Origin of the sequence: Terrabacter sp. RAF57 (genome assembly GCF_052113925.1) — a bacterium.
In the GTDB taxonomy this organism is placed as follows: Bacteria; Actinomycetota; Actinomycetes; order Actinomycetales; family Dermatophilaceae; genus Terrabacter.
Genome location: NZ_JBFRDT010000029.1, coordinates 1 through 57,671, shown reverse-complemented (window position 1 = coordinate 57,671; position 57,671 = coordinate 1). Strand labels below are relative to the sequence as shown.

Annotated in this window: 50 protein-coding genes and 1 pseudogene (1 of these 51 running past the window's edge); 23 read left to right on the top strand and 28 right to left on the bottom strand. The window is 72.1% G+C overall.

The features are described 5' to 3' along the window. Positions 1-17: the 3' end of a hypothetical protein gene (locus AB4Y83_RS21195; protein WP_056773001.1), read on the top strand. 193 nt of this gene lie to the left of the window's left edge; only the last 17 of its 210 coding nucleotides appear in the window; its start codon lies beyond the left edge, outside the window; the stop codon is at positions 15-17. Between the two features lie 61 nt (positions 18-78). Here AB4Y83_RS21195 and panB read toward each other — a convergent pair whose 3' ends face one another. After that, the gene (gene panB, locus AB4Y83_RS21190) at positions 79-969 is read right to left on the bottom strand and encodes a 3-methyl-2-oxobutanoate hydroxymethyltransferase (protein ID WP_442275861.1); all 891 of its coding nucleotides are present in this window, start codon (positions 967-969) and stop codon (positions 79-81) included. Positions 970-1,247: 278 nt separating this feature from the next. On the opposite strand from panB, the gene AB4Y83_RS21185 reads away from it, so the two are divergent. The 4 genes from AB4Y83_RS21185 to AB4Y83_RS21170 all read left to right on the top strand — a co-directional run bounded on the left by AB4Y83_RS21185 (position 1,248) and on the right by AB4Y83_RS21170 (position 9,415). After that, positions 1,248-3,575: an immune inhibitor A domain-containing protein gene (locus tag AB4Y83_RS21185; protein WP_442298079.1), complete on the top strand. Its 2,328-nt coding sequence runs from the start codon at positions 1,248-1,250 to the stop codon at positions 3,573-3,575. Positions 3,576-3,730: 155 nt separating this feature from the next. Beyond that, positions 3,731-5,068: a type I glutamate--ammonia ligase gene (gene glnA / locus AB4Y83_RS21180; RefSeq protein WP_056758289.1), complete on the top strand. Its 1,338-nt coding sequence runs from the start codon at positions 3,731-3,733 to the stop codon at positions 5,066-5,068. A 49-nt stretch (positions 5,069-5,117) separates the two neighbouring features. Further along, positions 5,118-8,150: a bifunctional [glutamine synthetase] adenylyltransferase/[glutamine synthetase]-adenylyl-L-tyrosine phosphorylase gene (locus AB4Y83_RS21175; protein ID WP_442298078.1), complete on the top strand. Its 3,033-nt coding sequence runs from the start codon at positions 5,118-5,120 to the stop codon at positions 8,148-8,150. Continuing rightward, on the top strand, positions 8,147-9,415 hold the full coding sequence (locus AB4Y83_RS21170) for an MFS transporter (protein ID WP_442275864.1): 1,269 nt from the start codon (positions 8,147-8,149) through the stop codon (positions 9,413-9,415). Before AB4Y83_RS21175 ends, AB4Y83_RS21170 begins: the two co-directional genes overlap by 4 nt. A 66-nt stretch (positions 9,416-9,481) precedes the next feature. Here AB4Y83_RS21170 and AB4Y83_RS21165 read toward each other — a convergent pair whose 3' ends face one another. The 3 genes from AB4Y83_RS21165 to AB4Y83_RS21155 form a co-directional block, all read right to left on the bottom strand. Further along, complete coding sequence (locus tag AB4Y83_RS21165; protein WP_442298077.1) at positions 9,482-10,471, bottom strand: peptidoglycan-binding domain-containing protein; 990 nt, start codon at positions 10,469-10,471, stop codon at positions 9,482-9,484. A gap of 316 nt (positions 10,472-10,787) precedes the next feature. Continuing rightward, positions 10,788-12,296, bottom strand: coding sequence for an MFS transporter (locus AB4Y83_RS21160; RefSeq protein WP_442298076.1), 1,509 nt, complete (start codon positions 12,294-12,296; stop codon positions 10,788-10,790). Next, positions 12,293-12,736 (bottom strand): DUF1810 domain-containing protein, encoded by a 444-nt coding sequence (locus tag AB4Y83_RS21155; protein ID WP_442275867.1) that lies wholly within the window; start codon positions 12,734-12,736, stop codon positions 12,293-12,295. Before AB4Y83_RS21155 ends, AB4Y83_RS21160 begins: the two co-directional genes overlap by 4 nt. Before the next feature lie 117 nt (positions 12,737-12,853). Here AB4Y83_RS21155 and AB4Y83_RS21150 point away from each other — a divergent pair, with 117 nt between their 5' ends. The 4 genes from AB4Y83_RS21150 to AB4Y83_RS21135 all read left to right on the top strand — a co-directional run bounded on the left by AB4Y83_RS21150 (position 12,854) and on the right by AB4Y83_RS21135 (position 17,483). Next, on the top strand, positions 12,854-15,709 hold the full coding sequence (locus tag AB4Y83_RS21150) for a LuxR C-terminal-related transcriptional regulator (protein ID WP_442298075.1): 2,856 nt from the start codon (positions 12,854-12,856) through the stop codon (positions 15,707-15,709). 108 nt (positions 15,710-15,817) lie between these two features. Beyond that, positions 15,818-16,522, top strand: coding sequence for a hypothetical protein (locus tag AB4Y83_RS21145; protein WP_442298074.1), 705 nt, complete (start codon positions 15,818-15,820; stop codon positions 16,520-16,522). Next, on the top strand, positions 16,519-17,247 hold the full coding sequence (locus tag AB4Y83_RS21140; protein WP_442298073.1) for a DUF2306 domain-containing protein: 729 nt from the start codon (positions 16,519-16,521) through the stop codon (positions 17,245-17,247). The genes AB4Y83_RS21145 and AB4Y83_RS21140 overlap by 4 nt, the downstream gene beginning before the upstream one ends. Continuing rightward, a complete protein-coding gene (locus AB4Y83_RS21135; protein ID WP_442275871.1) occupies positions 17,244-17,483 on the top strand; it encodes a hypothetical protein in 240 nt (79 codons plus the stop codon). Before AB4Y83_RS21140 ends, AB4Y83_RS21135 begins: the two co-directional genes overlap by 4 nt. A 225-nt stretch (positions 17,484-17,708) precedes the next feature. On the opposite strand, the gene AB4Y83_RS21130 is transcribed toward AB4Y83_RS21135, so the two are convergent. Both AB4Y83_RS21130 and glnA (AB4Y83_RS21125) read right to left on the bottom strand, forming a co-directional pair. Beyond that, positions 17,709-18,839, bottom strand: a complete 1,131-nt coding sequence (locus AB4Y83_RS21130) for a glycosyltransferase family 87 protein (RefSeq protein ID WP_442298072.1) — start codon at positions 18,837-18,839, stop codon at positions 17,709-17,711. A 438-nt stretch (positions 18,840-19,277) separates the two neighbouring features. Next, entirely contained in the window at positions 19,278-20,702 is a 1,425-nt protein-coding gene (glnA, locus tag AB4Y83_RS21125; RefSeq protein ID WP_020145414.1) for a type I glutamate--ammonia ligase, read from the bottom strand. A gap of 147 nt (positions 20,703-20,849) precedes the next feature. Between glnA (AB4Y83_RS21125) and AB4Y83_RS21120 the strand changes: the two are divergent. Beyond that, a pseudogene (locus AB4Y83_RS21120) lies at positions 20,850-21,290 on the top strand (RDD family protein); the annotation flags it as partial. 117 nt (positions 21,291-21,407) lie between these two features. Here AB4Y83_RS21120 and AB4Y83_RS21115 read toward each other — a convergent pair. The 5 genes from AB4Y83_RS21115 to lipB form a co-directional block, all read right to left on the bottom strand. After that, positions 21,408-22,142 carry a DUF4191 domain-containing protein gene (locus AB4Y83_RS21115; RefSeq protein ID WP_442298071.1) on the bottom strand — a complete coding sequence of 245 codons (735 nt, stop codon included), beginning with the start codon at positions 22,140-22,142 and terminating at the stop codon, positions 21,408-21,410. Between the two features lie 5 nt (positions 22,143-22,147). After that, on the bottom strand, positions 22,148-23,173 hold the full coding sequence (lipA, locus tag AB4Y83_RS21110; RefSeq protein WP_442298070.1) for a lipoyl synthase: 1,026 nt from the start codon (positions 23,171-23,173) through the stop codon (positions 22,148-22,150). 122 nt (positions 23,174-23,295) lie between these two features. Next, complete coding sequence (locus AB4Y83_RS21105) at positions 23,296-24,345, bottom strand: ABC transporter permease subunit (RefSeq protein ID WP_442298069.1); 1,050 nt, start codon at positions 24,343-24,345, stop codon at positions 23,296-23,298. Continuing rightward, complete coding sequence (locus tag AB4Y83_RS21100) at positions 24,342-25,310, bottom strand: ABC transporter ATP-binding protein (RefSeq protein ID WP_442275877.1); 969 nt, start codon at positions 25,308-25,310, stop codon at positions 24,342-24,344. The genes AB4Y83_RS21105 and AB4Y83_RS21100 overlap by 4 nt, the downstream gene beginning before the upstream one ends. Before the next feature lie 144 nt (positions 25,311-25,454). Next, on the bottom strand, positions 25,455-26,114 hold the full coding sequence (lipB, locus tag AB4Y83_RS21095) for a lipoyl(octanoyl) transferase LipB (RefSeq protein WP_442275878.1): 660 nt from the start codon (positions 26,112-26,114) through the stop codon (positions 25,455-25,457). A gap of 36 nt (positions 26,115-26,150) precedes the next feature. Between lipB and AB4Y83_RS21090 the strand changes: the two genes are divergently transcribed. Both AB4Y83_RS21090 and AB4Y83_RS21085 read left to right on the top strand, forming a co-directional pair. Continuing rightward, a complete protein-coding gene (locus AB4Y83_RS21090; RefSeq protein WP_442275879.1) occupies positions 26,151-27,218 on the top strand; it encodes a Gfo/Idh/MocA family protein in 1,068 nt (355 codons plus the stop codon). A gap of 124 nt (positions 27,219-27,342) precedes the next feature. Continuing rightward, positions 27,343-28,860 carry a serine/threonine-protein kinase gene (locus AB4Y83_RS21085; protein ID WP_442298068.1) on the top strand — a complete coding sequence of 506 codons (1,518 nt, stop codon included), beginning with the start codon at positions 27,343-27,345 and terminating at the stop codon, positions 28,858-28,860. On the opposite strand, the gene AB4Y83_RS21080 is transcribed toward AB4Y83_RS21085, so the two are convergent. The 3 genes from AB4Y83_RS21080 to lpdA are packed head-to-tail and all read right to left on the bottom strand — an operon-like array spanning position 28,838 to position 33,023. Then, a complete protein-coding gene (locus AB4Y83_RS21080) occupies positions 28,838-29,746 on the bottom strand; it encodes a TIGR01777 family oxidoreductase (protein WP_442298067.1) in 909 nt (302 codons plus the stop codon). The genes AB4Y83_RS21085 and AB4Y83_RS21080 overlap by 23 nt on opposite strands. A gap of 24 nt (positions 29,747-29,770) precedes the next feature. After that, positions 29,771-31,612, bottom strand: coding sequence for a 2-oxoglutarate dehydrogenase, E2 component, dihydrolipoamide succinyltransferase (gene sucB, locus AB4Y83_RS21075; RefSeq protein WP_442298066.1), 1,842 nt, complete (start codon positions 31,610-31,612; stop codon positions 29,771-29,773). Between the two features lie 31 nt (positions 31,613-31,643). After that, the gene (gene lpdA / locus AB4Y83_RS21070; protein ID WP_442275883.1) at positions 31,644-33,023 is read right to left on the bottom strand and encodes a dihydrolipoyl dehydrogenase; all 1,380 of its coding nucleotides are present in this window, start codon (positions 33,021-33,023) and stop codon (positions 31,644-31,646) included. A 201-nt stretch (positions 33,024-33,224) separates the two neighbouring features. Between lpdA and AB4Y83_RS21065 the strand changes: the two genes are divergently transcribed. Continuing rightward, positions 33,225-33,572 (top strand): hypothetical protein, encoded by a 348-nt coding sequence (locus AB4Y83_RS21065; RefSeq protein ID WP_442275884.1) that lies wholly within the window; start codon positions 33,225-33,227, stop codon positions 33,570-33,572. A gap of 133 nt (positions 33,573-33,705) precedes the next feature. After that, on the top strand, positions 33,706-33,894 hold the full coding sequence (locus tag AB4Y83_RS21060) for a DUF5302 domain-containing protein (protein WP_020145427.1): 189 nt from the start codon (positions 33,706-33,708) through the stop codon (positions 33,892-33,894). Positions 33,895-33,957: 63 nt separating this feature from the next. On the opposite strand, the gene AB4Y83_RS21055 is transcribed toward AB4Y83_RS21060, so the two are convergent. After that, entirely contained in the window at positions 33,958-35,427 is a 1,470-nt protein-coding gene (locus tag AB4Y83_RS21055; RefSeq protein WP_442298065.1) for a leucyl aminopeptidase, read from the bottom strand. A gap of 184 nt (positions 35,428-35,611) precedes the next feature. Between AB4Y83_RS21055 and gcvT the strand changes: the two genes are divergently transcribed. Beyond that, positions 35,612-36,730, top strand: coding sequence for a glycine cleavage system aminomethyltransferase GcvT (gene gcvT / locus AB4Y83_RS21050; protein ID WP_442275886.1), 1,119 nt, complete (start codon positions 35,612-35,614; stop codon positions 36,728-36,730). Between the two features lie 81 nt (positions 36,731-36,811). Here gcvT and AB4Y83_RS21045 read toward each other — a convergent pair whose 3' ends face one another. Next, positions 36,812-37,948 (bottom strand): DmpA family aminopeptidase, encoded by a 1,137-nt coding sequence (locus AB4Y83_RS21045; protein ID WP_442275887.1) that lies wholly within the window; start codon positions 37,946-37,948, stop codon positions 36,812-36,814. Between the two features lie 141 nt (positions 37,949-38,089). Here AB4Y83_RS21045 and AB4Y83_RS21040 point away from each other — a divergent pair, with 141 nt between their 5' ends. Beyond that, the gene (locus tag AB4Y83_RS21040) at positions 38,090-39,337 is read left to right on the top strand and encodes a hypothetical protein (protein WP_442275888.1); all 1,248 of its coding nucleotides are present in this window, start codon (positions 38,090-38,092) and stop codon (positions 39,335-39,337) included. Further along, positions 39,334-40,119 (top strand): hypothetical protein, encoded by a 786-nt coding sequence (locus AB4Y83_RS21035; protein ID WP_442298064.1) that lies wholly within the window; start codon positions 39,334-39,336, stop codon positions 40,117-40,119. The genes AB4Y83_RS21040 and AB4Y83_RS21035 overlap by 4 nt, the downstream gene beginning before the upstream one ends. Positions 40,120-40,316: 197 nt before the next feature. On the opposite strand, the gene AB4Y83_RS21030 is transcribed toward AB4Y83_RS21035, so the two are convergent. The 7 genes from AB4Y83_RS21030 to AB4Y83_RS21000 form a co-directional block, all read right to left on the bottom strand. Next, positions 40,317-41,123 carry an adenosylcobinamide-GDP ribazoletransferase gene (locus AB4Y83_RS21030; protein ID WP_442298063.1) on the bottom strand — a complete coding sequence of 269 codons (807 nt, stop codon included), beginning with the start codon at positions 41,121-41,123 and terminating at the stop codon, positions 40,317-40,319. Next, positions 41,116-41,712, bottom strand: a complete 597-nt coding sequence (locus tag AB4Y83_RS21025) for a bifunctional adenosylcobinamide kinase/adenosylcobinamide-phosphate guanylyltransferase (protein ID WP_442298062.1) — start codon at positions 41,710-41,712, stop codon at positions 41,116-41,118. The genes AB4Y83_RS21030 and AB4Y83_RS21025 overlap by 8 nt, the downstream gene beginning before the upstream one ends. Beyond that, positions 41,709-42,566: an ECF transporter S component gene (locus tag AB4Y83_RS21020; RefSeq protein ID WP_442298061.1), complete on the bottom strand. Its 858-nt coding sequence runs from the start codon at positions 42,564-42,566 to the stop codon at positions 41,709-41,711. The genes AB4Y83_RS21025 and AB4Y83_RS21020 overlap by 4 nt, the downstream gene beginning before the upstream one ends. Next, positions 42,563-44,185 carry an ABC transporter ATP-binding protein gene (locus AB4Y83_RS21015; protein ID WP_442298060.1) on the bottom strand — a complete coding sequence of 541 codons (1,623 nt, stop codon included), beginning with the start codon at positions 44,183-44,185 and terminating at the stop codon, positions 42,563-42,565. Before AB4Y83_RS21015 ends, AB4Y83_RS21020 begins: the two co-directional genes overlap by 4 nt. Continuing rightward, on the bottom strand, positions 44,182-45,267 hold the full coding sequence (locus AB4Y83_RS21010) for an energy-coupling factor transporter transmembrane component T (RefSeq protein ID WP_442298059.1): 1,086 nt from the start codon (positions 45,265-45,267) through the stop codon (positions 44,182-44,184). Before AB4Y83_RS21010 ends, AB4Y83_RS21015 begins: the two co-directional genes overlap by 4 nt. A gap of 15 nt (positions 45,268-45,282) precedes the next feature. Continuing rightward, entirely contained in the window at positions 45,283-46,026 is a 744-nt protein-coding gene (locus tag AB4Y83_RS21005; protein ID WP_442275895.1) for an SCO2322 family protein, read from the bottom strand. A gap of 559 nt (positions 46,027-46,585) precedes the next feature. Further along, positions 46,586-47,671 carry an IS110 family transposase gene (locus AB4Y83_RS21000; protein ID WP_442298058.1) on the bottom strand — a complete coding sequence of 362 codons (1,086 nt, stop codon included), beginning with the start codon at positions 47,669-47,671 and terminating at the stop codon, positions 46,586-46,588. 137 nt (positions 47,672-47,808) lie between these two features. Here AB4Y83_RS21000 and AB4Y83_RS20995 point away from each other — a divergent pair, with 137 nt between their 5' ends. Together AB4Y83_RS20995 and AB4Y83_RS20990 are read left to right on the top strand one after the other, a co-directional pair. After that, positions 47,809-48,024 (top strand): hypothetical protein, encoded by a 216-nt coding sequence (locus tag AB4Y83_RS20995; protein ID WP_056781174.1) that lies wholly within the window; start codon positions 47,809-47,811, stop codon positions 48,022-48,024. Next, the gene (locus tag AB4Y83_RS20990; protein ID WP_442298057.1) at positions 48,021-49,394 is read left to right on the top strand and encodes a serine hydrolase domain-containing protein; all 1,374 of its coding nucleotides are present in this window, start codon (positions 48,021-48,023) and stop codon (positions 49,392-49,394) included. The genes AB4Y83_RS20995 and AB4Y83_RS20990 overlap by 4 nt, the downstream gene beginning before the upstream one ends. A 43-nt stretch (positions 49,395-49,437) precedes the next feature. On the opposite strand, the gene AB4Y83_RS20985 is transcribed toward AB4Y83_RS20990, so the two are convergent. From AB4Y83_RS20985 to AB4Y83_RS20975, 3 genes are all read right to left on the bottom strand, one after another. Beyond that, positions 49,438-50,019, bottom strand: a complete 582-nt coding sequence (locus AB4Y83_RS20985; RefSeq protein WP_056781169.1) for a DUF3043 domain-containing protein — start codon at positions 50,017-50,019, stop codon at positions 49,438-49,440. A 74-nt stretch (positions 50,020-50,093) separates the two neighbouring features. Next, positions 50,094-50,675 (bottom strand): protein-L-isoaspartate O-methyltransferase family protein, encoded by a 582-nt coding sequence (locus AB4Y83_RS20980; RefSeq protein ID WP_442275897.1) that lies wholly within the window; start codon positions 50,673-50,675, stop codon positions 50,094-50,096. Positions 50,676-50,747: 72 nt separating this feature from the next. Next, entirely contained in the window at positions 50,748-51,557 is an 810-nt protein-coding gene (locus tag AB4Y83_RS20975; protein WP_442275898.1) for a class I SAM-dependent methyltransferase, read from the bottom strand. 130 nt (positions 51,558-51,687) lie between these two features. On the opposite strand from AB4Y83_RS20975, the gene AB4Y83_RS20970 reads away from it, so the two are divergent. Next, positions 51,688-53,058 carry a dipeptidase gene (locus AB4Y83_RS20970; RefSeq protein WP_442298056.1) on the top strand — a complete coding sequence of 457 codons (1,371 nt, stop codon included), beginning with the start codon at positions 51,688-51,690 and terminating at the stop codon, positions 53,056-53,058. Positions 53,059-53,141: 83 nt separating this feature from the next. On the opposite strand, the gene AB4Y83_RS20965 is transcribed toward AB4Y83_RS20970, so the two are convergent. Together AB4Y83_RS20965 and nadA are read right to left on the bottom strand one after the other, a co-directional pair. Next, complete coding sequence (locus AB4Y83_RS20965; RefSeq protein WP_442275900.1) at positions 53,142-53,921, bottom strand: metallophosphoesterase family protein; 780 nt, start codon at positions 53,919-53,921, stop codon at positions 53,142-53,144. Between the two features lie 6 nt (positions 53,922-53,927). Continuing rightward, on the bottom strand, positions 53,928-55,148 hold the full coding sequence (nadA, locus tag AB4Y83_RS20960) for a quinolinate synthase NadA (protein WP_442298055.1): 1,221 nt from the start codon (positions 55,146-55,148) through the stop codon (positions 53,928-53,930). A 107-nt stretch (positions 55,149-55,255) separates the two neighbouring features. On the opposite strand from nadA, the gene AB4Y83_RS20955 reads away from it, so the two are divergent. The 3 genes from AB4Y83_RS20955 to AB4Y83_RS20945 form a co-directional block, all read left to right on the top strand. After that, a complete protein-coding gene (locus AB4Y83_RS20955) occupies positions 55,256-55,981 on the top strand; it encodes an SDR family NAD(P)-dependent oxidoreductase (RefSeq protein ID WP_442298054.1) in 726 nt (241 codons plus the stop codon). After that, positions 55,978-57,072 carry an S-adenosylmethionine:tRNA ribosyltransferase-isomerase gene (locus AB4Y83_RS20950; RefSeq protein ID WP_442298053.1) on the top strand — a complete coding sequence of 365 codons (1,095 nt, stop codon included), beginning with the start codon at positions 55,978-55,980 and terminating at the stop codon, positions 57,070-57,072. Before AB4Y83_RS20955 ends, AB4Y83_RS20950 begins: the two co-directional genes overlap by 4 nt. A gap of 115 nt (positions 57,073-57,187) precedes the next feature. Next, positions 57,188-57,671: glycerate kinase (locus tag AB4Y83_RS20945; protein ID WP_442298052.1), on the top strand; the 484-nt coding region annotated here is incomplete at its 3' end.

The following is a 57,671-nucleotide window of genomic DNA, read 5'->3' as shown; positions in this document are numbered from 1 at the left end:
GCGACAGCGACGCCTGACCTCTCTCAACCCACAGCCAGTACCCCGCCCGACCGGTCCGACCGGTCGGGCGGCGGCGTCTCAGGACTCGAAGGAGTGCTCGGCGTCGGGGAAGGCACCCGACTCGACGTCGGCGGCATACGCCCGAGCGGCGTCGAGCAGCGTGCCGCGCAGGTCGGCGTACTTCTTGACGAAGCGCGGGGCCTTGCCACTGCGCAGGCCCGCGAAGTCGCTCCACACGAGCACCTGGGCGTCGGTGCCGCTGCCGGCGCCGATGCCGATGGTCGGGATGCTCAGGACCTCGGTGACCCGCTCCGCGACGGGCGCCGGGACCATCTCGAGGACGACGGCGAAGGCGCCGGCGTCCTGCAGGGCTCGCGCCTCGTCGACGAGGGCGTCGGCGGCGTCGCCGCGACCCTGCACGCGGTAGCCGCCGAGCTGGTGCTCGCTCTGCGGCGTGAAGCCGACGTGCGCCATGACGGGGATGCCGGCGTCGGTGAGGGTCTTGACGAGCGGGACCATGGCCGTGCCGCCCTCGAGCTTGACGGCGTGGGCGAGCCCTTCCTTCATGAGCCGCACGGCACTCGCGAAGCCCTGCTCGACCGACCCGCCGTAGGAGCCGAACGGCAGGTCGGCGACGACGAGCGCCCGGCGGGCGGCCGTCGACACGGCGCGGACGAGCGGGATCATCTCGTCGAGCGTCACGGGCACGGTCGTCTCGTAGCCGTAGACGTTGTTGCCCGCCGAGTCGCCGACGAGCAGCACGGGGATCCCGGCCTCGTCGAAGATCTGGGCGGCATACATGTCGTATGCCGTGAGCATGGCCCAGCGGCGTCCCTCCGCCTTGAGGGCGTGCAGGTGGGGGATGCGCACCTTCCGTGGGGACGGAGCGGCGCTCGCGGCCGCGGAAGAATCCTGGGCACGGCTCCCGGAACCGTAGGGACTCTGCTCCTCGGGGGCGTCAGTGCTCATGGCCGGAGCATATCGGCGCCTCGAGGCATCGCCCCGGTGGCCGGTGGCCGGTTTCACGGATACCTCTGTGACAGATGGGCTTCTCTATCCGATACCGGGGTGGTCTGGGAAGGGTGGACGCCCGTCTCTTTACGAAGATTTTACGTTCTTTGCGACGAACTGCTTTGCAGCACAAGTTTTTTCGATTCCGCTGGCACTGAGCGCCAGATTGTCTGTTTTCTGTGTTCTTATACGCGAGGCGCCCGATATGCGGCGCCTCGTGACCAGGAGGACAGATCGTGAACAAGCGCCACTGGAGTGCTGTCTCGGGATTGGCCGTGGGGGCGCTCGTCGTCACCGGCCTCACCGCCCCGATGCAGGCTCAGGCAACCCCGGTTGCCAAGGCCCCGGCGAGCGGTGACCCCGCTGCGGCCCAGGCCTCTCGCCCCGACAACCTGCCGAACCCCCTTGCCGAGGCTCAGGCCGCGGAGACCAAGGCTGCCGTCACCAAGCTGCTCAAGGGCGAGGCGACGACCAAGACCATCAACGGCAACCGTGTCATCGAGGTCAAGACCACGGCCAAGAACGGCAAGGCGGGCAAGTCCAAGTACGTCAACTACCCGGTGAACCGCGAAGAGGACATCTTCACGATCCTCGTCGAGTTCGGCGACAAGGTGCATCCCTCGACCGGCGGCACCGCCGGCCCCCTGCACAACCAGATCGCGCAGCCCGACCGCAACTGGGACGGCAACAAGACCGACGACAACTCGACCTACTGGCTCTCCGACTTCAACCGCGAGCACTACCAGCAGATGATGTTCGGCGACGGCGAGTCGTTCCGCGACTTCTACCTCAAGCAGTCCAACGGCCGCTTCCTCGCCAAGGGCGACGTGTCCGACTGGGTCAAGGTCCCCTACAACGAGTCGCGCTACGGTTCGAACAAGTTCTCCGACTCGCAGGTCTACTGGCCTTTCATCGGCGACACGGCCACCGCCTGGTACGACGACCAGAAGGCCCAGGGCAAGTCGGACGCCGACATCAAGGCCTACCTCGCGCAGTTCGACAAGGTCGACCGCTACGACTACGACGGCGACGGCAACTTCAACGAGCCCGACGGCTACATCGACCACTTCCAGGCCATTCACGCGGGTGAGGGCGAGGAGGCCGGTGGCGGCGCACAGGGTGAGGACGCCATCTGGTCGCACCGCTGGTACGCGTACTCGACGAACGCCGGCAAGACGGGTCCTGAGAACAACAAGCTCGGCGGCGTCCAGCTGGGCAACTCGGGCATGTGGATCGGCGACTACACGACCGAGCCCGAGAACGGCGGTCTCGGCGTCTTCTCGCACGAGTTCGGCCACGACCTCGGCCTGCCCGACCTCTACGACACCGCGGGCGGCGACAACGGCACCGCCTTCTGGACCCTGATGAGTGGCGGCTCGTGGCTCAACCACGGCACCGACTCGATCGGCACGACGCCCGGCTACATGGGCCCGTGGGAGAAGCTGCAGCTCGGCTGGCTCGACCACAAGACCGTCCCGTTCGGTGAGAACACCTCGGTCAAGCTGAGCCAGGCCGACCTGGCCACGAAGACCGGCTCTGCCCAGGCCCTCGTCGTGCCGCTGCCCGAGCGCACCGTCAAGGCCGACCGCAACACACCCCACTCCGGCAAGGCCGAGTGGTGGAGCGGCTTCGGTGACAACCTCAACACGACGCTGACCCGCACGGTCGACCTGACGGGTGCCAAGACCTCGGCCTCCCTCAGCGCCTGGGTCCAGGGCAACCTCGAGAAGGACTACGACTACCTCTACGGCGAGGTGTCGACCGACAACGGCGCGACGTGGAAAGACGCAGGCGCGCCCGTCAACGGCAAGTTCGCGTGGGCCCAGAAGACGTGGGACCTGTCGGCCTACAAGGGTCAGAGCATCCAGTTCCGCTTCCGCGTCGCCACCGATGGTGGCGTGTCGAGCGAGGCCTTCGTCGACGACATCGCCGTCACCACCGACGGGGTCACGGGCCCGGTCGACGACGTCGAGGCCGGGGCCGGCTCGTGGGTCGCCAAGGGCTTCTCGATCATGGACGGCACCACCTCCAGGCAGGTCCAGGACTTCTACTTCGCCGAGAACCGCACCTACAGCGGTTACGACGCGACGCTGAAGACCGGCCCGTACAACTTCGGCTGGGGCAACACGAAGCCCGACTGGGTGGAGCGTTTCCCCTACCAGAACGGCATGCTCGTCTGGTTCGCCAACGGTGAGTACACCGACAACAACACGTCGGCTCACCCGGGTGCCGGCGAGGTGCTCCCGGTCGATGCCCGTCCGGCGCCGGTCATGCTCAACAACGCCGACGGCACCAAGACGATGATGGGCAACCGTCGCCAGCCGTTCGACGCCACCTTCGGTCAGGAGGCCACCGACGCGGTGACCTTCCACCGCAACGGCGTCCCGACGACGGTCCCGTCGTCGCCGGCGATCCCGACGTTCGACGACTCGGACGTCAACCGCTACTGGTCCTCGGCCAACCCGTGGGCGTCCACCAAGGTGGCCGGCTCGGGCACGACGATGACCGTGACGAAGACGCGTGACGGCGGCAACGAGCTCCAGGTCATGGTCAAGTTCAAGTGACTCCTCCGGTGACCGCGAGGTCATGAGTCCGAAGGGCCCCCGGGACGCGTCCCGGGGGCCCTTCGCGTGCCCGCCCGGCGGCATACGACAGGGCTCTCGTCCCAAAGATCGTGTCTCGCAACATCCGTGAAACAGCCATGCGGCAGGATCGACACATGAACCGTCAGGAAGAGTTCGTGCTGCGCACGATCGAAGAGCGAGACATCCGGTTCGTCCGTCTGTGGTTCACGGACGTCCTCGGAACCTTGAAGTCGGTTGCGGTCGCGCCGGCCGAGCTCGAGGGGGCCTTCGCCGAGGGCATCGGCTTCGACGGTTCGGCGATCGAGGGATTCGCTCGCGTCTACGAGGCCGACATGCTGGCCAAGCCCGACCCGTCGACGTTCCAGATCCTGCCCTGGCGCGGTGACCCGCCCGGCACGGCACGCATGTTCTGCGACCTCCAGCTGCCTGACGGCACACCGAGCTTCGCCGACCCGCGGCACGTGCTCCAGCGGGCCCTCGGCAAGGCCGCAGACCTCGGTTTCACCTTCTACACCCACCCCGAGATCGAGTTCTTCCTCCTCGAGCAGGGACGTGGTCCCGACGGTCGACCCGTCCCCGTCGACGACGCCGGCTACTTCGACCACGTGCCGCACGGCACCGGCCACGACTTCCGTCGCGCCGCCATCACGATGCTCGAGAACATGGGTATCTCGGTCGAGTTCAGCCACCACGAGGGGGCGCCCGGCCAGAACGAGATCGATCTTCGCTATGCCGACGCGCTCAGCACGGCCGACAACATCCAGACCTTCCGGACGGTCGTCAAGGAGGTCGCCCTGACGCAGGGGATCTACGCGACCTTCATGCCCAAGCCGTTCTCCGAGCACCCCGGGTCCGGGATGCACACGCACCTCTCGCTCTTCGAGGGCGACTCCAACGCCTTCTTCGAGGCCGGCGCGCCCTACCAGCTGAGCAAGGTGGGTCGGCAGTTCATCGCGGGCCTGCTGCGCCACGGCGCCGAGATCGCCGCCGTGACGAACCAGTGGGTCAACTCGTACAAGCGTCTCTGGGGCGGGGGAGAAGCCCCGGCCCACCTCACGTGGGGTCACAACAACCGCTCSGCGCTCGTSCGCGTGCCGATGCACAAGCCGAACAAGGGACAGTCGACGCGCGTCGAGGTCCGCTCGCTCGACGCGGCCTGCAACCCCTACCTCGCCTTCGCCGTCCTGCTCGGCGCCGGCCTCAAGGGCATCGAGGAGGGCTACGAGCTTCCGCCCGAGACCGAGGACGACGTCTGGAGCCTCACCGATTCCGAGCGCCGGGCCATGGGCATCAAGCCGTTGCCGTCCTCGCTCGGTCGGGCGCTCGAGGTCATGGAGGAGAGCGAGCTCGTCGCCGACGTCCTCGGCGAGCACGTCTTCGACTTCTTCCTGCGCAACAAGCGCCAGGAGTGGCTCGACTACCGTCACGAGGTCAGCCGCTTCGAGCTCGACCGCTACCTGCCGCGGCTCTGACCGGACCCGTCCCTCCTGGGACCGACGACCACCGAGCGATTCGACACCGATGTCATCACGCACCAGCACGACCGAGGGGGCCCTCGCCCGGCTCGGGTTCGCCGACCCCGACCGCGCGGTCGGGCTCATCGACGACCGCGCGCTGCTGCCGATCCGCGCGGCTGTCGAGGACGGCCAGCTCGACCCCCTGGCCGCCGTCATGGGTGACACCGCGGACCCCGACCAGTGCCTGCTCGGGCTGGTGCGGGTCGCGGAGTCCCTCGCCCGTCTCGGGGACCCGCCCGACTGGGGCATCTCCGCTTTCGCGGCCGAGCTCGCGGCCCCGGGCGTCGGGCGCGAGCGTGTCCTCGGGGTGCTCGGTGCCTCGACGGCCCTCGTCGACGAGCTGGTCCGGCACCCCGAGCACTGGGTCGACGCCTCGCGTGCCGAGCGACGCCCGGGTGAGCAGGTGCGCAGCGACCTCGTGCGCGCGGTGACCGACGAGCGGGGGGAGCTCACGCCGCTCGACGCCCTGCGCATCGCGTACCGCCGGGGGCTGTTGCGGATCGCCGCCCTCGACGTCACGGCCTCAGACCCGCTCGCCGAGATGCCCGCCGTCGGCGAGGCCCTCGCCGAGCTGGCCGAGGCGGCCCTCGAGGCTGCCCTCGTCATCGCACGGGAGGAGTACGGCGCGGGCCACGAGGTATGCCGTCTCGCCGTCATCGGGATGGGCAAGACGGGCGGTGGTGAGCTCAACTACGTCAGCGACGTCGACGTCATCTTCGTCGCCGAGCCGGCCGAGGGCGCCGACGAGGACCTCGCGCTGCGAGTCGGCACTGCGCTCGCGACGGCCGTCATGCGCGCGTGCTCGACCCCCACGCCCGAGGGCAGCCTGTGGCCCGTCGACGCCGCACTGCGCCCCGAGGGCAAGCAGGGGCCGCTCGTGCGGAGCATCAGCAGCCACAAGGCGTACTACGAGCGCTGGGCCAAGACGTGGGAGTTCCAGGCGCTGCTCAAGGCCTGGGTCTCGGCGGGGGACAAGGAGATCGGGCTGCGCTACAAGGCGGAGATCTCACCGATGGTGTGGGAGGCGGCCGGGCGGGACAAGTTCGTCGAGGACGTCCAGGCGATGCGCCGCCGGGTCGAGCAGCACGTGCCCGCCAACGAGGCGGCGCGCCAGCTCAAGCTCGGGCCCGGGGGTCTGCGCGACGTCGAGTTCAGCGTCCAGCTGCTCCAGCTCGTGCACGGCCGCACCGACCCGAGCCTGCGGTCCGCGACGACCCTCGAGGCGCTGGCGGCGCTGGCCCGCGGAGGCTACGTCGGCCGCGACGACGCCGCCATCCTCGACCGCGCCTACCGCCACCTGCGCTGCCTCGAGCACCGCATCCAGCTCCATCGCCTCCGGCGCACGCACCTCATGCCGGTGACCGAGGCAGACCTGCGCCGGCTGGGTCGTGCCATGGGACACCGGACGCACCCGGAGCGGGCGGTCGTGGCCGACCGTCAGGCCTCGGCCCGCGAGGTGCGCCGGCTCCACGAACGACTCTTCTACCGGCCGCTGCTCGCTGCCGCCGCGAAGCTCAGCCCGACCGAGGCACGTCTGAGCCCCGAGGCGGCCCGACAGCGCCTCCTCGCCCTCGGCTTCCGCGACCCGGCAGGCGCCCTGCGCCACATCGAGGCGCTGACGACGGGCGTCAGCCGTCGCGCGGCGATCCAGCGCACGCTGCTCCCGGTCATGCTCGGCTGGTTCGCCGACGAGGCCGACCCCGACGCCGGGCTGCTGTCCTTCCGCCGGGTCTCCGACGAGCTCGGCTCGACGCACTGGTACCTCAAGATGCTCCGTGACGAGGGCCGCGCCGCCGACCGCCTCGCGCACTGCCTGGCGCGCAGCCGGTATGCCGCGGACCTGCTCGTGCGCTCGCCCGAGAGCGTCTCGATCCTCGGGGACGACAACGGCCTGACGCCGCGCACGCGTGAGGCGATCACGGCGACGATGCAGTCCGCGGCCGGACGGCGCGACTCGGCCGCCGACGCGGTGGGCGCGGTGCGCGCCATCCGCCGCCACGAGCTGCTCCGCATCGTCATGGGTGACCTCGTCGGCGTCATCGACCTTCCCGGCGTCGGGGTGGCCCTGACCGACCTCACCGGTTCGACGATCCAGGTCGCCCTCGAGGCGTCCATCCGTGAGGTCGAGCGGCGCGAGGGTGAGCCCGTCGGCGGCGACATCCTCGTCGTGGCGATGGGCAGCCTCGGCGGGCGGGAGCTCGGCTACGCCAGCGACGCCGACGTCATGTTCGTGCACCAGCCGCACCCCGGGTCGTCGGAGAAGGACGTCCAGGCTCGCGCGACGATGGTCGTGCAGGAGCTGCGCAAGCTCCTCTCCGGCTCGGGTCCCGACCCGGGGCTCGGGCTCGACGCCGACCTGCGCCCCGAGGGCAAGGGCGGACCGCTCGTGCGCAGCGTCGACTCGTTCCGCACGTACTACGAGCGCTGGGCGCTCACGTGGGAGTTCCAGGCGCTGCTGCGGGCCACCCCGATCGCCGGCCCGTCGTCCCTCGCCGACGCCTTCCTCGAGCTCATCGACCCGCTGCGCTGGCCGGAGGGCGGCATCAGCGACAGCCAGGTGCGTGACATCCGGACCCTCAAGGCGAGGGTCGAGAGCGAACGCCTGCCGCGCGGGGCCGACCCGCGCACCCACATCAAGCTGGGCCGTGGTGGCCTCACGGACGTCGAGTGGGTCGTCCAGCTGCACCAGCTCGAGCACGCCCACGCGCACCCGGCGCTGCGGGTCACCGGCACCATGGCGGGGCTGGCGGCGCTCGAGTCCGAGGGGTTCGTCGCGACCGACGACGTCAAGGCGCTGCGCGAGGCCTGGCGTCTCGGAGCACTGATGCGCAACGCGGGCGTCCTGTGGCGGGGGAGACCCATCGACAGCGTCCCGTCGGACCTGCGTGACCTCGACGGGATCGGCCGGATCATGGGTCGGTCAGCGGGCGAGGGAGCGGCGCTCGCCGAGCTGTGGCGCCGGGTCGCGCGACGCTCCAGGCACGCCACTGATTTCAACTTTTACGACACCCCACCTCGGGGTAGCGTCGTCACGTGAATCCGAGCCAGGGGCAGGGCGAGAGCGCGCCGACGTACGCCGCCGTCCTCCGCGTTCCGCGGTACCTGCCGGTGTTCCTGGCCAACGCCCTGTCGATGTGGGGCGACTACATCGCGCGCGTCACGATCGCTGCCGTCGTCTACGAGCGCACCAAGTCGCCGCTCGCGACCGCCACGACGCTCGCGGTCAGCCTCGTGCCCACCTTCTTCGGGCGCAGCCTCATCGGACCGGTCGTCGACCGGTTCCCCTACAAGTGGGTCCTCATCTGGTCGCACCTGCTGCGGGCCGCGTGCGTGCTGGGTCTCATGTGGCTCGTCCTTCAGGGGGCGAACTACTGGCTCATGTTCCTCGTGCTCTTCGGGCTCGAGCTCGTCGGCGGGGCGTCGACCGCCTCCTACATGGTGCTCGTGACAGACCTCTTCGAGGACCGGCATCTCTACGCGCGGGCCGTGGGACTGGGGGCGATGTCCGAGCAGTTCAACCAGGCGATCGGACTGGCCCTCGGCGGCGGCCTCATCGTGCTCGTCGGTCCCCAGACGGGGCTGCTCTTCGACCTGCTGACGTTCGTCGCCGCGGCACTCGTGACCCTCTTCGTCGTCGAGCTGCGGCCCGTGTCGGGCGAGCGGGGCCGTGGTCTGCGTGGCTTCACGCGCGACCTGACGACCGCCGCGGGCGACCTGGCCAGGCACCCGGTCCTCGCACGACTCGTGACGCTGAGCGCCGTCGCCTGCCTCGGTATCGTCGCGCCCGAGGCACTGGCCCTGCCGATCGCCGGCCAGAACGGTTGGGGTGGTGTCCTCATGGCCTCCCCGATCGTGGGGGCCGTCGTCGGCATCGTCCTCATCGGGCGGCGCGACGTGCACCAGCAGAACCGTTCCATCGTGCCGCTGGCCCTGGCCATGCCGATCCCGCTCCTGCTGATCGCCGTCGAGCCACCGATCTGGCTCGTCGCGGCCCTGTTCTTCGTGTCCGGGATGATGCAGGCCTTCATGGTGCCCCTGCAGGCGACGTTCGCCCTCGTGACCGAGCCGGCCCTGCGGGGTCGCATCTTCAGCCTGGCCGGGTCGGTCTCGATCGCGGCCGCGGGCCTGTCCTACCTCGCGGCCGGCTGGGTCGGACAGCACTCGAGCGCCTACCTCGCCGTCACCATCTGTGCCGGCGTGTGTCTGGCCCTCGTCGCCCTCATCGCCGCGACGTGGCCCCACAGCCGGGTCCGCTCGGCCGTCGACTCCGCCTACGCGACGACGTCCTCCCGCGCCGCCTGAGCGACGCGAGAGGACGTCAGCACCGGAGCAGGTCCGGCGAGCTGCCCGCAAACGCGGGCCATCGCGTCAGCGCATGCCGTTGGCGGCGAGCAGTGCCCGCCACGTCGACGGGTAGGCGATGCCCGTGGCCCCGAGTCCGTGCGTGGTCTGCCACGTCTTGAGGCGACTCGTCGTCACGGAGGCGAAGGTCCCGGTCGCCGGTGACACTCCGATGGCATTCTGCAGCGTGGTCACGGCAGGTCCCGACATGCCGGGACGCAGGACCATGCCCGAGCGCGGGACGAGCTGTTTGAGCAGGGTGCTCGCTCCGGCCGGAGCCTTGACGACGGGGTAGCTGGTGCAGCGCTTCGGGTTGGGGGCTGCCTGACCCTCGGACCAGTTGAGGTCGGCAGGGCGGCAGGGGCCCCAGTCGACCGGGGCGACCGTCTTGGTCCAGAAGGAGGTTCGACCGTTCGCGCCCTCCCACGAGAGGCTGAGGTGGATGTGGTTGCGGTGACAAGCGGTGTCGTACGCCGAGGAGGGCGTGTCGGCGCAGGTGCTGTACGGGCGCCATCCCTCCGCCGGGCGGTAGGAGCTCCACATCTTGTCGTTCCAGATGATGTACATGACGCCGAGGCGTCGCGCGTTGGCGTAGCGGTTGCCGGCCTTGTCGTAGGCGAGCAGCCACGTCAGCACGGCACTGGCCTCGGCGCGCTCGGTGGCGTTGCGCACGTTGAAGAAGGTGTCGATGGCGCGTCCGTCGAAGTGTTCCGAGGAGGGCGTCGTCGCCGACGTGCAGGTGCGCGAGAGGCCGTACGTGTTGCCGTAGGTCACCTGGATCAGCTTGGCGAGCTTCGCGGAGCCGGTCCGGGTGCGCAGGTCGCAGCCGGTCGGGGGGACGTAGGGCGACAGGCCCTCGATCGCGACCGGGAGGCCGGCCGGGGTCGGGGGCACCGCGACGGCGCCGCCGCCGGCCGTGGCCGACGGGGCCACGGTGGACACGATGGCGAGCGACGCGACGGCTGCCACGAGCAGACCGAGCGCCCGCAGGCGTCGAGGAAGGACGGGGTGTTTCATGGTGGGTCTCCGAGACGGGGATCGGTGGGATCCACCCGGGCCGAGGCAGGGTGGCAGGGCGCGAGGGGTGTTGGGTTGTGATCCCGTGCGCGTGGAGAGAGGCCGTCAGGGAACCTGCGAACGCGGGTGTGACAATTTAACCCATTTGTCCGATTACTACCGAGTCAACGCGAATAGTCGCTGACGCAACACGCCGTGTCGATCACGAGACGTACGTCCGTCTTGCGATATCAAGCGCCGGCTGAGGTCGCCGGCTGAGGTCGCCGGTCGAGGTCGCCCGGGCGGGTCGGACGGGGCCGGAGTCCGAGGGCGGGTCCTATCGTCCGGGGTGGGTCTCCGTGCGTGCGCGTCGCCGGCGCCCACGCAGGTCGAGGGCGCTGGCGAGCAGCGCGACTGCGACGAGAGCGGCAGCGACGCGGAGTGCGGTCGACGCGTCGAGCGCGCCGCCGGCGCCGGCGTCCGCGTAGAAGACGGCCCCGACGAGGGCGATCCCGGCTGCGGTGCCGATGCGCTGCCCGGTCTGGAGGAGCCCTCCTGCGGTGCCGGCTCGATCGACCGGGACCCGGGCGACCGTGAGCGTGATGTTGGGGGAGATGACCAGACCGCTGCCGAGGCCCGCGACGAGCAGGGGGCCGGCGAGCCACCAGCCGAGCGAGGTGTCGTGGACTGCACTGGTGACGACGTCCACCGCGACGAGACCCACGAGCACCACGGTGAGCCCACCGGTCACGAGCGAGCGCCCGAATCGGCTGACGAGGCGCCCGCCGATCGCGGAGGTCACGGCCGACCCGGCGGCGAAGGGGGTGACGGCCAGCCCCGCGAGCAGGGGAGAGTAGCCCAGCTGCTGCTGGAAGAAGATCGTCAGCACGAAGAAGATGCCGGTGAAGCCACCGAAGTAGATGCTGCCGACCGCTGCACCAGAGGCGTAGCCGGGCACGTGGAAGAGGGCCAGGTCGACGAGAGGGCTCTGGCCGCGCCGGGTGTACGTGCGCTCCCACCAGAGGAAGGCGGCGAGGAGGGCCGCGCCGACGAGGGCCACCCACCACGGGACGCCCGCGCCGCCACGCCCCGTCTCGACGACGGGCAGCAGGACGCCGAGCACGCCGGCGCCGAGCAGCACGACGCCGAGCGGGTCGGCGTCGACATGCCGCTGGGGGTCGCGAGGCGGGGGATCGGGCAGCCAGCGCATGGCGAGCAGCACCGCTGCCACGGCGATCGGCAGGTTGACGAAGAAGATCCACCGCCAGCCGCTCTGCTCGCCCAGACCGTCGAGGATGACCCCGCCGACGACGGGACCCACGGCCGTCGAGATGCCGATGGTCGCGCCGAGCAGGCCGAAGGCGCGGCCACGCTCGTCGCCACGGAACAGCTGCTGGATCAGGCCCGAGACCTGCGGGTTGAGGATGCCGCCGGCCGCACCCTGGACCAGCCTGAAGACGATGAGCAGGGTGCTGTTCGGGGCGATCCCGCAGGCGAGGCTCGCGAGCCCGAAGAGGACGACGCCGACGACGAACACGGTGCGCCGGCCGAGGACGTCACCGAGGCGTCCTGCGGGGACGAGCGTCAGGCCGAACGCGAGGGCGTAGCCCGAGACGACCCACTGCAGGTCGCTGGGCGTGGCGTGCACCCCGGACTGGATCGAGGGGAGGGCGACGTTGACGATGCTGACGTCGAGGAGGGTCATGAAGCCGGCCACGAGGCACACCCACAGGGCCTTCCAGCGCCGCGGGTCGGGCTCGGTGGCCGGTGCGCGCCCGCTGGCCCCGGGTGCCGCCTCAGGGCCGGTCTCGTGCGTGGCGACGCGGGCCTCGACGTCGTCGTTCACGAGCCGAGGATCCCCGTCGTCGCCTCGTCGCGGCGGCCTTCGAAGAAGTGATCGAGCACGCGAGCGAAGGGCGCGGCGTCCTCCGGGTCGCGGGCCGCCAGCTCGAAAAGAGTCATCGACGAGCGCAGCTTCGTCGCGTCGACAGGACCCAGCACGCGCACGGGGTCGTCGGTGTCGAGGGCATCGAGCGCGTCCGCGCACTCGCGCAGCCGAGGTCCGAGGATCGGGTGGCGCAGGTAGGCGCGCGCCTCGCGAAGACCCGACACGGCATACGTCCGGGCGGTCTCGCTCCTGCCGAGCCCGCTGACCTGGGGAAGGACGAACCACATCCAGTGACCGCGTTTGGTGCCGGCCCGCAGCTCGGTCAGGGCGCTGGCGTAGGTGCCGCCCGCATCCTGGGCGCGGACGAAGCGCTCGAGGTCGGGAGAGTCGTCGGTCATGTACTGGGTCGTACCCGTGAGGCCCACCCGAGACGACACCCTGTCCAGGGTCTGACCGCGACGCGTACGCCCGGCGCGGGCTCCGTGTCGCCCGGCCTGCGCGCCTAGGGTGGTGACATGCCGGTGCTGGGCACGAAGCTGCACGTCCCGAGGGCCCGTCGGCCCCTCGTTCCGCGCCGACGCCTGACCGACCGGCTCGACCTGCCCGGGGCATCACTCCCCAGGCTCGTGCTCGTATGTGCGCCAGCCGGATTCGGCAAGACCACCCTCATGGCCCAGTGGCTCGCCCAGCAGGACGTTGATGGTCCGGACGGGTCTGGGGGTGGCTTCGCCGGGAGGGTCGCCTGGCTCTCCCTCGACGGCGGCGACGACGACCCGTTCCGGTTCCTGGCCCACCTCGGCGCGGCTCTCGCTGCCGCGTCGTCCGGCGACGTGACCTCCACACCGTCGGCGCCGGAGGATCCGGGCCATGTCGGGACGGACGACGAGCCGCTGATCGAGATCGTCGCCGCCCTGTCCGACACCGCCCGGACCGTGATCGTGCTCGACGACTACCACGTCATCACCGACCCGGACGTGCACGCTCTGGTGACGTCGCTCGTCGACCGGCTGCCGCACCGGGCCACCCTGGCCATCACCACGCGCGCCGACCCTCCACTGCGGCTGTCGCGGCTGCGCGCCCGCGGCGAGGTCCTCGAGCTGCGTGCTGCTGACCTCCGCTTCACGCCCGAGGAGGCGCGGGACTTCTTCCATGACGTCATGGGGCTCGACCTCCAGCGACGGCACGTCACCCGGCTCGAGGCGCGGACCGAGGGATGGGCGGCCGGCCTGCAGCTCGCGGCCCTCTCGGCCCGGGGACGCACCGACCCCGAGGACATGGACGCCTTCGTCGACGCCTTCAGCGGCAGCCACCGGCTGGTCCTCGACTACCTCGTCGAGGAGGTGCTGGCCGGGCTGCCCGACGACTTGCGCTCCTTCCTGCTCGACACGGCGGTGCTCGACGCCCTCACCGCGCCGTTGTGCGATGCGCTGACCGGGCGTGAGGACGGCCAGCGTTCGCTCGAGCTGCTCGAACGCGGCAACGTCTTCGTCGTGCCGCTCGACGACCACCGGCAGTGGTACCGCTACCACCACCTGTTCGCCGACACCCTGCGCGCGGGTCTCGCCACCGAGCGACCCGGCGAGACCGCAGGGCAGCACCGGACGGCCAGTACGTGGTACGCCGGCCAGGGGCTCGTGGCCGACGCCATCCGGCACGCGATCGCAGGCGGCGACGCCGAGCAGGCCGCGGAGCTGCTGGAGCTGGCACTGCCGGAGCTGCGCCGGCGCCGCCAGGACCGGACCCTGCTGCAGTGGCTCACGGCGCTTCCCGACGACGTCGTCGGTCGTCGACCCCTGCTCGCGACCGCCCGGGCGTGGTCGCGGCTGTCCGTCGGTGACCTCGACGGCGTCGAGGCCTGGCTCGATGCTGCCGAGGCCGGCCAGGGTGGCCGGGCTGGCGAGGATGCTGGCCACGGTCGGGAACCGATCCCGGCCTCAGCCCTCGCCGAGGCCGCGCGGGCCCGCGACGAGGAGCGCAGGAGCGTACCGGCGACGATCGAGATCTACCGGGCCTCGGTCGCCCAGGCCCGCGGCGACGTCGCGGGCACGGTCGCGCACGCGCGGCGGGCGCTCGAGCTGGCGGGCGATCGCGACCACCTCGCCCGAGCCGGAGCCTCCGGCTTCCTCGGCCTCGCAGCGTGGGCGGCCGGTGACCTCGTCACCGCCGTCCACACCTTCAACGACGCGCGGCGCAGCCTCGCTGCGGCTGGAGCGCTGGCCGACGAGCTCGGCGCCGTCATCGTGCTCGGCGCCATGTGGGTGGCGAGAGGTCGTCCTGACGAGGCGCGTCGGCTCTACGAGGACGCGCTCGAGACCGCGGCGCGACACCTCGGTCGGCTGCCGGCGACGGTGGGTGACGTGCACGTCGGCCTGGCCGAGGTGCTTCGCGAGCACGGTGAGCTCGACGCGGCGCAGCACCACCTCGAGGTCGCGCGTGACCTCGGCGAGAGGGCATCCCTGCCCGAGAACCGGCACCGGTGGTTCACGACGATGGCCGGTCTGCTCCGGGCGCGCGGGGACCTCGACGGCGCGATGGAGATGCTGCAGCAGGCCGAACCGCTCTACGTGGCCGGCTTCTTCCCCGACGTGCGTCCCATCGCCGCCGAGATCGCGCGCCTCCGGGTCGCCCAGGGCCGACTGCCGGAGGCCGAGAGCTGGGTCCGTGCCTGCGGCGTCACCTGCGTGGACGAGCCCTCCTACCTCGCGGAGTTCGACCAGCTCACGCTCGCCCGACTGCTCGTCGCGCAGGCCCGCGCCGCCCAGCCGAGCTCGGCCGGCCCGGGCGTCGAAGCCGACTCGAGGCGGGGTGCGGGCGGGGGTGCTGTCGATGTGGCGACGCGCGTGCTCGCCGCGGGCGAGCTGGCACGACGCGACGGCACGGTCGTCGAGGCGCTCCTCGTCCGTGCGCTCGCCCACCACGTGTCCGGTGACCTCGACCGCGCCGTGGCGGACCTCGACCGCGCCGTGAGTCGTGGTGTCCCTGTCGGCTACGTCCGGCTCTTCCTCGACGAAGGCCCGGCGCTGCAGGAGCTGCTCCGGTCCATCCAGGCTGCTGGGGTCGATGCGTCGCCCGCGGTGCTCGACCTGGTCCACCTGGCCGCGTCGGCGGCCGACGGTGACACGAATGCTCCCGCGCAGCCGGACTCCGGCCTCCGGCCGGGCCTCCATCCGGGGCTCCACTCGGGGCTCAGCAGCCGCGAGCTCGAGGTGCTACGCCTGCTCGCCACCGATCTCAGCGGTCCCGAGATCGCGGCGCGACTGTTCGTCTCGGTCAACACGCTGCGCACGCACACCAAGCACATCTTCACCAAGCTCGACGTCTCCACGCGCCGGGCGGCGGTCTCCCGGGCGCACGCGTCCGGCCTGCTCTAGGTCACCACCCCGGTCACCCGATCAGGTGATGTGGGCTCACCCTCGGCGTCCCTAGCGTCGTGGACATCGCCGGACACGCCGTCCGGCCCCACTCACCGGGAGCCCGACATGACCATCACGACCACCAGCCTCACCCGTGCCGCCGGCGGTGCCGCCGCGGTCGCCGGACTCCTCTTCATCGGGGTCCAGGTCAACCACCCAGCCATGGACGTGTCCTCCGTCGGGAGCACCGAGTGGGTCCTGCGCAACACCGCGAAGGTGGTCCTCAGCGCCCTCGCGCTCGGCGGCGTCACCGGGATGTACCTGCGCCAGGTGCGGCAGACGGGCTGGCTCGGCCTCGTCGGCTGGGTCCTCTCAGCGGTCGGCTTCCTCGTCATGGGCAGCGTCGCGTTCGTGGCGGCATACGTCCTGCCGACCCTGGCGGACACGGCGCCCCGCTACGTGGACGACGTGCTCGTCGCCGCGAGTGGAGGGCACCCCGTCGGCGACATCGGGCTCATGCAGGGCGTGTTCCTCGTTTCGGCCGTCGCGTACGTCGGCGGAGGGGTGACCCTCGGCGTCGCCCTGTTCCGGGCACGGGTCCTGGCTCGCTGGGCGGCCGCCCTGCTCGCCGTCGGCTGCGGCGCCACCGTGCTGCTGTCCGTCCTGCCCCACTCGTTCGAGCGGCCGATGGCCGTCCCGACCGGGGTCGCCCTCATCGGCCTCGGAGTCTCCCTGTGGCGCAACGCGACCCAGACATCCGCCGCCACCACGTCTGCCGATGCGAGCTCGTCCGACGCAGCCGTGCCCGCCGTTGCCAGCGCCGTCCGATGACCGACGACGTGGTGGGCCGGCGCCGGATCGCCCGGCGCCGGCCCGGCCGACGGGCGAGGTCCGCCGGCTGGGGCGGTCCGGTGGCGATGATCGGCCTGTCGGCCGTCCCGCTCGCGGCCGGTGCCCTGCGGCTGGCCCAGCTCGGGGGCGTCGCCCAGGTCGTCCCGGCGGACCGCCGCTTCGCCGACGCGCCGGCCCCGCTCGTCCTCCACGTCGTGGGGGCCGCCGTCTACGCCGTCGTCGGGGCTCTCCAGGTCGTGCCCGGCCTCCGGCGCCGGCACCCCGCCTGGCACTGCCGCGCCGGTCGCGTCGTCACCGGCGTGGGCGTGCTCGTTGCCGGGTCGGCGTTGTGGATGACCCTGCTGTATGCCGCGAAGCCGGGCACGGGCGACCTGCTGTACGTCCTCAGGCTGGCCTTCGGGTCGGCCATGGTCGCGTGCCTGGTCCTCGGGATCACGGCCATCCGCCGCGGCGACGTGCCGCATCACCGAGCCTGGATGATCCGCGCGTACGCCATCGCGCTCGCCGCCGGGACGCAGATGTTCACCGAGGGCATCGGTGGCGCCCTGTTCGGCACCGGTGGGGCGAAGGGCGACCTCGCCAAGGCCGCCGGGTGGGTCATCAACCTCGCCGTGGCCGAGTGGGTCATCCGCCGCACGGCGCCCGCCCCCACCACCCGACGGGGCGGACGTCCGTCCGTCGCGGCCACGGGTCTGTCGTCGTGACCGACCGGACCGTCGTCTACGAGATCCGGGTCGAGGGGCACCTCGACGGCCACTGGTCGGGGTGGCTCGGCGGCCTGGCGATCACCTGTCACGACGACGGGACGACGACCCTCTGCGGTCCTGTCCTCGACCATTCCCGGCTGCACGCCGTCCTGGCCCGGCTGGGCGACCTCGACGTCACCCTGCTGTCCCTGTGCGCCCTGGGTCACGAGCCGGGGAGCATCGACCGCCGGTGATGCGGGCGACCTGAGCACGGGAAACCCGGGTCCCCGTAGGGACCCGCGTTCCGAGAGTGCCTCTCCCACAGGGCGATCGGCGGGTGCTGCCGGGACGGCTCAGATGTCGACGTACATCTCGAGCTCGTGCGGGTGCGGACGGAAGCGGACCGGTCCACCTCGTTCTTGCGCTTGTGCTCGACCCAGGCCTCGACGAGGTCCTGCGTGTAGACGTCGCCCTCGCCGTCAGGCGGCCGGACGTTCGTTCTTCGCGTGTCTCGTCGCGGGTGCCACCTGCGCAGCAGGACCGCCGCGATGCATGAACCAGGCTGCGACCACGACCGATACGCACAGAGCGGTGATGTCGGTCAGCATGATCGCGAGGAACTTCCAACGGTCGTCGACACCGAGCGGGGCGAGCAGCCACGGCATCGCCCAGCGCAGCATCATCACCAAGAACGCTGCGACTGCTGGAACGTCTCCCCTGGTCCGCAAGGCGGACGCGAACCACACCCAGATCAACGGCAGGAAGAGAACGCGGTACTGGTCGTGCGAAACCGGGAGCAGGAGCACCGCACCCATCACGATGTGCCAGAGGGAGAGCGCGGACTCAGCAGGTCTGCGGAGGACGAGGACGAGGGCAGCAATCACGAGCGCGGCGAGCGCGACGTCGGTCGCTCGCGCGAGGTCGGTCGACACGACGATCGGGATGAAGTTGCCCCGGTCGGTGAACAGTTCAGTCCCCACGCCCCACGCGGACCAGACGATGAACTTCTGGTCGCTCATGGCGTGGGTGCGCTCGATCCACCGCACGACCTCACCGGGGCCGGTGACGAGCGCCACCAGCAGGGCACAACCGGTGAGCAGCCCGAGGTAGCCAAGCAGCGATCTGGCTCGGCCTCTGGCGCCGGCACGCAGGAGCCACATCACGAAGACCACGGGCCAGGTCTTGACGAGCGCCGCCAGCGCCAACACGGCTCCGGACAGTCCCGGTCGTCCGCGTCGGTAGAGGAGCAATGCGACAGCCGTCACGGCGAGGACAATCGTGTCCGTCTGGCCGAGAGCGAGCTCGACCCCGAGGCCTGAGTCCCCGAGGGCAGTCAGGACGCCGACCAGCGCCACCAGCGGACGCTCCCACGACGACAACGTCGGAGCCAGCGCCCAGACGGTCGCTGCCACGGCGACGAGACAGGCGACGATGCCCAGGACAGTCCACCAGGCGAAGGCGTCCGGAGACCATGCGAGAGGGCGGAGGAACCACGCGACGAGAGGCGAGTAGACGTAGAAGGGGCCCTCGTAGACGCTGCCCCCAGACACGGCGTCCCGTGCCGCGTCAAGAAAGTAGCCCAGATCCGTCCCGACGACGGTGAGGTCCACGGCGCGGAAGCGAACGACGGAGAGCGAGATGGTGACAAGAGAGACCAGTACCCACATCGCCGAGACGAGCTGCCTTGCTGGAATCGACGGGTGGGGGAGGGGGCGAGGCACCGTTGTCCTGCCGAAGCCCCCGACCATGGCGTCCTCTCGATGCAGGTGCGGCTGGGCTGGCCCCGCCGAAGCAGTCGTAGGGGACGTGAGCCCAGCCTGTGCTGTCGCATCAGCACGTTCAAGCGCGATCCTATGGGCTTGCTGGGCGTGGGCGCCCTGATGAGCCGTGATGAGCCGTGATGAGCTTCGAGTCGGCCACCACCACCGGAGGTCTCGGGGCACGTGGCGGGTTCGGAGGCGCGTCCCACGACATGCGGAGAGGCCTCCGCGAGAGCCACGTCGGGCACCACGAAGGCCTCTCCACACACGCCGGGCGTGTGAGGTCACTCAGATGTCGAAGTACATCTCGAACTCGTGCGGGTGCGGACGGAAGCGGATCGGGTCCACCTCGTTCTTGCGCTTGTACTCGACCCAGGCCTCGATGAGGTCCTGCGTGAACACGTCGCCCTCGAGGAGGTAGTCGTGGTCGGCCTCGAGCGCGTCGAGCACCTCGGGGAGCGAGCCGGGCACCTGCTGGATCGCGGCGTGCTCCTCGGGCGGCAGCTCGTAGAGGTCCTTGTCGACCGGCTCCGGCGGCTCGATGCGGTTCTTGATGCCGTCGAGGCCGGCCATGAGCTGGGCGGCGAAGCAGAGGTACGGGTTCGCCGACGGGTCGGGAACGCGGAACTCGATGCGCTTGGCCTTCGGCGACGTCCCCGTGATCGGGATGCGGACGCAGGCCGAGCGGTTGCGGGCGGAGTAGACGAGGTTGACCGGGGCCTCGTAGCCGGGGACCAGGCGGTGGTACGAGTTCACCGTCGGGTTCGTGAAGGCGAGCAGCGACGGGGCGTGCTTGAGCAGGCCGCCGATGTACCAGCGCGCGAGGTCGGACAGACCGCCGTAGCCACGCTCGTCGTAGAAGAGGGGCTCGCCGTCCTTCCAGAGCGACTGGTGCGTGTGCATGCCAGAGCCGTTGTCACCGAAGAGCGGCTTCGGCATGAAGGTCGCGGTGTGGCCCTGCTTCCACGCGGAGTTCTTGACGACGTACTTGAACTTCATGAGGTCGTCGCCGGAGTGGAGCAGCGTGTTGAAGCGGTAGTTGATCTCCATCTGGCCCGCGGTGCCGACCTCGTGGTGGCTGCGCTCGACGTTGAGACCGACCTCCTTGAGGTCGAGGCAGATCTTGTCACGGAAGTCGGCGAAGTGGTCGACGGGGGAGACGGGGAAGTAGCCACCCTTGTAGCGGGTCTTGTAGCCCTTGTTGCCGCCCTCCTCGACACGACCGGTGTTCCACGCGGCCTCGATGGAGTCGAGGTAGTAGTACGACGCGTTCTGCTTGGTCTCGAAGCGGACGTCGTCGAAGATGTAGAACTCGGCCTCGGCACCGAAGTAGGCGGTGTCGGCGATGCCGGTGGACTTGAGGTACTCCTCGGCCTTGCTCGCGATGTTGCGCGGGTCGCGGCTGTAGCGCTCGTCCGTGAAGGGGTCGAGGATCGAGAAGTTCATGACCAGCGTCTTCTCGGCGCGGTACGGGTCGATGAAGGCCGTGGCGGGGTCGGGCACGAGCTTCATGTCGGACTCGTGGATCGCCTGGAAGCCGCGGATCGAGGACCCGTCGAACATCTGACCAACGGTGAAGAAGTCCTCGTCGACCGACTCAGCCGGCACGTTGAAGTGCTGCATGACACCGGGCAGATCGCAGAACCGAATGTCGACGAACTTGACGTCCTCGTCCTTGATGAACGTGAGGACCTCGTCAGCTGAGCTGAACATCCAACCTCCTGATGTGGGGCGAGGTCGTCGCCCGGTCCTGGGCTCCGCGGAGCGGCAGGGATCGAGGGACGGCCTCGTGCTGTCGGTGTCGACACTATCGACTGCCGATTTCTCGGCAATGACCCTCATGTTTCACGGGTGTTACGGATGGACAGGCCCGGGCAAAGAGCCCGAGCCGTGTCTCGTTACGCTGGACCCGTGGTGGACCGCAAGGATTTCGGCTCGTGGCTCGAGGGCCCGCGGGCGCGTACGAACGCCGAGGGGCAGTACCGAGGTCGCGACCTCGGCCTGCCGCCGAGTGGACCCGGCTCGGTGGCCGGCTTCGGCATCCGGTTCGCGGGCGTGCTCGTCGACTGGACCATCGCCTCGTTGATCGCCCGGGGCCTCTTCGGCGTGCCGCTGCCGTTCTCGCAGCCGCCGGCGTCCGGGGCCCAGGGTTTCGTCGTGCTCGCCGTGTTCGGCGTCGTGCACCTCGTGCTCGTCGGCACAGTGGGCTTCACGATCGGTCACCGGATCATGGGCCTGCAGGTGCGCTCGCTGGTCGGCGACCGCGTCCTGCCGCTCCAGGCGATCGCCCGCACCGTCCTGCTGTGCCTCTTCCTGCCCGCCGTGGTCTGGGACCGCGACGGCCGGGGACTGCGGGCCGGTACCCCTGCACCCGGCCCTTCCGCATGCTGCTGGGTCATGCCGCCGTGGCGGCCGGGATCACTTGCCGCGCAGGGCCTTCCGGTCCATGCGGGCGCGCATGGGGTCGACGCCGGGCGGGAGCGGAGCGCGCAGGCCACCGAGGGCCTTGAGGCGCTTGTTGACGAGCGCCATCTCGTCCTTGGTGATCTGCGGCTTGAGGCGCTGGACCTTGCTCGCGAGCTTGGGCAGCGGGACCTCGTTCTCGCCCGAGCCGACGCGCATCGTCGTGACGGGGACACCGGGGGCGACCCGCTCGACACGCTTCTTCTCGGTGGCGAGCAGCTTCTGGACGCGGCTCGTGGGGCCCTCGCCGACGAGGACGACGCCGGGGCGGCCCAGCGCGCGGTAGACCATGGCGGCGGAGTTGATGTCGCCGGGACGCGCCACGTCGGCGGCGACGGGCTCACGGTCGGTGTACCAACCGCGACGGATCGAGGTGAGCGCCGCGCCGGCGGCACCGGCCTGGCCCTCGATCTGGCTGTAGGCGGCCCGCTYGGCCCGGCGGCTCATGATGATCGTCGCGGCGAGGACGCCGAAGAGCACCCCGAAGATGCCGAAGATCCACGGCAGCTTGACGAGGAAGCCGATGACGAGCAGCACCCCGAAGACGACGAGGAACGACAGCAGCATGAACCAGCCGATGAGCGGGTCAGCCTGCTTGGAGACCCGGTAGACGTCACGGATCTGGGACAGTCGTCCCTGCTTCTTCTCCTGGGGCGCGCTGCTCGCGTCGCCGTCCTTGTTGCGTGCCATGGTGCTCAGGATACGGCGCTCTGGGCGCGGGCCACCAACGACGCCGCCTCCTGGCGGGCGGGGGAGCCGGCGGCCTCGGCCAGGTGCGACAGGTGAGCGGGGATCTCGCGTCCCCACTTGCGCATCGCGGTGGCCCAGAGACGCCCGGCGCGGTACGACGAACGCACGAGCGGACCCGCCATGACGCCCTTGAAGCCCATCTCCTCGGCGACCTCTGACCAGTGGACGAACTCCTCGGGCTTGACCCACCGGTCGATCGGGTGGTGCAGCTTCGAGGGCCGGAGGTACTGCGTGATCGTGAGGATGTCGCAGCCGGCGTCGTGCAGGTCGCGGATGGCCTCCTCGATCTCGGTGTCGGTCTCGCCCATGCCGAGGATGAGGTTGCTCTTCGTGACGAGCTCGGCCTCACGCGCCATGCTCAGGACGCCCAGCGACTTCTCGTAGGTGAAGGCGGGACGGATCCGCCTGAAGATGCGCGGCACCGTCTCGAGGTTGTGCGCGAAGACCTCGGGCCGGGCGTCGAAGACCTGACCGACGAGCTCGGGCTTGGCGCCGAAGTCGGGCGGGAGGATCTCGACGCCGGTGTTGGGGTTGAGCAGGTGGATCTGGCGGATCGTCTCGGCGTAGAGGCCGGCGGCGCCGTCGGGCTGGTCGTCGCGGGCGACACCGGTCACCGTCGAGTAGCGCAGGCCCATCTGAGCGACCGACTCGGCCACGCGTCGCGGCTCGTCGAGGTCGAGGGTGGTCGGGCGACCCGTCGCGATGTCGCAGAAGTCGCAGCGCCGGGTGCAGACGTCACCTCCGATGAGGAAGGTGGCCTCCTTGTCCTCCCAGCACTCGAAGATGTTGGGACAGGCGGCTTCCTGGCACACCGTGTGCAGGCCCTCGGACTTCACCATCGAGTGCAGGGCGGTGTACTCGGGCCCCATCTTCGCGGTGGTCCTGATCCAGGACGGCTTGCGCTCGATGGGGGTCTCGGCGTTGCGCGCCTCGACGCGCAGCAGACGACGGCCGTCGGGAACGACAGACACACGGGCTCCTTGGTCGGGATTTGCTGCTCCGCACAGGTTACGCCTCCCCACGGACCGTCCCGGACCACCCTCGTCGAGGGCGTATGCCGGGTGGCCGGTCCGGGGGCAGGCGCGCCCGTGCGTCAGGTGACGTCGCGGCGCCGGAAGGCGGCGACCCCCGCGAGCACGACCGCAAGGGCGACGACGAGCAGGAAGACCCAGCCGTGCGTGTAGCTGAGGGTCCGCTCGGTGTAGTCGCACGACGAGGGCCCGCAGGACTCCGCGAGGTACGTGGTGCCCCGGTCGATGAACGCCTCGATGTTCTTCAGGACCGACCACGGCTGGAGCCGACCCTGCAGGAACGCCTGCACGACGATGCCCTCGACGACCACGGCGAAGCCGAGCACGGCCCCGATGATCGCGGCCGTGTGCCGCAGGAGCAGCCCGAGCGCCGCCCCGACGACTCCGGCGCCCAGTGCCAGCGCGACGATGCGCAGGCCGAGCACCGCGAGTGGCTCCTCGAGGGCCGGCGCTGGAGGCAGCTTGAGGTCCGATCCGGGTCGGTTGACGACGGCGACCATGCGGGCACCGAGGTTGGCCAGGACCAGGCCCAGGACGGCGATGGCGACGCCGCCGGCAGCTGCCGCCGTGAGCTTGCTGGCGGCGACGCGCAGTCGGCGGGGCTGGAAGGTGAGCCACAGGCCCATCGAGCCGGTGGAGAACTCGGCCCCGACGAAGCTCGCTCCGAGGAGCAGTGCCACGAAGGCGAGCAGCAGGGCGATGGTCTTGGCGATGCCCTCCGTGATCGTGTCGGCCAGGGGGAGCGCGAGGCCCATCTGCTCGAGCGTCGGGGCCTGGCCCTGCTGGTCGCATCCGAAGTCGAGCGTCGGGTCACCGCTGCGGTCGCGCTCGATGGCCTCCTGCTTGTGGCACTCCTCGACCATGCGCGGTGCCTCCTGCTGCATGATCCGGTAGCTGTCGAGCTGCTGGGCGATGCGCTCGGGCGAGCTCTCGTTGTAGGCGTTGTAGACCGTCGCGCCGATGAAGACGACGACGGCGGCCACGACCACCTTGGTCAGGCGGCGCCACCACAGACGGCGCAGCTCGACGCCGACGAGTCCGGCGAACGACGTGCCCTTCGGCCGCCGGTYGGCGCGGGGGCGGGAGTCGGGGGAGACGAGCGTGCTGCTCATGCAGCACCACCGCTCCGTCGTCCGCCCGCAGCCCGGTCGGCGTCGGTGCCGAGGCCCTCGTCGGCGGTGAGGGCGAGGAAGGCGGACTCGAGGTCCGGGCGCACCGGCACGAGCTCGGCGACGTAGAGGCCGTGCCCGGCGAGCGACCGGGTGACGGCAGACGGGTCGTCGGTCCCGACGACGAGGTAGGCGTCGTCGCGGGTCAGGGTGAAGCCGTCGGCGGTCAGCACCTCGGCGGCTCGGTCCGGGGAGGCGACTCCGACCCGCACCTGCGCGGTGCCGGCGCCCGCGCCGCCGAGGATGTCGCTGACGCGCCCCTCGGCGAGCAGCGACCCGTGCCCGATGATCGAGACCGTGTCGGCGACCTGCTCGACCTCGGCGAGGATGTGCGAGCTGACGAGCACCGTCTTGCCCTGTTCGCCGAGCGTCCGCATCGTGTCGCGCACCTCGCGGATCCCGGCGGGGTCGAGTCCGTTGGTGGGCTCGTCGAAGATGAGCAGGTCGGGGTCCTTGAGCAGCGTCGCCGCGATGGCGAGGCGCTGCTTCATGCCGAGCGAGAAGCCGGAGTACCGGTCGCGACCGCGGTCGCCGAGGTGCGTCGCCTCGAGGACCTCGTCGACGCGGTGGCGTGGGCTGCCGATCGCGCTCGCGAGCAGGGTGAGGTTCTGGCGGGCGGTGAACGCCGGGAAGAACTTCGGTGACTCGACGATCGCCCCGACCCGGTCGACGACGTGCGGCAGCCGCTTGGGCACCGCCTCGCCGAAGACCTCGGCGGTGCCGGAGTCGGCGCGCACGAGGCCGAGCAGCATCCGGATCGTCGTCGTCTTGCCGGAGCCGTTCGGCCCCAGGAAGCCGTGAACGCCCCCGAGGGGCACGGCCATCGACAAGCCGGTGACGGCGACGCGTCTCGACCCTCGGCTCAGGTACGTCTTGCGTAGGTTGACGGTGCGGACGGCGACGTCCATCGATCCCCCTGGTTCGACCGGTTGGTGGTCGACACCCTAGGGGTGGGCCCGACGGACCGCGCGCGGACCCGCCGGGCACGACACGGCATACGGTCTCGGGCCGGGCCAGGAGACGCCGGGACGGGCCGGTTCGGCCCGGACGGGTCAGGCGAGCGCGCGGCGGTTCGGCCGGAGAGCCGGGAGGATGTCGGCGAGGTGCTTCTCGACGTTGGGGAGCACCTCGGTGACCGGCACGTCGCGCCCGAGCTCGAACGACAGGGACGTGACCCCGGCACCGACGATGCCGCACGGGATGATGACCTCGCCCCACGACAGGTCGGGGTTGCAGTTGAGGGCGAAGCCGTGCATGGCGACCTGGCGGCTGACCCGGATGCCGATGGCACCGATCTTGCGGCGCGGGCCGCGGTCGTCGGCGGCGATCCACGTGCCGCTCTCGCCCTCGACGCGACCGGCCTCGACGCCGAAGTCGGCGCAGACGCGGATCATCATCTCCTCGATGTGCCGGACGTAGCCGACGACGTCGATGGGCGCGGGGAGCCGGACGATCGGGTAGCCGGTGATCTGGCCCGGACCGTGCCAGGTGATCTTGCCGCCGCGGTCGACGTCGATGACGGGCGTGCCGTCGTTGGGGCGCTCCTGCGGCTCGGTGCGCTTGCCCGCGGTGTAGACGACGCGGTGCTCGAGAAGGTAGACGGTGTCGGGCTCCTCGCCCGCGACGACCTTCGCGTGGGTGTCGCGCTGGACCTGCCACGCCTGCTCGTAGTCGACGAAGTCGGGGTCGAGACCGAGGTGGACGAAGCGCATGCGGCCACCCTACGCCGGGCGGCATACGATGCCGGAATGCCTGCCACCGAGCCGTCCCCGCCCACCCCGCTGCGTGTCGGACTCGTCGGCTACGGCTCGGCCGGCCGGGGCATCCACGCACCGCTCATCGGGCGCGCGGGGCTCACGGTGGCAGCCGTCTCGACGTCGAACGCGACCCGTGCCGACGAGGTGCGGGCCGACCTCCCGGGCGCCGAGGTCGTCCCCGACCTCGAGACGCTCCTCGGGATCGACGGCCTCGACCTCGTCGTCCTCGCGTCACCGAGCGGCGTGCACGCCGAGCAGGCCGAGCGCGTCATCGAGGCGGGCATCCCGCTCGTCGTCGACAAGCCGCTCGCCGTGGACGCGAGCCGTGCCCTCGACGTCGTCGACCTCGCCGCCCACCACGGCGTGCCCCTCACGGTCTTCAACAACCGGCGCTTCGACCCCGAGCTGGCCGCGCTGCGCATCGTGCGCGACGACGATCTCGTCGGTGACATCTGGAGGGCTGAATACCGTTGGGACCGTTGGCGTCCCGTGCCCAAGCAGAGGTGGCGCGAGCAGGTCACCGCCGCGGAGGGCGGCGGTCTGCTCCTCGACCTGCAGACCCACCTCGTCGACCAGGCGGTGCTCCTGCACGGTGAGGTCGAGTCGGTCTATGCCGAGGTCGACTCCCGCACGACGGTCGCCGACGACGACACCTTCCTCGCGTGCCGGCACACCTCGGGGGTCGTCAGCCACGTCATGTCGAGCTCGGTCAACGGGGCTCCCGGCCCTCGCGCCCGCGTCAACGGCTCGGCGGGCTCCTTCGTCATCGGCCGCCAGGTCGACGACGTCAGCGCGTTCACCGAGTTCGAGAACGACGGGGACGCCATCGGCTGGATCGTGCGCGGTGACGAGCGCGAGCGGGGACCCGTCGTGACCGACGCCGACCAGGCGAACTTCTACCGGGCCGTCGCGGCCGCCCTCGTCTCGTCGGACCCGCAGGCGACGATGCCGGTCGACCCGCGCGATGCCGTGCACGTCCTCGCCGTCGTCGACGCCGCACGGACCAGCGCCCGGGACCGCAGGGTCGTCGACGTCGTGACGCCCGGCCAGACCCCCTGAGGGCGGGCCCGACACCGACCGCGGGTGGATGCCGGGTGACCCGGTCCGTCGTCGGGTGCGGTCCTCGTCGGAACGCTGTGGACGACGCGCCCGCGGCCCGGCGCGGCGCTGCTTGCATGGTCGGGTGACCGAGCACGAGCGAGAGAAGCGACCGGAGCAGCCGCCGGAGCGTCCCCACGTGCCGGGGCACCGTGTCGACGCCGTCATCGGGACGGGCGGTTCGGCGGTCGTGTGGTCGGGGGTCGACGCGACGGGGCGTCGGGTGGCGATCAAGGTGCCGCACCTCGTCCGCGACGAGCTCGACCGGCAGCAGTCACTCGCCGAGCAGCAGGTGCTGCTGGCCGTGCAGCACGACCACCTCGTGCCGCTCCGGTCGGTCGTGCCGCTCGCCGACGGTCGCGAGGCCCTCGTCTTCGACCTCGTCACCGGGGCAACGCTGTCCGCGATGGTGCGCAGTCGCGGACACCTGCGCGCGGGCGAGGTCGTCACCGTCCTGACTCCGGTCTGCGAGGCCGTCGCCCACCTCCACGCGGCGGGCGGGGTGCACGCCGACATCTCCCCGTCCAACGTCACCCTGACCTCCGACGGACGCCCCGTCCTGCTCGACCTCGGCGCCGTGCGCGTGCCCGGGCGCGAGCCCGGCGCCGTGCACGGCACGACCGGATACATCGCTCCCGAGGTGCTCCTCGGCGCGGCGCCGGACGAGTCCTCCGACGTGTACGCCCTCGGCGCCGTCGCGTGGTTCTGCCTCACCGGCAACGGAGCGCCGGACACGATGGTGCGGCTCGACGAGGAGATCATCGTCAGCCACGTCGGTCCCGAGCTCGCCGCCGTCGTCGCGGCGGCCATCGACCCCGACCCGACCCGACGTCCGCGTGCGGCCGAGCTGGCCGGCCTCGTCTACGACGCCGTCCCGGCCGAGCCCGTCGAGGTCGTCGTCGGGGCCGACCAGGCCTCGGCACTGACCCACCGGCTCCGGGCCGAGGCCGGGCGCGAGCCGGCACCCGCAGAGCAGGACTTCCGCAGGTGGCCTCGCCGGGCCGTCACGGCGGCGCTCGTCGCGGTGCCGCTGGTGGCCGCCGCGGGGTGGGCGTGGGCGGCCCGGGATCCCGCGACGCCGACGCCAGCCTCGACCTCGTCGACCTCGTCGACCTCGTCGACCTCGTCGACGCCGACGACACCGGCGGTTCCGACGGCATCGCAGGCTCCGGGCGACAGCGCGGCGGACCGGGTGCTGCGGGACGCCACGAGCCCCTCGGCGCGGCCGGAGGACGTGATGCAGGCCCTGAGCGACCGGCGGTCGGCCGCCCTCGTCGGGCGGGACGCGACGGCACTGGCCCGGGTCCACGCGCCCGGCTCACCGAGCCTGTCCAGCGACCGGGCCCTGGTCTCGGGGCTCGTCGACGCCCGGGCGCGCTGGGAGGGGCTGCGGCTCGAGGTCGCCGAAGCGGCCTTCGTGACGGGGTCACCCACGGAGGCGGTCGTGCGCGCCCGGGTCGACTGGACGGCATACGTCGTCGTCAGCGGGGGTGGTGCACGGCTCGTGAGACCGGCGGACGCCGGCCGTCAGCTCGACTTCCGGCTCGTGCGCGGGTCCGAGGGGTGGCGGATCAGCGCGATCAGCGCTTCACCAGCCACCTGACGGCCCCGTCGAGGTCGGGGTGCTCGAAGGTGAAGCCGGAGGCGAGCAGGGCCTCGGGCTCGRCCCGCTGGCTCGCGACGACGTAGTCGGCGAACTCGCCGATGACGGCGCGCAGGGCGAAGCGGGGTGCGGGGACGAAGGCCGGGCGTGACAGCGCCGAACCGATGGCCGACGCGATCTCACCCTGTCGGGCGACCCCGGGCGCGACGAGGTTGAACGGGCCGGCGAGCTCCGGATGGTCGACGAGGTGCAGGATCGCGCGGACCTCGTCGACGAGGGTGATCCACGGCCACCACTCGCGCCCCGACCCCATCGGGCCGCCGAGGCCGAGACGTCCGAGCAGGACGACCTGCTCGAAAGCGCCGCCCTCCGGAGCCATGACGAGCCCGGTGCGGACGAAGGCGACGGGGAGACCCGCGTCGACAGCCGGCTGCGCTGCGCCCTCCCACCGCACGACGACGCCGGAGAGGAAGTCCTGTCCCGGCTCGCTCGTCTCGGGCAGGTGCTCCTCGCCCCGGTCACCGTAGTAGCCGACGGCCGACGCGTTGACGAGACGGATGGCCTCGCCGGTGCGGTCGCGGTGGGCGACCAGGGCTTGGGCCACCGTGCCGGTCGCGTCCGTGCGCGAGCGCTCGACCTCGCGCTTGTGCTCGGGGTTCCACCGTCGGTCGCCGATGCCGACGCCGGCGAGGTTGACGACCGCGTCGACCCCGTCGAGCGCCCGCTCGTCGATACGGCCACGGCTGGGGTCCCACTGGACCTCGTCCGGGGCGGAGGTGGTGTGGCGCACGAGGCGCACGACCTCGTCGCCGCGTTCGGCGAGCGCACGACGAAGCGCGCCGCCGATCAGGCCGGACGAGCCGGTGACGGCGACGCGCTTCGTCATGGGGTGCTCCTCATGCAGGCGACCTCAGGCCTCGAACTGGCCCTCTTCGAGCCTGGCCTTCATCGTGCCGAGGAACCGAGCGGCGTCGGCCCCGTCGACGATGCGGTGGTCGTAGGACAGCGCGAGGTACATCATCGAGCGGATCGCGATGGTCTCGCCGCCGTCGGCGTCGGTGACGACGACGGGCCGCTTGACGATCGCGCCGGTGCCGAGGATGGCGACCTGCGGCTGGTTGATGATCGGCGTGTCGAAGAGCGCGCCGCGGCTGCCGGTGTTGGTGATGGTGAAGGTGCCACCGGCCAGGTCGTCGGGCGTGATCTTGTTGCTGCGCGTGCGCGCAGCGACGTCGGCGATCGCCCGGGCGAGGCCGGCGATGTTGAGGTCACCGGCGTTCTTGACGACCGGGACGATGAGGCCCTTCTCGGTGTCGACGGCGATCGAGAGGTTCTCGCTGCCGTGGTAGACGACCTCGTCGCCGTCGATGCTCGCGTTGACCATCGGGTGCGCCTTGAGCGCCTCGGTGGCGGCGAGGGCGAGGAACGGCAGGAAGCTGAGCTTCGTGCCCTCCCGTGCCTCGAAGTCGCTCTTGACCTTGGCGCGCAGGCGGGCCACCTTCGTGAGGTCGACCTCGACGACGGTCGTCAGCTGGGCCGAGACCTGGAGCGACTCGACCATGCGGGTCGCGATGACCTTGCGCAGGCGCGTCATCTTCTCGCGCGTGCCGCGCTTCGGCGAGACCGCCGCCGCAGCGGACGAGGCACCCGACGGAGCGGATGCCGCGGGGGCGGCGGGCGCGGCAGCCGGGGCTGCCGGGGCGGGAGCCGGGGCCTTCGCGGCCTCGGCGGCGTCGAGCACGTCCTGCTTGCGGATGCGACCGCCGACGCCCGTGCCGGTGATCGACCCGAGGTCGACACCGTGCTGGTTCGCGAGCTTGCGCACGAGCGGCGTGACGTAGGCGGCGGCGTCGTCGCGCGACGGAGTCGCAGCCGATGCCGTCGGTGCGGCGGCCTCGGGGGACTGCTGGGCGGGGGCGCGCTCGGCGTCGGCCGGCTTGCCGGCAGCCTCCTGCGTCGCCTCCTCCGGCTGCTCCTGGGCCGGAGCCTTCGGTGCCTCGGCGGCGGGTTCCGGTGCCTTCTCCGGCTCGGGCTCCGGCTCCGGTGCCTTCTCCGGCTCGGGCTCGGGTGCCTTGGCGGGCTCGGTGGCCGCGGCGGCCGCACCACCGCCGATGACGGCGAGGTCGGCACCCACCGGCACGGTGTCGTCCTCCTGGACGAGGATCTTGGTCAGGGTGCCGGCGACCGGCGACGGGATCTCGGTGTCGACCTTGTCGGTCGAGACCTCGAGGAGCGGCTCGTCGACGGCGACCTCGTCGCCCTCGGACTTCAGCCAGCGGGTGACGGTGCCCTCGGTCACGGACTCGCCGAGCGCCGGCATGGTCACGGTCTGGCCGTCGCCACCACCGGACGACGACGCAGCAGCCTGGGGCGCCTCGGCCTGCTCGGCCTCGGGCTCGCTGGTCGCGGCCTGCGGCTCCTGCTCGGTGCTCGGGGCCTCGGGTGCCGGGGCGGCCTGCTCGGGCTCGGGGGCCTGCTCCGCGGCCGGGGCGTCGCCACCGGACGCGGGAGCCTCGCCGTCGCCGATGACGGCGAGATCGGCGCCGACGGGGACGGTGTCGTCCTCCTGGGCGAGGATCTCCTGGAGGGTGCCCGCCACAGGGGAGGGGATCTCGGTGTCGACCTTGTCGGTCGAGACCTCGAGCAGCGGCTCGTCGACCTCGACGCGGTCACCGACGTTCTTCAGCCAGCGGGTGACGGTCCCCTCGGTGACTGACTCACCCAGGGCCGGCATGGTCACGCGTTCTGACATGACGTGTTTTCTCCTCTTCCCAGTTTCTGGCTCAAGCGTGTGCGTGCAGGGGCTTACCCGCCAAGGCCAAGTGTGCCTCGCCGAGCGCCTCGTTCTGTGTGGGGTGCGCGTGGATGAGACCGGCGACGTCCTCCGGGTGCGCCTCCCAGTTGACGATGAGCTGTGCCTCGCCGATCTGCTCGCCCATCCGGGCGCCGATCATGTGGACGCCGACGACGGGTCCGTCGACCTGCCGCACGAGCTTGACGAAGCCCTGGGTGCCGAGGATCTGGGACTTGCCGTTGCCGCCGAGGTTGTACTCGTACGTCGCGACGTCACCGTGCTTCTCGCGGGCCTGGACCTCGGTGAGTCCGACGCTCGCGATCTCGGGGTCGCAGTACGTGACGCGGGGGATGCCCATCTCGTCGATGGCAGCGGGAGCGAGGCCTGCGATCTCCTCGGCGACGAAGATGCCCTGGGCGAAGCCGCGGTGCGCGAGCTGGAGGCCGGGCACGATGTCACCGACGGCGTAGACGCCCGCGGCGCTGGTGCGCAGCCGCTCGTCGGTGGGCACGAAGCCGCGGTCGACGGTGACGCCGGCGTCTTCGTAGCCCAGGCCCTCGGTGACCGGGCCGCGCCCGACCGCGACGAGGAGCAGGTCGGCCTCGATGGTCTCGCCCGACTCGAGCGACACCGTGACCACGTCGCCCTGCTGGGTCGCGCCGGCGAAGCGCACACCGGTCTTGAAGGCGATCTTGCGCTTGCGGAAGGAGCGTTCGAGCTGCTTGCTGATGGCTTCGTCCTCGGCCGCGACGAGACGCGGGAGCGCCTCGACGATCGTCACCTCGGAGCCGAAGCTCTTGAAGACGGAGGCGAACTCGACGCCGATGACACCGCCACCAAGCACCACGACCCGGGCCGGCACGTGGTCGATGGCGAGGGCCTGCTCGCTCGTCATGATGCGGCCGCCGATCTCGAGCCCCGGGAGCGACTTCGCATAGCTGCCGGTGGCGAGCACGACGTTGCGACCGGTGATGCGGCGGTCGCCGACGACGACGGTGTGGGGCCCGTCGAGGACGCCCGACCCCTCGACGTAGTCGATCTTCGCGGCCTTCACGAGACCCTGGAGTCCCTTGTAGAGGCGGCTGATGACGCCGTCCTTGTAGGCGTTGACGCCCGACATGTCGACGGACTCGAAGGTCGTCTTCACCCCGAAGCTCGCACCCTCGCGGGCGACGTCGGCAACCTCGGCGGCGTGGAGCAGCGCCTTGGTCGGGATGCAGCCCTGGTGCAGGCACGTGCCGCCCAGACGCCCCTTCTCCACGAGTGCCACGGAGAGCCCCAGCTCTGCCGACCGCAGGGCACAGGCGTAGCCGCCGGACCCTCCACCGAGAATGACGACGTCGTAGTCGCCTGCGGCACCAGCCGGCATGTGCATGTGCTCCTTCGGGTGAATCGCCTGCTCCCGCCGTCGTGCAGCAGGAGTCCGCGGACGTTCTGGCGTACGCGTGGGTGGGCGTACGGGTGGGCGTGCAAGAGCATCTTGTCATTGATCGGATGAGACGTCACAGGCAGGTCACGCCTCCCGGCGCGCTGTGGTGGTGAGCACGGGTCGACCCCGTACAGTGCCGCCATGGGCTGGTTCTCACGACGCGGCAGCCGCAAGGGCAATCCCTTCCCCGGCCGGTCCGACGGGCCGCAGATGGAGATCGACCGGAAGGCGGTCGACCAGCACCTGCGCGCGTTCGTCGAGTCCCGGCTCGGTGTCGAGGCCTACGTCGAGCCCGCCACGAGCGTCAGCCCCACGACCATCGTGCTCATCGCGTGGGACGGGGAGTGGACGCGTCGCGCCGTGCCCTCGCCCAAGGACGGCTTCGAGATCAGCCAGAAGCTCGGCGTCCCGGTCTACGACGTCAACAAGACGGGCTATCCCAACCGGATGCGCGAGTGGAGCAAGCGCCGACGTCAGGGTGACGCCTGACCCGGCGACACGGCATACGACCTCGTGGTCGGTTGCCGGGCAAAAGGGGTGGACCGGGTCCCGGTTCGCTGACAGGGTGAAAAGCGTTCAGTCCGTGCCGGATTCGGCGCCACAGCACACAGGAGGTTCTCGAATGTCGAAGCAGGATGGCGAATCCAGCGGTCCCAGCGAGGAGATGAAGGCCAAGTTCCGTGCGGCCCTCGACAAGAAGCACGCCCACGGTGGCAAGGACGTCTCCGACGACCACGACCGCACCAAGGTGCACGGTGCACACGGCCCCGCCAAGGCCCAGCAGATGTTCCGTCGCAAGTCCGGCGGCTGACCCCAGCCGCACACGCCGAGAGGCCCCGTTCCGTCACGGAACGGGGCCTCTCGCACGTCGGCGTCAGACGTAGGACTCGGCGAGCCCCACGAGGGTGCGCACCMCGAAGCCGGTGCCGCCCTTGGGCCAGTAGCCCGTCGGTGCCTTGTCGTTGTAGGCCGGTCCGGCGATGTCGAGGTGGCTCCACGGGATGCCCTCGCCGACGAACTCGCCGAGGAAGATGCCGGCGGTCAGCATGCCGCCCTCGGCGCCGCCCTTGTGCGCGAGATCGGCGTTGATCGAGTCGAGGCCCGGACGCAGCTCGGTCGGCAGCGGCATCGGCCACATGGCCTCGCCGACCGTCGACGCAGCGTCGAGGACCCGGGTGCGGAAGTCGTCGTCGTTGCCCATGACGGCGGCCGTGTTGGCGAGCGCGACGACCTGCGCACCGGTGAGGGTCGCGATGTCGACGATGGCGTCGGGCTTGGTCTCCGAGGCCAGGGCGATGCAGTCACCGAGGACCATGCGGCCCTCGGCGTCGGTGTTGAGCACCTCGACGGTCGTCCCGCCACGCATCGTCACGACGTCGCTCGGCCGCTGGGCCGTGGAGCTCGGCATGTTCTCGGCCAGGCCGAGGTAGCCGGTGACGGCGATCGGGAGACCGAGCTCGGCGATGGCGAGGACGGCACCGGCGACGGCGGCCGCTCCAGCCATGTCGCACTTCATCGTCAGCATCCCGTTGGCCGGCTTGATGCAGAGGCCGCCCGAGTCGAAGGTGATGCCCTTGCCGACGAAGGCGATGGACGCCTTGGGACGCGTCGGGGTGTAGCTGAGGACGGCGATCCGCGGCTCGTTGGCCGAGCCCTGGCCGACGCCCACGGTGCCCCCGAAACCGCCGGCCCGGAGCGCCTTCATGTCGTAGGACTTGAGCTTGACCTTGGTGCCCTTGACGCGGTCGGCGAGCGAGTCGACGAAGGTCTCCGGGTAGAGCAGGTTCGGCGGGAGGTTGACGAGGTCGCGCGTGTAGGCGACGGCCTCGCCGAGCGCGGCAGCGCGCTTGACCGCGCGACGCGAGGCGGCGTCGGCCGGGCCGACGAGGGCGACCGCGTCGACGGCATCGGTGCTGCGCGTCCCCGCCTTGGACACGGCATACGCCCCGAGGGCCACGCCCTCGGCGACGGCGGAGACGATCTCGACGGACGTGCCGGGCACGACGACCGCGACCTTCTTCTTGCGGCTCAGGCTGCGGATCGCGCCACCGAAGCCCTTGCGGACGTCCTCGAGGGCGGACGCGTCGCCGGACAGCTCGCCGACACCGGCGAGCACGACGAGCGTGGCGGCGACCTCCGGCACGGCCGCGAGGGTCGTGACCTCGCCGACCTTGCCGGCGAGCTCGAGGTCGGTGACGACGGACTTGAGGTGGGCGACGGTCTTGCGGGGAAGTCCGTGGCCGGGCGCCAGAGCGGCACCGCCGTCACCGGGGACGAGCGCGACGACGAGCGCGTCGCCGGCCGTGTCGGCGGCCGAGCGGTTCGAGATGGTCAGGTTGGCCACGAAGGACTCCTTTGTCGAGGTGCTGACGGGCGCACAGTCGGAGCACGTCATGAGGGGTGCGTCGGTGGTGCGTCGCCGGTGCACGGTTTCGTGCGCCGGTCGGCTTCACGACACCGCCGCGGGTGGCGGCGTTCGATGATAACGAGCGGAGGCGGCACACCCGCCGGGCGGTAGGTTGGCGCCCATGACGACAGCGACGTCGGGGACGACCTCCCCGCTGACCTCACCCCTGCACGACCGCCACGTCGCCCTCGGCGCGAAGATGGCCGACTTCGGTGGCTGGGACATGCCGATCGAGTACCCCGGCGGCGGCGTCGTCGCCGAGCACACCGCGGTGCGCGAGCGCGTCGGCGTGTTCGACGTGAGCCACCTCGGCAAGGCCTCGGTGACGGGTCCCGGCGCGGCCGACTTCGTCAACGCGTGCCTGACCAACGACGTGCGCCGCATCCAGCCGGGCTCGGCGCAGTACACCCTGTGCTGCGACGACGCGGGCGGCGTCGTCGACGACCTCATCGTCTACCTCAAGTCCGACGACGACGTCTTCCTCATCCCCAACGCGGCCAACACCGCCGAGGTCGTGCGCCGCCTGCAGGCCGCCGCGCCGGAGGGCATCACCGTCACGAACCTGCACCGCGACTACGGCGTCATCGCCGTCCAGGGCACGAAGAGCGACGAGGTGCTCGAGTCCCTGGGGCTGCCGACCGGCCACGACTACATGTCCTTCGTCGAGGCGGACTGGCAGGGCCGGCCCGTCATCGTCTGCCGCACCGGCTACACCGGGGAGCGCGGCTACGAGCTCGTCCCGCGCTGGGACGACGCCCCGGCGCTCTGGGACGCCCTCGTGGCGGCGCTCGAGCCGTTCGACGGCAAGCCGTGCGGCCTCGGTGCGCGCGACACGCTCCGCACCGAGATGGGCTACCCGCTGCACGGACAGGACCTGTCGCTGCAGATCTCACCCGTCCAGGCTCGCGCCGGCTGGGCCGTGGGCTGGAAGAAGGACACCTTCTGGGGCAAGCAGGCCCTCGAGGCCGAGCGGGCCAACCCGACGCGCCTCATGCGGGGCCTGCTCGTGACCGGCCGCGGCATCCCGCGGGCGCACTGCACCGTCTCGTGGAACGGCGCGGCAGCCGGCGAGGTCACCTCCGGCACCTTCTCGCCCACGCTCAAGCAGGGCATCGCGCTGGCGCTGCTGAACCCCGAGATCGCCGACGGCGAGACGGTGTCCATCGACGTGCGCGGCCGTGCCCTCGAGGCCACCGTGGTCAAGCCGCCGTTCGTCCAGGTGCAGGTCCGCGAGGGCTGAGTCCCCTTCACCGACGACGTATGCCGGGTGGCGCGGTCAGTGCGCCACCCGGCACACGTCGTGAGCGGGGCTGGTCAGTCGCTACTCGCGCAGCGAGAAGCGGCGCCTGCCGTGGCGGTCGAGGATGCTCGCCAGTCGTTCGCCGTCGAGGGCGTGGATCGTCAGTCCGTCGCGGCCCTCCATCGTCTCGGCCTGGAGCATCGCGTTGAGGATGGCCTCGGCCGTGGCCTCGATGACGGCTCCGAACATCGCGTCGAAGTACTCGAGGGCGAGCATCTCGACCTGCATGCCGATCTCGGTGCGGGCGCCGGGGCCCTGGTCGGGCATCCCGTGCGCGGCCGTCGAGAAGGCGATCATGAGGTCGCCGGAGTAGTTGTCACCGCGGGCGCCGAACTTCGCGATGCCGAGCCCGGCTCGCTGGGCGAGCCGATTGAGCTGGTGGGGGAGCAGGGGCGCGTCCGTCGCGACGACGGCGAGCACCGACCCGGTGCCCGGCGGCGGCACCCGGGTGATCTCGGACATGCGCGGGAAGGGCACGACCTTCTTCGTCAGCACGTGCCCGATCGGCACGCCGTTGACCTCGAAGTGCTTGCGATCGCCGTGGTTGGCCTGGACGAGGACGCCGACCGTGAAGTGGCGGTCGCCGAGGTCGACGACCCGCGAGGCCGTGCCGGTGCCGCCCTTGAAGCCGTAGCACTGCGTGCCCGTGCCACCGCCGACGTTGCCCTCCGCGATGACGCCCGTTCGCGCGTCGTCGAAGGCGGCATGGACGTGCTCGCGGGTGACGTGCTGTCCGCTGATGTCGTTGAGGATGCCGTCCCACGTCTCGCCGACGACCGGCAGCATGATCGGCATCCGCCCGGGCACGCGGGTCTCGCGGGCGATGAGGGAGTCGCGCACGACCCCGACGCTGTCGGTGTTGGTCAGGGCGATGGGGCTCGAGAGCATGCCCGACTCGTGCAGCCACTCGAGGCCGGTCAGCTCGCCGAACCCGTTGAGCCGGTGGTAGCCGGCGAAGACCGGCTCGGTGGAGGCGCGGCCGCCGTGGGGGAGCACGACGGTGACGCCGGTGCGCACCGGGCCCTGCCCGACCGTCATCTCGCCCTCACCGTGGACGATCGTGCTGTAGCCGACCCGGACGCCCTCGACGTCGGTGATCGCGTTGAGTGGACCCGAGTGCCCCGTCCCGATCTCGATCCCGACATCGGTGGCTCGCACGCGGTCTCCTCCTCGTCCACCCGCGGACCGGGAGAACCGGTGCTGCGGCTACGATCTGGCTTGTCGATCTGGCATGTCACCGAGCGGTCGCCCCTCGCTGCCGAGCGGCGCGACCCACGATGTCGAGAAGGGTAACCGCTTTTGTCTGACGCACGCGATCCGCTCCGCGCCCGCCTGGCGCTGGCCACGGGACGGTCGGCGGGACGGCTCTCGCAGGCCCTCGGCAAGGGCTCCGGCTCCATGATCGGTGGCCGCCTCGCCCTCCGCGTCGACCCGCAGGTGCTCCGCGCCGTGGCCGGTGACCGGCGCAGCGTCCTCGTCACCGGGACGAACGGCAAGAGCACCGTGACGGCCCTCGTCGCTGCGGCGATCACGCCCGGCGGCGCGGTCGTGAGCAACACGACCGGCGCCAACATGACCGATGGCATCGTCACCGCCCTCTCGGCCGACCGCACGTCCGGGCTCGCAGCCCTCGAGGTCGACGAGGTCTACCTCGAGCCCGTCGCACGCGGCACCCGGCCCAAGGCGGTCGTCGTGCTCAACAGCTCGCGCGAGTACACCCGCGGCGTCTCGCTCAGGAGCACGCTCGAGCACTGGCGCCGCACCGCCGCCGCCTTGCCCGACGACTGCGTCGCCATCGTCAACGTCGACGACCCGCTCGTCAGCTGGGCCTTCGAGACCGCGCCGCACCGCATCGGCGTCAGCGGCGGTCTCTACTGGCGCGGTGACGCCCTCATCTGCCCGGCCTGCGGCTCGGTCCAGGACTTCACCGACGACTCGTGGAGCTGCCCCGGCTGCCGGCGTTCGCGGCCCGAGCCCGACTGGAAGGTCGTGCCCGACGGGGACGGCTGGGCCGTCGAGCACGCGGGGGAGCGCACCCGGATCGAGGTCACGGTGCCCGGCCGCACCGGCCCGGTGGGTGGCGCCTTCGCCCTCGCGGCCGCCGACGCCCTCGGCGTCGACGTGGCCGAGGCCGCCGAGCGGGTCAGCGCCGTCGCCGACGTCGACGGACGCTACGCGCCCTACCGCCTCGGCGACCACGCCGCGCGCCTGCTCATGCTCAAGAACCCCGCCGGGTGGGCCGAGGCGATCGACGTCGCCGTCTCGACCGACCGGCCGCTCGTCGTGGCCGTCGACCCCTTCGGACCCAAGGACACCGCCACGATGTGGGAAGCGCCGTTCCAGCGCCTCGCCGGCGAGCGTGTCGCCGTCACGGGCGGGCGCACGGCGGACGCGGTGGCGATCCTCGACGCGGCCGGCGCCGACGTCGTCGAGGCCCCCGACATCGAGTCGGCCGTTCGCGCGCACGCACCGGGCGAGGTGATGGTGGCCTGCAACTACCCGGCCTTCCGCCGCATCTCCAAGCAGTTCCGAGGAGGCACCCATTGAGCAGGGCACTCACCGTGGCCACGCTCTTCCCGCTCGCCACGGTCGCCGCGGCCGACGAGGCCAACGCGAGCGCGCTCGTGCGCCGCGGGGCCGCCCGTGACCTGTCGGTCGAGACCGTCACGGTCGACCGGGCCGACTCCTTCGTCGACGCCGACGTCTACCTCGTCGGCGGCACCGGACGTGGCGGCGTGGCGGCGCTCGTCGAGGCGCTCACCTCGACCGACCTGGCGGCACGGGTCTCGGACGGCGCGGTGCTGCTCGCCGTCGACGCCGGTCTCGACGCGATCGCTCGCTCGTGGGTCGACCCGGCCGGTGCGCGGCACCAGGGCCTTGGTCTCGCGCCGGTCAGCATCCACTCGGCTCCCGAGGTCACCGGCACCGTCGTGACCCGACCGGATGCCTCTCTCGACCTGCCCGCCCTCATCGGCTGGGAGGCCAACGACCTGCGCACGGTCCGCGAGGACGGCGCGCGCGCCCTCTTCACGCTCGAGGCCGGGTCGGGCAACCGCACCGAGGACGCCGTCGGTGGCACGACCGAGGGTGTCCTCGCCGGGTCGATCCTCGGCACTCGTCTGCACGGCCCGCTGCTGGCGCTGAACCCGGAGCTGGCCGACCTCGTGCTGGCCCGGGCGACCCAGAGGTCCGAGCCGTGGCCCGCGCTCGAGTCCCCGGCGGTCGAACGCGCCCGTCGCGAGCGCATCGCCGAGGTGCGGCGCGAGTCGCCCAAGACCGACTGGCGCAGCCGGCTGCCAGGACCCGTCGCAGCACGTCTCCGCCGCTGACCGACCGGCCCTCGTCAACCGTCGAGAGGCCAGAGTCTGCGGGTTCTCGGTCCTCGGTCGTCGAGTGGGCGATGGCGCTGGCCCGCCGCGCCTTTCGAGACGTTCGCGGACGCGACTTCTGGCCTTTCGACGGGTACGCACTCGCGAAGAGTGGCCCCTCGACGGGGTCGCACCCGCGAAGTCTGGCCTTTCGACGGTCAGGGGTGGGGGAGGGCTGTGACGACCAGAGCGGCCGTGACGAGACCGGCGGCCAGGGCGACCTCGATCGCGGCGCCGATGACGTCTCCGGTGACCCCGCCCAGGCGCCGGACCGCGTGCCGTCGCGTGACGACGGCCCCGGCGACCGAGACGAGGACGACAGCGACCGCCCCGACGCCGCCGGCCCAGGACGTGTCGCCGAGCACAGCCGACAGGGCCGCGACCGCGAGGCCGGCCAGCAGGGCGACCGCGGCGACGAGGCCCAGCAGGTGCGCCCGGGACACGGTGCCGGCGACGCCCTGACCGAGCCCGTCGGCACGGGCCGGAGGTATGCCGTCCCGCGTGCACACCGCGCACGCGATGCGGCTCGCCACGAGGGCCACGACGGCCATCGCCGTGCCGAGGGCAYCGCCGAGGAGGGTCGTGAGGCAGGCGGCGTCGAGCAGGAGGGCCAGGACGACCGCCGCAGCACCTGCCGGACCGGTGTCGCCGCGTCGCATGACCTCGAGCGACCGCGCAGGGTCGTGCCCGGAGGTGAGCCCGTCGGCGAGGTCCGCGAGCCCGTCGAGGTGCAGCGCCCGCGACAGCAGCGCCGTGACGACGAGGGCCAGCACGGCCACGACGCGGGCGGGAGCCCAGCCCGTCGTCGACACCGTGCCCAGGGCGGCCAAGGCGAGGAGAGCGGGCGCCGTCGTCAGGGGCGCGAGCAGCATGGCGCGGCCGAGCACGACGTCGGTGACGTGCTCCGGAGGGCCGACGCGGACCGCGGTGAAGGTGCCGAACGCGAGACGCCAGGCGTCACGCATCGAGCGTCCTCGGGCGGGGCTTGCTGGGCACGACGGGGGCGTCGCTGAGGTCGACGACGCGTCCGGCGACGACGAGATGAATGCGCGCCGCCACCGCCGCGACGAGGGCGTTGAGGCGGCCCAGCTCGTCCTGGAAGAGGCGCCCCGAGGCCGTGGTCGCCACGAGGGACCAACCGACCTCGTTCGTCACGATGACGACGGGCACCGTTGCGGTGCAGAGTGACTCGACGAGCCGGTCGCCCTCGCGACGCACGGCGTCGGCCGCAGCAGCGAGGTCGTCCCAGCTCGCGGCATCGACGAGGGCCGTGAGCCACGTGCCGAGGCAGTCGACGAGGACCGGGCCCGTGGCAGCGTCGAGCACCCTGACCACGTCCGTCGTCTCAACGGTCCGCCACGTCGCGGGACGGCGCGTCCGGTGGTCCTCCACGCGCCGGCTCCACTCGGGGTCGGACGCATCGGCCCGACGACCGGTCGCGACATACGTGACGTCGTCGTGGTCCGCGACGAGGTCCTCGGCGTGCCGGCTCTTGCCGCTGCGCACCGGCCCCGTGACGAGGGTCGTCGTGCGGGCTCCGTGCGCGCGGCTCACCGGGCGCCGCCGGCGCCCTGCAGCGGCGAGTCGACGTCGGCGCCCGACGCCCGTGCCGGCTCGAAGACGACCGGCACCCCGAAGGCCGCCCGTCGGGCTCCGCGGCGGAAGACGCGGAGCAGCGCCGGACCGGCCAGCAGGACGAGGACCGCGTTGAGCACCCCCCGCGGCAGGTCCCACGCGAGGGACGTCGCGAGGTAGAAGAGGCCGTAGTGGGCGAGGTTCTCCGAGAGCGGTGCTCCGGGGACGAAGCCCATCCCGCTGGGCGCGTTGGTCCCGAGGAAGGGCCAGAACCAGAGGTTCATGAAGAGCCCGAAGGCGAGTCCCGTCACGAGGGCGTATGCCGCGAGCACCCACCGCTCGGCGCGTCCTCCCGCGCGGGCCGGCAGCAGACCGGCACCGAGCCCGATGCCCCCGGCGCAGATCATCTGGAAGGGGAGCCACGGGCCGACGCCCCCCGTGAGCAGCGCCCCGGTGGTGACGGCGAGGGAGCCGGAGACGAAGCCGACGCCGGGCCCGAGCACACGCCCGGCCACGATGACGATGAAGAACATCGGCTCGAGCCCGGCGGTCCCGGCGCTGAGCAGGCGCAGCCCACCGCCGGCCGCTGCCGCCACCCCGAGGACGGCAATCGTCTTGGCGTCGAGGCGTCCGGCCGTGACCTCCGCGAGGCAGACGACCGCGAGCAGCCCGAGGAGGACGGCGAAGAGCCAGGGCGCGTCGTTGCCGTGGTCGCGCGCGAAGTCCCCGGTGACGAAGAAGGGCCAGGTGAACGCCACCAGCCCGACGACGCCGACCACCGCGACGGCCACGACCGCCGGCCAGCGCAGCGGGATGACCCGGCGCCCGGTCATGCGATCCTCGCGAGGGCGCCCGCGACCTCGGCCACGGTGAGCCAGGTCTGGGGGAGGAGCACCTTCGTCACCTGCGGGGCGAAGGCCGGCGAGGACGCGAGGACCTCGCGTGCCGGGCCGTCGGTGACGACCTCCCCGTCGGCGAGGATGACGACACGGTCGGCGACCTCGGCCGCCAGCTCGACGTCGTGGGTGGCGAGCAGGACGGTCGTGCCCTGGGCCGCCAGTCCGGTGAGCATCTCGCCGAGACGCTTCTTCGCGCCGTAGTCGAGGCCGCGCGTCGGCTCGTCGAGCAGGAGCACCTCGGGCGACCCCGAGAGGATGACGGCCAGCGCGAGCTCGAGCCGCTGTCCCTCGGAGAGGTCGCGCGGGTGGACCGTGGGGTCGATGCCCCCGGAGATGCGGTCGAGCAGGCCGCGGGCCGTGCCCGGGGCGGCGCCGAAGTCCTCGTCGGCCGCGGTGCACTCGGCCGCCACGGTGTCGGCGTAGAGGAGCAGCTCGGGCTGCTGCGGCACGAGCCCGACGGTCCGCACCCGCTCGCGGGCGGACCTCGCGTGCGGGTCGACGCCTCCGGCCCCGACGCGCACCGTCCCCCCGGCCAGCCGGTGCTGGGCCGCGATGGCTCCGAGGAGCGTCGACTTGCCCGCGCCGTTGCGGCCCATGAGGGTCGTCACCGAGCCACGCGCCACGGCGAGGTCGACACCGTCGAGGACGACCCGGCCGCCGCGCGAGACGCGAAGGCCGTCGACGGTGACCGCGTCGGCCGGCCCGGTCACCCTGAGGTCTGCCACGGGGCGAGGTGTGCTCGTGCCGAGGGCTTCGCGCAGGGCGGCCGCCTTGCGGCGCGCGTCGCGGATGGACAGCGGCGTCGGCGACCACCCGACGAGGCGGGAGAGACCGACGACGGGCGGGTAGATCTGGGAGCGGAGCATCGCCTCGGCGGGGTCGAGCAGCTCGGACGCGTGTCCTTCGTCGACGAGGACGACGCGGTCGGCATGGTGCACGACGCGTTCGAGCCGGTGCTCGGCCAGCACGACGGTGACCCCGAGGTCGTGCACGATGCGATGGAGCGAGGCCAGGACCTCCTCTGCCGCAACGGGATCCAGGGCCGACGTCGGCTCGTCGAGCACGAGGACTCGAGGGCCGGCGGCGAAGAGCGCGGCGATCGCGACCCGCTGCTGCTGACCACCCGAGAGGGTGCGCAACGCCCGGGCGCGCAGCGGCGTCAGCCCGAAGAGGTCGAGGGTCTCCTCGACGCGGCGGCGGATCGTCGTCGAGTCCAGCCCCATCGTCTCCATGCCGTAGGCGACCTCGTCCTCGACGACGTCGGTGACGAAGGTCGAGGACGGGTTCTGCTCGACGAGGCCGACCACCGTCGCGAGGTCACGAGGTCGGTGCTCGGCCGTGTCGAGCCCGTCGACGGTGATGCGTCCGGTGAGCGTGCCGCCGCTGAAGTGCGGGACCAGCCCGTTGATGGTGCGCAGCAGCGTGGACTTGCCGCTTCCCGTGGGGCCGACGACGAGGACGAGCTCGCCCTCGGGGATCCCGAGCGTGACGTCGTGGAGGCTGGGAGCGGGGGCGTCGGCATACTGCACCGACACGTGCTCGAAGGTGATCACGGTGCGACCTCCCGGGGACGGGGCGACAGCCAGGCGGGGAGGGCGGCCACGAGCAGCGCGAGGACGGCGACGAGGGGCACGGCGGGCAGCACGGCCTGCTGGCTGGGCACGATGCCCTCCCAGCCCTGCACCGAGCCGACGACGAGGACCGCGGCGGGCACGGCGCCCGCGACGACCGTCACGGTCTCGGTCCACGTCCAGCGGTCGCGGCGGTGGCCCGACCGGGGGTCGCGCGACGCACCGACGAGCAGGCTCGAGCCGGCGAGGAGCGCGCCCAGCACGAGGACCGGCAGCCCGAGCACCCCGCCGGCCGAGGAGTCGAGGAGGCCGTAGAGACCGGCGAGGACCCCGACGAGGCCGGCGAGGGCGAGCCCCGTCGCGGCCCGACGGCTCGTCGTCGTGGAGCGGACGGCGCGGCCGTAGCCACGGGACTCCATCGACGCCGCCAGCCCGAGCGACCGCTCGAACGCGGTCTCGAGCACGGGCACGGTGAGCCGGGCCATCTCGCGCAGGCCGCGGCCGTCACGACCGCGCAGCGTGCGCGCTGCGCGCACCTCGCGGGCGTCGGTCAGCAGCTGCGGCGCGAACGTCAGCCCCACGACGACGGCGGTGCCGACGTCGTAGAGGGTGGCGGGCAGGTATCTCAGCAGTCGGCGCGGGCTCGCCAGCGCGTTGGCGGCACCGAGGCAGGCGAGGACCGCGGCGAGGCGCAGAGCGTCGTAGGCGGCATACAGCAGGGACTCGAGCGTCACCGTCCCGCCGATGCGCACGCCCGCCGCCCAGTCCGGCAGCGGCACGCTCGGCAGGGTCATGACGACGGTCTCACCGACGATGCCGTTGCCCAGCAGGGCCGTCATGACGATGCGGAACGCGACGATGACGGCACCGATGGCGAGGAAGGCGGGCAGCGGGTTGACCGTGGCAGGGTCATGGCGCTCGTCGACGACGAGGACGCAGACCCCGATGACGAGCAGCAGGAGCACCGGGTTGGTCGTGCGCGACGCAGCGGTGGCCAGGCCCAGCCCCCACAGCCACCAGGCTGCGGGGTGCTGGAGCCGGGCCCTGCGCTGGAGTCGCGCCACGCTCGTCGTGGCTCCTCAGCCGTCCTGGCGAGCGCGCGACCGCGAGCGCATGAGCAGGTAGCCGATGAGCGCGAGCAGGACGAGGCCCGCGATGACGTAGGCCGCAACGGTCCCCCCCGACGTACCGGACGTCGGCGCCGCGGCGACGTCGGTGCCCGAGGCGGCCGGGGTCGAGGCCGACACGGACGGCGTGGCCGCCGGAGCGGCGATGGTCACCGGCTGGTCGGCGGCCTTGGCCTCGGGGGTGACCTCCTTGACGGCACCGCCGCAGTCGCTCGTCGGGTAGCCGTCGACGCCGCAGACGAGGCCCTTCTCGGTGCGCACGTCACCGGCGACGGCGAGCACAGCAGCGCTCGTCGCGTCCGTGGCGACGACCGCGCACAGGGCCTTCGGCTCGGGCGGCGTGGCGCCGTCGGCGGCATCGGCCGGGCGGCCGAAGTCGACGACGAGACCGACGCGCTTCTTGCCCGACACGGCCGCAGTGGTGCCACAGACCTGCTCGAACGTGAGGACGGCGCGCGGATAGCGCGTCGAGGCCTCGTCGGCGACCGCGAAACGCCAGCCGTCGACGCTGCCGTCCTTGGGGGTCGTCTGGTCCGGGCCCTTCTGCGCGAAGGTCCAGGCGCCGTCGGAGAGCTGGTAGAAGCCCCAGTAGCGGTACGCGGCGGCGTGGGCCGGCGCGATGGTGAGGGCCGAGAGGCAGGCGGCGACGAGCGCGGCGAGCACGACTCGGAGCGGGGCACGACGGACAGGGGACACGGTTTCCTCCTCGCGGTGGGACACCATGTCGGGTCTGCTGGCTGCGGCCGGCCCGGCGGGGTGACTCCGGTCCGCATTCCACGACAGACTGACAAAGGAGCCGGTGGGACGCGGGTTTTCCGGCTGGTCACCCCGGGCCGCGCGGCGGCGGGAGGTGGCATCACGGTTGCGGGTCAGCGCCGGAGTCACACCGGCTTGCCCCATCGTCCTTCGGTTAGGCGAACCGTCGCACGCGGGGCCTGCGCCCGTCAAACGGCGTGCCAACTGATATGTAGTGGCTTCCTGTCAAGGGGCAGGGTGAGGCGCCGTCGGGACCATGAGTCCTGACGGCGCCTCTGCTTCGTCGTGAGGTGGCTGGTGAGCGTGTCGTTGGCGACGCGCGGTCAGACTGATATGCGCGGGTTGGGTACCGCAGGACGGTGGTTCGGCAGGAAGGGGACCGCGTGTCTAGGGTCGAGCGTCGCTGTGTCCCAGTGGGATTGGCTGCTCATAGTTGGCTCGCGGGTCGTTCCTCGCGCTGCCACCGGCCACCTGCTCGGCGAAGCGGCTTCCGGGGTGCTTAGTCGTCGTCCATGACAGCCAGCGACCAGCACCAGCCGGCCAGCTCTCGGGCGACCGCGACGTTGGCGACAGTGTGCCGTTTGCGCCGCTCGGTGAAGACGACCCACCGGTGGTGCAGCCGCCGGTTGCCCTCATCGCCACGGGCTCGGGCAGCCGGTGACGCGAGGTCCCACCGGTCACGCATCGTCTTGCCTGCGACGTACCGGGCGCGGTGGTGCCAGGCTGCCTCGACGAGCAGCCTCCGGGCGTGGCCGTTACCGGCCTTGGTCACCGATCCCTGCAGCCGGGACGCGCCCGAGGAGTGCTCGCTGGGCACCAGACCGACGAACGAGCCGATCGTGTTGCCGGTGAACCGGTGCCAGTCGCCGATCTCGACGGCGAGGGCGAACGCGGTCAAGGTACTGACCCCACGGAGGCAGCCCAGGCGGTGCACGACCGGGGTGAACTCGCTGTCGGCGGCCATCGCCGTGATCGCCGCGTCGAGCCGGTCCCGGCGAGCCCTCACCGCCAGCACCGCGTCGAAGTCGGACTCGAACGCCAGCCGGGTGGCCGCCGCGTCGAAGCGCTGTCGTCGCAGCCACGCCTCGTGCGCGCCCGTCCACGCCTGACCGTCGGAGTACACGATGCCCTGGCGCAGCAGCAGCTTCGACAGTCGGTGTCGGGCCCGCATCAGGTCCCCGCGGCAGTCCTCACGGGCACGGACCAGGTCCCGGGCCGCCTCCGTCGCCGGTGTCGGGACCGTCACCGCCGTGACCTCGTCCAGGCGCAGCAGCCGGGCCAGGTGGACCGCGTCCCGGGCGTCGGTCTTGACCCGGTCACCGGCTGGGCGCTGCAGCTTCGAGGGGGCCGCGACCACGCACCGGATCCCGGTAGCGTCCAAGGCCCGCGCCAGCCCGAACCCTGTCGGACCCGCCTCGTAGGCCACCGCCACCGGCCCGGGCAGCGCTGCCAGCCAGGACTGGATGTGTTCGTGTGACGGGGTCAATCGCGTCTGGAACAGCTCGCCTGTGACGCCATCGATCGCCGCTGCCGCGACCGATCGTGCGTGCACATCGAGCCCCACGCTCGTACGCTCGGTAAACACCGGGGCCTCCCACAACTGTCGGATAGGCCGAGCAGGCAGCCCCTACTCGGTAACCCACGAACATGTGTGAGTGAGGCCCCGGCCCGCAACCCCTCAGCGCTCCCGAGCGGTCACTCCATACCGTCTAGGGTGTCCGCATGAGTGCTGACTGGTCCTGGCTGTTCCTCGACGCGCACGGCAACCCGGTGGAGGGTGAGGGCGTGACGACCTCGGGATTCCCGACCCAGAGCGACGCCGAGAGCTACCTGGGGGAGTCGTGGCGCGAGCTGCTCGACGCTGGGGTCGAGGCGGTCACCCTGCGCGAGAACGACACCGTCGTCTACGGCCCGATGAGCCTGCGGGCCGCGGAGTGAGCGCGTCGCACGGCGCCGGCAGCCCGTCGGACACGGCGCTGTCGGCGGGGCTCGAGCGCGACCTGCTCGCCCGGGTCGTCACGGCCCAGCGCACCTGGCGCTCTCCCGGCGTCAGCGTCGGCGTCGTGCGCGAGGGCGCGCTCGTCTGGTCGGCGCACGTGGGGGCGGCCCGGCTCGGGTCGCAGCCCGCGCCCGCCACCGACGACACGCAGTTCATGATCGGCTCGGTCACGAAGACGTTCACGGCCCTGACGGTCATGTCGCTGCGCGACGAGGGCCTGCTGTCCCTCGACGACGCGCTCGAGACGTACGTGCCGGGCACGAAGCACGCGCGGGTCCCGCTGCGGCAGATGCTCGCCCACGCCTCCGGGCTGCAGCGCGAGCCGGTCGGCAACATCTGGGAGAGCCTCGTGGCCCCCGAGCGAGACGAGTTCCTCGCCGGCCTCGAGGAGGCGGAGCAGGTGCTCCCCGCCCACCACGCCTTCCACTACTCCAACCTCGCCTACGGCCTCCTCGGCCAGGTCGTCGAGCGCGTCACGGGCCGGGGCTGGGAGCATGTCGTCCGCGAGCGGGTGCTCGAGCCGCTCGGGATGGACCGCACCGGCCTGACGCCGGCCGACGACCGGGCAATCGGCTACCAGGTCGACCCGTACGCCGGCACGGCGAGCGAGGAGCCGCTCTTCACGCTCAACGCGACGGCACCGCTGGGTGGCCTGTGGTCGACCGTCGCCGACATGGCGCGCTACGCCGCCTACGTCGCGAACCCCGACGACCGGGTCGTGCGACCCGAGACCGTCGAGGAGATGTGCCGGCCGATCATCATGACCGACGTCGACGGCTGGAGCGGTGCCTACGGCCTCGGCTTCGGGATGGGCCGCCGCGGCGACCGGGTCTATGTCGGCCACGGCGGCGCGATGCCGGGCTTCCTCACCGGCCTGCGGGTCCGGCGCAAGGACGGAGTCGGCGCGATCGTCTTCGCCAATGCCACCTCCGGCGCCCTGACCCTCGGGCTTGCCACCGACCTCGTCGAGGCCGTCGTCGACGCCGAACCGGCTCTGACCGCGGCGTGGGTGCCCGAGACGGCTCAGCCCGCCCTGACCGAGCTCCTCGGCCTCTGGTGGTCGGAGGGGTCGCCGATCACGTTCTTCGTGCGCGGCGGCGAGCTGTGGTCCAGGCTCGCCGACGACGAGCCGCTGTCGGAGACGCGGTATGCCGCCGAGGGCACCGACCGCTTCCGCGCCGTGGCGGGCCGGGAGCGCGGCGAGGTGCTCGAGGTCGTGCGTGCCGCCGACGGCTCCGTCGACAAGCTCTACTTCGCGACGTATGCCGTGACGCGGGCGCCGCTGGCGTTCGCCGACCTGCAGGGCTGACGGCGGCGGTCGGCCGCACCCCGTCCGACCCGGCGAGGGCGGGTCAGGCGGGGTGCTCGCCGCGGGCGACCTGCGGCTTCGGCATGCGCGTGCGGCGCATCTGGAAGGCGCGCATGATGGCGTACCACGCGTCACCCTTCTCGGCGCCACCGAACTTGTCGTCCATCTTGCGGCGCGTGCGGCGCCACATGAGGAGGGCGTCGCCGATGGCCACGAGGATGAGGCCGTAGACGAGGACGAAGACGAGCAGCAGGGCCCAGTTCGTCCGGACGAAGCTGAGCAGCAGCACGATCAGCATGATCGGCAGCATGAACTCGCCGATGTTCCAGCGGGCGTCGACGGTGTCGCGGATGAACCGGCGACGGGGGCCCTTGTCGCGGGCCGGGAGGTACTTCTCGTCACCCGTCATCATGCCGGCGCGCTGCTTGGCCATCGCCTCGCGGCGGGCCGTCTTGTCCTGCTTCGTCGCGGCCTTGCGGTCGGTGACGATGAGGGGACGCTTGTTGAGGGCCTCCTGCTCGCGCCGCTTCGGCGTGGGCCGGTTCTTCGCCCCGGCGCGTGCCGACGCGTCCGTCGAGGCCGTGGGTGCGAGGTCTTCGTTGAGGGTCTTCTTGCGTCCGAACACGGGGACACTCTAAGCCGAAGGGCGTCCTGGGCCCGCATCGCGCCCGCGGCCACCCGGCATACGACCCCTCGCGGTCAGGCCCCGGGGGTCGTGCGGAGCGGGACGAAGCGGTAGTGCCCGTGCCGGCTCGTCACGAGCGTGCCGTGGTCGCGCACGACGAGCGTCATCGAGCCGGCGACGGGGAGGACGAGCCGCCCCGGGTCGCCGAGCTGGTCGACGAGTGGCTGGGGCAGGGTCTGCGCCTCGGCGGACACGAGGATGCGGTCCCAGGGCCCCCGGTCCGGGGCGCCGAGCACCCCCGCGGCGGCCTCGTGGATCTCGGCCCACGGCATCCGGCTGGCGGCGAGGTTCGCGGCACCCCATCGCGCGAGGGCGGGCTCGAGCTCGACGCCGACGACCTCGCCGGTGGGTCCGGTGAGGTGGGCGAGCAGGGCGGTCGTCCATCCGGAGCCCGAGCCGACGTCGAGGACGCGCTGTCCGGGCTGCACGTCGAGGAGGCGCAACATGTCGGCGACCGTCCGCGGCTGCGAGTTCGTCTGCCCGTGCCCGATGAGGATGGGGCCGTCGTGACCCGCGCGGGACCGGGCGCCGCGGGGGAGGAAGCCGGCCCGGGGCACGGCGGCGAAGGCCTGCTGCACCCGGTCGACGGCGTCCATGGTCCGAGCCAAGCACGCCCGGGTCCGGACGTCAGCCCCGGAGCCCGTCGCCACGGGCGTCGACGGGCGGAGTCAGGCCGTGCGGCGGGCGATGACGTGCACGAGGGTGCCGAGGGCGCGGTAGGGATCGGTCGAGCCGAGCCGCTCCTCGACGTCGAGCAGCATCGCCAGCTCGTCGCCAGCGGGTGCCGGCTCGTCCACCCCGACGTCGTCGCTCGCGATGCGGATGCCGTACCACGCGACGAGCTCGAGGCCCGCGGCCTCGCAGTCGACCGTCAACGAGGCGAGCGTGTCTGCGCGCGCGTCGACGCCGATCTCGTTGCGGTAGCGGGCATCCCGGCCCTGCTCGGCTGCGCGGCGCGTCTCGTCGAGCACCGCCAGGGCAGCGGACCAGTCATGCCGGCCGGCCGGGCGCCAGGCCATGGCGTCGCCGTTGCGAGCCGCGATCGACACGATGCCGCCCGGGGCGACCCGGCGGGCCAGGCCGGCGACCGCGGCGCGGCTCTCGGGGAGGTACATCAGCACGCCATGGCACATGACGACGTCGTAGGCCGTCGGCCGCGTCACGCTCGCGAGCCCGGCGAGGTCGGTGGCCACGAGCGTGACGCGCTCCCGCTGCTCCGGGGTGAGCCCGGCGGCAGCCTGCTCGAAGGCGGCACGCATCCGTCCGTCCGGCTCGGCGGCCGTCACCGAGTGACCGAGTCGGGCCAGGCGCAGTGCCTGCGTCCCCTGGCCGGCGCCGACGTCGAGGACGCGCAGGGGTCCGCGAGGCAGGTGCTCCGCGAGCTGCCGGGTGACCATCTCCTGGCGCACGACGTTGCGCAGGTTGCCCAGGCGCTCGAGCCAGGGCTGCTGCCCGGCGACGAACGTGTTGTCTCCCATCCGGTCGAACCTACCCATCAGGGACGACAGCCCCCCGCGGCTGCACCCGCAGCAGGCGTTCCGTCGCGACGACGAAGCGGTACGTCGGCTCCCTCGTTGGCCCCGCGCCGGCCTCGGTAGGGTCGGGCAGGTGACTGACGACGCCCTCACCCCCGACCAGATCCAGCTGATCCGCGACCGCGTGGCCGAGCTCATGCCGCAGGTGCGGGCCGACCTCGAGGAGCTCGTGCGCATCCCGAGCGTCTCGGCCTCGTCCTTCGACCAGAGCCAGGTGGCCCGGAGCGCCGAGGCAGTCGCCGAGCTGCTCCGCCGCGAGGGCCTCGACGTCGAGGTCGTCGTCGAGGGCGGCCGCCCGGCGGTCATCGGGCACCTCGACGGTCCCGCAGGCGCCCCGACGGTGACGCTCTACGCGCACCACGACGTGCAGCCCCCCGGTGACGACGCCGACTGGGACAGCTCGCCCTTCGAGCCCGTGGAGCGCGACGGGCGCCTCTACGGCCGTGGTGCGGCCGACGACAAGGCCGGAGTCATGGCCCACGTCGCGGCACTGCGCGCGCACGCCGGCAACCTGCCGGTCGGCGTCACGCTCTTCGTCGAGGGGGAGGAGGAGTCCGGCTCGCCGTCGCTCGGCACGATCCTCGAGAAGCACGGCGACCGCCTCGCCGCCGACGCCATCGTCATCGCCGACTCCGGCAACTGGGACATCGGCACGCCCGCCCTGACCACGACCCTGCGCGGGGGCATCCGCGTCGTCGTCCGCGTCCAGACGCTCGACCACTCCGTGCACTCGGGCATGTTCGGCGGCGCGGCACCCGACGCCACCACCGCCCTCGTGCGCCTCCTCGCCTCGCTCCACGATGCCGACGGCAACGTGGCCGTGGCCGGTCTCGACGCGGGCGAGGCCGCCGACATCGACTACGACGAGCAGCGCTTCCGCGCGGAGTCGGGCCTGCTCGACGACGTGTCGCTCATCGGGTCTGGCTCGATCCTCAGCCGGCTCTGGAACAAGCCCTCGATCACGACGATCGGTATCGACGCGACGTCCATCGACAAGGCGTCGAACACCCTGTCCGCGAAGGCCGCTGCCAAGATCTCCGTTCGCCTGGCCCCGACCCAGGACCCCCTCGTGGCCTTTGACCGCGTGCGTGAGCACCTCGAGGCCAACGCTCCCTGGGGGGCCAGGCTCACGGTCGAGCTCGAGGAGCACGGCTCGGGCTTCGCCGCCGACGCGAACGGACCCGTCTACGACGAGGCGCGTGCGTCGTTCGCCGACGCCTGGGGCACCGAGCCCGTCGACATGGGGGTCGGTGGCTCGATCCCGTTCATCTCCGACTTCTCGGCCCGCTTCCCCGACGCGTCGATCATCGTCACGGGCGTCGAGGACCCCGACACGCGCGCCCACGGCGCGAACGAGTCGCTGCACCTCGGCGAGTTCGAGAAGGTCTGCGTGGCCGAGGCGGTCTTCCTCGCCCGGCTGGGAGCGCTGCGGTCCACCCGCTGAGGCGGACGGCATACGCCATCGGCAGGACCATCCACAGGGGAACAGCGGAACAGCGGAACGGCGGGCCAGGCCCGGCCGGCGGCTCAGGTGGCAGAGACCGCCGAGCCGCGGTAGAGCTGCTCGCGCAGCTCGAGGGCGTACGCGTCCGCGCCGGGCATCCCGAGCTCCTCGGCCACCGCGACCTCGGCCTCGACGTCGTAGGGCACCCGGACGAAGGTGATGCCGACGTGGCCCGCGGGCTCGTCGAGGTCCCCGCGGGGCAGCGTGCCCTCGAGGACGACGTAGGGGGCGCCGGGACCGTCGAGGGCGTTGCCGACCGACCCGGCGTTGAAGACGGTGATGCCGTGGTCGACGGCGAGGTAGGCGCCGTGGATGTCGCCGTAGCCGACGATGGTCGGCACCGGCCCGTCGCCCGTGAACGCGGTCTGCGCGACGAAGGCCCGGTGCTCCTCCTCGGTCGTCGGGGCGAAGACGCGGTGGAACTCGCTCACCGGCGAGGCGTGGAAGAAGCGGATCGGCTGGCCGCTCAGCACGATCTCGTGGACGTTGGGCAGCGTTGCGAGCCAATGCCGCTCGTCCTCTGACAGCGTGTCGCGCACCCACTGGCCGTGCTCCCACGGCTGCACGGTGTCGCGCGCGATGAAGGTGTCCCAGTTGCCCCGGACAGTCGGGATGGCGCGCTCCCGCGTCATCCGGATGCACTCCGACCCCCGCGGTCCCTTGCCGATGAGGTCGCCGAGGTTGACGACGTGCTCGATACCGCGGTGCGCGATGTCTGCGAGCACGGCTTCGTACGCCGTGACGTTCCCGTGCACGTCGGACACGACGGCGACCCGGTGGAGGTCGCCTGCGGTGGCCGCCACCGGGCGTCAGTCCTTGTGGGTGGTGCCGGGCAGGGCGAGCATCCGGTCGAGCGCGGCTCGCGCCTCGGCGGCCACGGTCGGGTCGACGCGGATCGGGTTGACGACCCGGCCCTCGACGAGGGACTCGAGCGCCCACACGAGGTGCGGGAGGTCGATGCGGTTCATCGTCGAGCAGTAGCAGACGTTCTTCTCCAGGAAGGCGATCCGCTGTTCGGGGAACTGCTGGGCGAGGCGGCGCACGAGGTTGAGCTCGGTGCCGACGACCCACGACGTGCCGGCCGGGGCGGCGGCGATCGTCTGGATGATCTTCTCCGTCGAGCCGACCTCGTCGGCCCGCTCGACGACCTCGTACTGGCACTCGGGGTGGACGATGACCTTGACGCCGGGGATCTCGCGGCGGGCGGCCTCGACGGCGTCGACGGAGAAACGGCCGTGCACGGAGCAGTGCCCACGCCAGAGGATCATCCGGGYGTTCTCGAGCTGCTCCCGGGTCAGGCCGCCGTTCGGGCGGTGCGGGTCCCAGACGACGCAGTCGTCGAGCGACAGGCCGAGCTCGCGCACGGCCGTGTTGCGGCCGAGGTGCTGGTCGGGCAGGAAGAGCACCTTGCCGGTGCCGGTCCCGTCCAGCCCGACGCCACCGACCTGCTCGAAGGCCCAGTCGAGGGCGGTGCGGGCGTTGGAGCTCGTGCAGATCGTGCCGCCGTGGCGCCCGGTGAAGGCCTTGATCGCGGCGGCGGAGTTCATGTAGGTGACCGGGATCGTCTGCTCGGCGACGCCGGCTGCGGTCAGCTGCTCCCAGCAGTCCTCGACCTGGGCGATCGCGGCCATGTCGGCCATCGAGCAGCCGGCGGCGAGGTCGGGCAGGATCACGGTCTGCTCGTCGCTCGTGAGGATGTCGGCGGACTCGGCCATGAAGTGCACGCCGCAGAAGACGATGTAGGGCGCGTCCGGCCGGGCGGCGGCGTCGCGGGCGAGCTTGAACGAGTCACCGGTGACGTCGGCGAACTCGATGACCTCGTCGCGCTGGTAGTGGTGCCCGAGGACGAAGACGCGGTCCCCGAGCGCGGCCTTGGCCGCGCGCGCCCGCTCGACGAGGTCGGGGTCGGACGCCGCCGGAAGGTCGCCCGGGCACTCGACGCCGCGCTCGGTGTGCAGGTCGGTGCCCTGCCCGAGCACGAGGAGGGGGAGCGGAGCGGGAGCCGGGGCCGATGCCGTGTCGGTCGTCATGTGCAGATCGTATGCCGCCCCGAGCGCTCCCAGCGCCCGGGCACTTGACCTCAAGTGAACTTGATGTCTGAGGCTGTGGCCATCGACCCACGACCACCTTTGGAGTCATGATGCCCACCGCACTCGTCACCGGTGCCACCCAAGGCCTCGGCCGGGCCTTGGCCGAGGCCCTCGCCGTCCGGGGCTGGGACCTCGTCGTCACCGCCCGCGACGCCGACCGTCTCGCCGAGACCGTCTCCGCCCTGGGCGACCACGGCCACGACGTCGTCGGCCTCGCCGGCGACGTCAGCGACGCCGTCCACCGCGACGACGTCGCCCACGTCGTGACCGGGCCGGCCGGTCCGGACGGCCTCGACCTGCTCGTCCACAACGCGAGCACCCTCGGCCCGCTCCCGCTGCGTCCGCTGCGCGACCTGACGACGGACGACCTCGCGGCCGTGCTCGCCGTCAACGTCGTCGCGGCGCACTCCCTGACCTGCTCGCTGCTGCCGTCGCTCGAGGCCACCGGAGGGACGGTCCTTGCGATCTCGTCCGACGCCGGCGTCGAGCACTACGAGACGTGGGGCGCCTACGGCGCCAGCAAGGCCGCGCTCGACCACCTGACGCTGACCCTCGGGGCGGAAGTGCCCTCGATCCGCGCATACGCCCTCGACCCCGGCGACATGCGTACCGCGATGCACCAGGCGGCGTTCCCGGGGGAGGACATCGGCGACCGGCCGCTGCCGGAGGAGGTCGCCGTGCCCGGGATCATGGCGCTGCTCGCGTCGCGACCCGCCAGCGGTCGGTACCAGGCTGCCGAGCTGCTCGCGGCGACGTCGGGGGTGGCCTCGTGACCGCGGCCCTCGCGCACGTCCCGCACACCGTCTTCCGCGCCACCGACGACCTCACGGCCGACGCCCCGCCCGAGAGGAGAGGCCTCGACCGGGACGGCGTCCGCCTGCTCGTCGCCTCGGAGCCCGCCTCGGGAACCGTGCGCGTCGAGCACACGACGTTCGCCGCCATCGGCGACCACCTGTCGCCCGGCGACCTGCTCCTCGTCAACAACTCGGCGACCGTGGCGGGCGAGATCGACGGTCGGGTGGCCGGACGCGGCGCCGTCGTCGTCCACGTGGCCTCCGAGCTCGACGACTGCACCTGGGTCGTGGAGCTGCGCACCGCCCCCGACGCACGGCACCCGGTGCTCGACGCGCCCGAGGGCGACGTCGTCGACCTCGCGGCGGGCGGCCCCCGGCTGCGCCTCGAGGCGCCCTACCCGAGGCCCGACTCGTCCCCGACGGGACACGGCAACCGGCTGTGGCGGGCGACGCAGCTCGACGACTGCACCCTCGCGGAGCACCTCGCGACGCACGGCCGGCCCATCGCCTACGGCTACCTCCGTTCGAGGTTCCCGCTCGAGGACTACCAGACGGTMTTCGCCCGGCTGCCGGGCAGCGCCGAGATGGCGAGCGCCGCCAGACCGTTCACCGCCGACCTCGTGACCGGGCTCGTGTCGTCGGGCGTCGTCGTCGCTCCCGTGACGCTGCACACCGGCCTGTCGTCACAGGAGGCCGGTGAGGCGCCGCAGCCCGAACGGTTCGCCGTGTCGGGGGAGACGGCAGCCCTCGTCAACCTCGTGCGCGACCGCGGGCGCCGGGTCGTCGCCGTCGGCACGACGGCGACGCGGGCCATCGAGTCGGCGACCGGTCCGGACGGCCGGGTGCGCGCGGCGGCGGGCTGGACCGAGGTCGTCATCTCGCCGGACCGTCCGGCCCGCGTCGTCGACGGGCTCGTCACCGGCTGGCACAACCCGGACGCCTCGCACCTGCTCCTCGTCGAGTCGGTCGCGGGGGCCGACCTGGCCCAGCAGGCGTACGACGAGGCGGTGGCGCACCGCTATGCCTGGCACGAGTTCGGCGACGCCGGCCTCTTCCTGCCCCACCGCTGACTACCGCCCCTCGCGCCGACATCCACTGCTGGTCGAGGTGATCGCGCCGCCCACGGTCGTGCCGCGATCACCTCGAACCGCAGTGGGACGCGGCGCGAGGCAGCCGGATGGGAGGATGCCCGACGTGCACGTCATCTTCGCTCCCGACTGCTACACCGGCACGCTCACCGCGTCCCAGGCCGCGGCCGCGATGGCCGAGGGCTGGGGGCGGACGGCGCCGGGCGACCGTGTCACGCTCGTGCCGCTCTCCGACGGCGGACCCGGCTTCGTCGACGTCCTCGCCGAGACGCTCACGGGCGAGGTCCACGCCGTCGTGACCACCGACCCGCTCGGCCGTGAGGTGCCCGGCACCATCCTGCTGACGACGGGCGCGGGCGGCCGGACGGCCTACGTGGAGTCGGCGCAGGCGGCCGGTCTGCACCTGCTCGCCCCGGACGAACGCGACCCCACGGTGACGTCGACCTCGGGGGTCGGCACGCTCGTGCTCGCAGCCCTCGACGCCGGCGCCCGGCGCATCGTCATCGGGCTCGGCGGGTCGGGCACCAACGACGCGGGGGCCGGCCTGCTCGGCGCCCTCGGGGTCGGGCCCGCCACCCGCC

What these genes read in the sequence shown, in the direction of transcription:
- panB (WP_442275861.1), bottom strand. Translation starts at nt 969, where the DNA reads ATGAGCACTGACGCCCCCGAGGAGCAGAGTCCCTACGGTTCCGGGAGC.
- AB4Y83_RS21175 (WP_442298078.1), top strand. Translation starts at nt 5,118, where the DNA reads ATGTCATCACGCACCAGCACGACCGAGGGGGCCCTCGCCCGGCTCGGG.
- AB4Y83_RS21165 (WP_442298077.1), bottom strand. Translation starts at nt 10,471, where the DNA reads ATGAAACACCCCGTCCTTCCTCGACGCCTGCGGGCGCTCGGTCTGCTC.
- AB4Y83_RS21155 (WP_442275867.1), bottom strand. Translation starts at nt 12,736, where the DNA reads ATGACCGACGACTCTCCCGACCTCGAGCGCTTCGTCCGCGCCCAGGAT.
- AB4Y83_RS21150 (WP_442298075.1), top strand. Translation starts at nt 12,854, where the DNA reads ATGCCGGTGCTGGGCACGAAGCTGCACGTCCCGAGGGCCCGTCGGCCC.
- AB4Y83_RS21145 (WP_442298074.1), top strand. Translation starts at nt 15,818, where the DNA reads ATGACCATCACGACCACCAGCCTCACCCGTGCCGCCGGCGGTGCCGCC.
- AB4Y83_RS21140 (WP_442298073.1), top strand. Translation starts at nt 16,519, where the DNA reads ATGACCGACGACGTGGTGGGCCGGCGCCGGATCGCCCGGCGCCGGCCC.
- glnA (WP_020145414.1), bottom strand. Translation starts at nt 20,702, where the DNA reads ATGTTCAGCTCAGCTGACGAGGTCCTCACGTTCATCAAGGACGAGGAC.
- AB4Y83_RS21100 (WP_442275877.1), bottom strand. Translation starts at nt 25,310, where the DNA reads ATGGACGTCGCCGTCCGCACCGTCAACCTACGCAAGACGTACCTGAGC.
- lipB (WP_442275878.1), bottom strand. Translation starts at nt 26,114, where the DNA reads ATGCGCTTCGTCCACCTCGGTCTCGACCCCGACTTCGTCGACTACGAG.
- AB4Y83_RS21090 (WP_442275879.1), top strand. Translation starts at nt 26,151, where the DNA reads ATGCCTGCCACCGAGCCGTCCCCGCCCACCCCGCTGCGTGTCGGACTC.
- sucB (WP_442298066.1), bottom strand. Translation starts at nt 31,612, where the DNA reads ATGTCAGAACGCGTGACCATGCCGGCCCTGGGTGAGTCAGTCACCGAG.
- lpdA (WP_442275883.1), bottom strand. Translation starts at nt 33,023, where the DNA reads ATGCCGGCTGGTGCCGCAGGCGACTACGACGTCGTCATTCTCGGTGGA.
- AB4Y83_RS21065 (WP_442275884.1), top strand. Translation starts at nt 33,225, where the DNA reads ATGGGCTGGTTCTCACGACGCGGCAGCCGCAAGGGCAATCCCTTCCCC.
- AB4Y83_RS21060 (WP_020145427.1), top strand. Translation starts at nt 33,706, where the DNA reads ATGTCGAAGCAGGATGGCGAATCCAGCGGTCCCAGCGAGGAGATGAAG.
- gcvT (WP_442275886.1), top strand. Translation starts at nt 35,612, where the DNA reads ATGACGACAGCGACGTCGGGGACGACCTCCCCGCTGACCTCACCCCTG.
- AB4Y83_RS21020 (WP_442298061.1), bottom strand. Translation starts at nt 42,566, where the DNA reads ATGACCGGGCGCCGGGTCATCCCGCTGCGCTGGCCGGCGGTCGTGGCC.
- AB4Y83_RS20995 (WP_056781174.1), top strand. Translation starts at nt 47,809, where the DNA reads ATGAGTGCTGACTGGTCCTGGCTGTTCCTCGACGCGCACGGCAACCCG.
- AB4Y83_RS20980 (WP_442275897.1), bottom strand. Translation starts at nt 50,675, where the DNA reads ATGGACGCCGTCGACCGGGTGCAGCAGGCCTTCGCCGCCGTGCCCCGG.
- AB4Y83_RS20975 (WP_442275898.1), bottom strand. Translation starts at nt 51,557, where the DNA reads ATGGGAGACAACACGTTCGTCGCCGGGCAGCAGCCCTGGCTCGAGCGC.
- AB4Y83_RS20955 (WP_442298054.1), top strand. Translation starts at nt 55,256, where the DNA reads ATGATGCCCACCGCACTCGTCACCGGTGCCACCCAAGGCCTCGGCCGG.